The organism is Streptococcus sp. 1643 (assembly GCF_006228325.1).
Taxonomy (GTDB): Bacteria; Bacillota; Bacilli; order Lactobacillales; family Streptococcaceae; genus Streptococcus.
Genome location: NZ_CP040231.1, coordinates 57,672 through 115,342, shown reverse-complemented (window position 1 = coordinate 115,342; position 57,671 = coordinate 57,672). Strand labels below are relative to the sequence as shown.

The 57,671-nt window shown below is 42.0% G+C and carries 57 protein-coding genes and 3 pseudogenes (1 of these 60 only partly in view); 15 read left to right on the top strand and 45 right to left on the bottom strand.

Annotated features, from left to right (window positions below):
* Window positions 1-6: 6 nt before the first annotated feature.
* A complete protein-coding gene (locus FD735_RS00625; protein WP_002892724.1) occupies window positions 7-918 on the bottom strand; it encodes a DMT family transporter in 912 nt (303 codons plus the stop codon).
* A gap of 77 nt (window positions 919-995) precedes the next feature.
* Window positions 996-3,533 carry a penicillin-binding protein PBP1B gene (gene pbp1b, locus FD735_RS00620; protein ID WP_139658246.1) on the bottom strand — a complete coding sequence of 846 codons (2,538 nt, stop codon included), beginning with the start codon at window positions 3,531-3,533 and terminating at the stop codon, window positions 996-998.
* 140 nt (window positions 3,534-3,673) lie between these two features.
* On the opposite strand from pbp1b, the gene tyrS reads away from it, so the two are divergent.
* The gene (gene tyrS / locus FD735_RS00615) at window positions 3,674-4,930 is read left to right on the top strand and encodes a tyrosine--tRNA ligase (RefSeq protein WP_000546901.1); all 1,257 of its coding nucleotides are present in this window, start codon (window positions 3,674-3,676) and stop codon (window positions 4,928-4,930) included.
* Window positions 4,931-4,984: 54 nt separating this feature from the next.
* On the top strand, window positions 4,985-5,833 hold the full coding sequence (locus tag FD735_RS00610; protein WP_001095542.1) for a putative RNA methyltransferase: 849 nt from the start codon (window positions 4,985-4,987) through the stop codon (window positions 5,831-5,833).
* Window positions 5,834-5,886: 53 nt separating this feature from the next.
* On the opposite strand, the gene glgP is transcribed toward FD735_RS00610, so the two are convergent.
* Both glgP and malQ read right to left on the bottom strand, forming a co-directional pair.
* Window positions 5,887-8,145, bottom strand: a complete 2,259-nt coding sequence (glgP, locus tag FD735_RS00605) for a glycogen/starch/alpha-glucan family phosphorylase (RefSeq protein WP_139658245.1) — start codon at window positions 8,143-8,145, stop codon at window positions 5,887-5,889.
* 24 nt (window positions 8,146-8,169) lie between these two features.
* The gene (gene malQ, locus FD735_RS00600) at window positions 8,170-9,687 is read right to left on the bottom strand and encodes a 4-alpha-glucanotransferase (protein WP_139658244.1); all 1,518 of its coding nucleotides are present in this window, start codon (window positions 9,685-9,687) and stop codon (window positions 8,170-8,172) included.
* 474 nt (window positions 9,688-10,161) lie between these two features.
* Between malQ and FD735_RS00595 the strand changes: the two genes are divergently transcribed.
* The 5 genes from FD735_RS00595 (at window position 10,162) to FD735_RS00575 (ending at window position 15,793) form a co-directional block, all read left to right on the top strand.
* Window positions 10,162-11,433 carry an extracellular solute-binding protein gene (locus FD735_RS00595; protein WP_049478390.1) on the top strand — a complete coding sequence of 424 codons (1,272 nt, stop codon included), beginning with the start codon at window positions 10,162-10,164 and terminating at the stop codon, window positions 11,431-11,433.
* A gap of 128 nt (window positions 11,434-11,561) precedes the next feature.
* Window positions 11,562-12,854, top strand: a complete 1,293-nt coding sequence (locus tag FD735_RS00590; RefSeq protein ID WP_000431415.1) for a carbohydrate ABC transporter permease — start codon at window positions 11,562-11,564, stop codon at window positions 12,852-12,854.
* Between the two features lies 1 nt (window position 12,855).
* Window positions 12,856-13,698: a sugar ABC transporter permease gene (locus FD735_RS00585; protein WP_001065656.1), complete on the top strand. Its 843-nt coding sequence runs from the start codon at window positions 12,856-12,858 to the stop codon at window positions 13,696-13,698.
* Window positions 13,699-13,996: 298 nt separating this feature from the next.
* Complete coding sequence (locus tag FD735_RS00580; protein WP_042768224.1) at window positions 13,997-14,797, top strand: DUF1189 domain-containing protein; 801 nt, start codon at window positions 13,997-13,999, stop codon at window positions 14,795-14,797.
* Window positions 14,798-14,806: 9 nt separating this feature from the next.
* A complete protein-coding gene (locus FD735_RS00575) occupies window positions 14,807-15,793 on the top strand; it encodes a LacI family DNA-binding transcriptional regulator (protein ID WP_042768223.1) in 987 nt (328 codons plus the stop codon).
* A gap of 182 nt (window positions 15,794-15,975) precedes the next feature.
* On the opposite strand, the gene FD735_RS00570 is transcribed toward FD735_RS00575, so the two are convergent.
* The 11 genes from FD735_RS00570 to FD735_RS00520 form a co-directional block, all read right to left on the bottom strand.
* On the bottom strand, window positions 15,976-16,917 hold the full coding sequence (locus FD735_RS00570) for a YitT family protein (protein ID WP_125441647.1): 942 nt from the start codon (window positions 16,915-16,917) through the stop codon (window positions 15,976-15,978).
* The gene (gene aspS, locus FD735_RS00565) at window positions 16,895-18,658 is read right to left on the bottom strand and encodes an aspartate--tRNA ligase (RefSeq protein ID WP_125441646.1); all 1,764 of its coding nucleotides are present in this window, start codon (window positions 18,656-18,658) and stop codon (window positions 16,895-16,897) included. The genes FD735_RS00570 and aspS overlap by 23 nt, the downstream gene beginning before the upstream one ends.
* A 151-nt stretch (window positions 18,659-18,809) precedes the next feature.
* The gene (locus tag FD735_RS00560) at window positions 18,810-19,028 is read right to left on the bottom strand and encodes a hypothetical protein (protein ID WP_000832178.1); all 219 of its coding nucleotides are present in this window, start codon (window positions 19,026-19,028) and stop codon (window positions 18,810-18,812) included.
* Between the two features lie 17 nt (window positions 19,029-19,045).
* Window positions 19,046-19,687, bottom strand: coding sequence for a CPBP family intramembrane glutamic endopeptidase (locus FD735_RS00555; RefSeq protein ID WP_139658243.1), 642 nt, complete (start codon window positions 19,685-19,687; stop codon window positions 19,046-19,048).
* A 9-nt stretch (window positions 19,688-19,696) separates the two neighbouring features.
* Window positions 19,697-20,431: a DUF3169 family protein gene (locus tag FD735_RS00550; protein ID WP_000730199.1), complete on the bottom strand. Its 735-nt coding sequence runs from the start codon at window positions 20,429-20,431 to the stop codon at window positions 19,697-19,699.
* A 13-nt stretch (window positions 20,432-20,444) separates the two neighbouring features.
* Complete coding sequence (locus FD735_RS00545) at window positions 20,445-20,795, bottom strand: PspC domain-containing protein (RefSeq protein WP_000657787.1); 351 nt, start codon at window positions 20,793-20,795, stop codon at window positions 20,445-20,447.
* The gene (locus FD735_RS00540; protein ID WP_139658242.1) at window positions 20,792-20,995 is read right to left on the bottom strand and encodes a hypothetical protein; all 204 of its coding nucleotides are present in this window, start codon (window positions 20,993-20,995) and stop codon (window positions 20,792-20,794) included. Before FD735_RS00540 ends, FD735_RS00545 begins: the two co-directional genes overlap by 4 nt.
* Window positions 20,995-21,198, bottom strand: coding sequence for a helix-turn-helix transcriptional regulator (locus FD735_RS00535; RefSeq protein ID WP_000916944.1), 204 nt, complete (start codon window positions 21,196-21,198; stop codon window positions 20,995-20,997). The genes FD735_RS00540 and FD735_RS00535 overlap by 1 nt, the downstream gene beginning before the upstream one ends.
* 146 nt (window positions 21,199-21,344) lie before the next feature.
* A complete protein-coding gene (gene hisS, locus FD735_RS00530) occupies window positions 21,345-22,625 on the bottom strand; it encodes a histidine--tRNA ligase (RefSeq protein WP_129313745.1) in 1,281 nt (426 codons plus the stop codon).
* A gap of 77 nt (window positions 22,626-22,702) precedes the next feature.
* Window positions 22,703-23,950 carry an MFS transporter gene (locus tag FD735_RS00525; RefSeq protein ID WP_139658241.1) on the bottom strand — a complete coding sequence of 416 codons (1,248 nt, stop codon included), beginning with the start codon at window positions 23,948-23,950 and terminating at the stop codon, window positions 22,703-22,705.
* A 197-nt stretch (window positions 23,951-24,147) separates the two neighbouring features.
* Entirely contained in the window at window positions 24,148-24,999 is an 852-nt protein-coding gene (locus FD735_RS00520; RefSeq protein WP_139658240.1) for a helix-turn-helix domain-containing protein, read from the bottom strand.
* Between the two features lie 123 nt (window positions 25,000-25,122).
* Between FD735_RS00520 and FD735_RS00510 the strand changes: the two genes are divergently transcribed.
* Complete coding sequence (locus FD735_RS00510) at window positions 25,123-25,464, top strand: metal-sulfur cluster assembly factor (RefSeq protein ID WP_001206380.1); 342 nt, start codon at window positions 25,123-25,125, stop codon at window positions 25,462-25,464.
* Between the two features lie 165 nt (window positions 25,465-25,629).
* Here FD735_RS00510 and ilvD read toward each other — a convergent pair whose 3' ends face one another.
* Window positions 25,630-27,333: a dihydroxy-acid dehydratase gene (gene ilvD, locus FD735_RS00505; protein ID WP_000137343.1), complete on the bottom strand. Its 1,704-nt coding sequence runs from the start codon at window positions 27,331-27,333 to the stop codon at window positions 25,630-25,632.
* A gap of 220 nt (window positions 27,334-27,553) precedes the next feature.
* On the opposite strand from ilvD, the gene rpmF reads away from it, so the two are divergent.
* The 3 genes from rpmF to FD735_RS00490 all read left to right on the top strand — a co-directional run bounded on the left by rpmF (window position 27,554) and on the right by FD735_RS00490 (window position 28,494).
* Window positions 27,554-27,736, top strand: a complete 183-nt coding sequence (rpmF, locus tag FD735_RS00500; RefSeq protein ID WP_000290417.1) for a 50S ribosomal protein L32 — start codon at window positions 27,554-27,556, stop codon at window positions 27,734-27,736.
* Between the two features lie 15 nt (window positions 27,737-27,751).
* On the top strand, window positions 27,752-27,901 hold the full coding sequence (gene rpmG / locus FD735_RS00495) for a 50S ribosomal protein L33 (protein ID WP_001265622.1): 150 nt from the start codon (window positions 27,752-27,754) through the stop codon (window positions 27,899-27,901).
* 74 nt (window positions 27,902-27,975) lie between these two features.
* Entirely contained in the window at window positions 27,976-28,494 is a 519-nt protein-coding gene (locus tag FD735_RS00490; RefSeq protein WP_139658239.1) for an HXXEE domain-containing protein, read from the top strand.
* A 131-nt stretch (window positions 28,495-28,625) separates the two neighbouring features.
* Here FD735_RS00490 and rpsD read toward each other — a convergent pair whose 3' ends face one another.
* The 10 genes and pseudogenes from rpsD to FD735_RS00435 form a co-directional block, all read right to left on the bottom strand.
* Window positions 28,626-29,237: a 30S ribosomal protein S4 gene (gene rpsD, locus FD735_RS00485; RefSeq protein ID WP_000092756.1), complete on the bottom strand. Its 612-nt coding sequence runs from the start codon at window positions 29,235-29,237 to the stop codon at window positions 28,626-28,628.
* Window positions 29,238-29,439: 202 nt separating this feature from the next.
* Entirely contained in the window at window positions 29,440-30,474 is a 1,035-nt protein-coding gene (locus FD735_RS00480) for a cell wall metabolism sensor histidine kinase WalK (protein WP_139658238.1), read from the bottom strand.
* On the bottom strand, window positions 30,471-31,169 hold the full coding sequence (locus FD735_RS00475) for a response regulator transcription factor (protein ID WP_000751229.1): 699 nt from the start codon (window positions 31,167-31,169) through the stop codon (window positions 30,471-30,473). The genes FD735_RS00480 and FD735_RS00475 overlap by 4 nt, the downstream gene beginning before the upstream one ends.
* Window positions 31,170-31,249: 80 nt before the next feature.
* The gene (locus FD735_RS00470; protein ID WP_139658237.1) at window positions 31,250-33,784 is read right to left on the bottom strand and encodes an SSURE domain-containing protein; all 2,535 of its coding nucleotides are present in this window, start codon (window positions 33,782-33,784) and stop codon (window positions 31,250-31,252) included.
* Between the two features lie 156 nt (window positions 33,785-33,940).
* Complete coding sequence (locus tag FD735_RS00465) at window positions 33,941-34,606, bottom strand: TrkA family potassium uptake protein (protein ID WP_070800227.1); 666 nt, start codon at window positions 34,604-34,606, stop codon at window positions 33,941-33,943.
* A 13-nt stretch (window positions 34,607-34,619) separates the two neighbouring features.
* Window positions 34,620-35,999 (bottom strand): TrkH family potassium uptake protein, encoded by a 1,380-nt coding sequence (locus FD735_RS00460; RefSeq protein ID WP_139658236.1) that lies wholly within the window; start codon window positions 35,997-35,999, stop codon window positions 34,620-34,622.
* A 33-nt stretch (window positions 36,000-36,032) separates the two neighbouring features.
* Window positions 36,033-36,681, bottom strand: a pseudogene (locus tag FD735_RS00455) (nucleoside phosphorylase).
* A 401-nt stretch (window positions 36,682-37,082) separates the two neighbouring features.
* Complete coding sequence (locus FD735_RS00445; RefSeq protein WP_139658235.1) at window positions 37,083-37,706, bottom strand: TetR/AcrR family transcriptional regulator; 624 nt, start codon at window positions 37,704-37,706, stop codon at window positions 37,083-37,085.
* 39 nt (window positions 37,707-37,745) lie between these two features.
* Window positions 37,746-38,828, bottom strand: a complete 1,083-nt coding sequence (locus tag FD735_RS00440; RefSeq protein WP_139658234.1) for an ABC transporter permease — start codon at window positions 38,826-38,828, stop codon at window positions 37,746-37,748.
* Window position 38,829: 1 nt separating this feature from the next.
* A complete protein-coding gene (locus tag FD735_RS00435) occupies window positions 38,830-39,546 on the bottom strand; it encodes an ABC transporter ATP-binding protein (protein WP_139658233.1) in 717 nt (238 codons plus the stop codon).
* A gap of 228 nt (window positions 39,547-39,774) precedes the next feature.
* On the opposite strand from FD735_RS00435, the pseudogene FD735_RS10015 reads away from it, so the two are divergent.
* A pseudogene (locus FD735_RS10015) lies at window positions 39,775-39,909 on the top strand (low temperature requirement protein A); the annotation flags it as partial.
* A 61-nt stretch (window positions 39,910-39,970) separates the two neighbouring features.
* Here the strand turns inward: FD735_RS10015 and FD735_RS00425 are convergent.
* A complete protein-coding gene (locus FD735_RS00425; protein WP_139658232.1) occupies window positions 39,971-41,206 on the bottom strand; it encodes a carbohydrate-binding domain-containing protein in 1,236 nt (411 codons plus the stop codon).
* A gap of 275 nt (window positions 41,207-41,481) precedes the next feature.
* Window positions 41,482-42,045, bottom strand: coding sequence for a sugar O-acetyltransferase (locus FD735_RS00420; RefSeq protein WP_139658231.1), 564 nt, complete (start codon window positions 42,043-42,045; stop codon window positions 41,482-41,484).
* Window positions 42,046-42,219: 174 nt separating this feature from the next.
* On the opposite strand from FD735_RS00420, the gene FD735_RS00415 reads away from it, so the two are divergent.
* The 3 genes and pseudogenes from FD735_RS00415 to FD735_RS00410 all read left to right on the top strand — a co-directional run bounded on the left by FD735_RS00415 (window position 42,220) and on the right by FD735_RS00410 (window position 43,146).
* A complete protein-coding gene (locus tag FD735_RS00415) occupies window positions 42,220-42,525 on the top strand; it encodes a rhodanese-like domain-containing protein (RefSeq protein WP_139658230.1) in 306 nt (101 codons plus the stop codon).
* Between the two features lie 3 nt (window positions 42,526-42,528).
* Window positions 42,529-42,875: pseudogene (locus tag FD735_RS09865) on the top strand (CoA-disulfide reductase); the annotation flags it as partial.
* Entirely contained in the window at window positions 42,850-43,146 is a 297-nt protein-coding gene (locus FD735_RS00410) for a rhodanese-like domain-containing protein (protein ID WP_139658229.1), read from the top strand. The pseudogene FD735_RS09865 and the gene FD735_RS00410, both read left to right, overlap by 26 nt.
* Window positions 43,147-43,367: 221 nt before the next feature.
* Here FD735_RS00410 and FD735_RS00405 read toward each other — a convergent pair whose 3' ends face one another.
* The 17 genes from FD735_RS00405 to FD735_RS00320 form a co-directional block, all read right to left on the bottom strand.
* Entirely contained in the window at window positions 43,368-43,625 is a 258-nt protein-coding gene (locus tag FD735_RS00405; RefSeq protein WP_139658228.1) for a metal-sensitive transcriptional regulator, read from the bottom strand.
* Window positions 43,626-43,831: 206 nt separating this feature from the next.
* The gene (locus FD735_RS00400) at window positions 43,832-44,374 is read right to left on the bottom strand and encodes a DUF3592 domain-containing protein (protein ID WP_139658227.1); all 543 of its coding nucleotides are present in this window, start codon (window positions 44,372-44,374) and stop codon (window positions 43,832-43,834) included.
* A gap of 78 nt (window positions 44,375-44,452) precedes the next feature.
* The gene (locus FD735_RS00395) at window positions 44,453-45,115 is read right to left on the bottom strand and encodes a hypothetical protein (protein WP_139658226.1); all 663 of its coding nucleotides are present in this window, start codon (window positions 45,113-45,115) and stop codon (window positions 44,453-44,455) included.
* A 13-nt stretch (window positions 45,116-45,128) separates the two neighbouring features.
* Entirely contained in the window at window positions 45,129-45,671 is a 543-nt protein-coding gene (locus tag FD735_RS00390; RefSeq protein ID WP_139658225.1) for a hypothetical protein, read from the bottom strand.
* Between the two features lie 14 nt (window positions 45,672-45,685).
* On the bottom strand, window positions 45,686-46,207 hold the full coding sequence (locus FD735_RS00385) for a hypothetical protein (protein WP_139658224.1): 522 nt from the start codon (window positions 46,205-46,207) through the stop codon (window positions 45,686-45,688).
* A 74-nt stretch (window positions 46,208-46,281) separates the two neighbouring features.
* Window positions 46,282-47,334, bottom strand: a complete 1,053-nt coding sequence (locus FD735_RS00380; protein WP_139658223.1) for a hypothetical protein — start codon at window positions 47,332-47,334, stop codon at window positions 46,282-46,284.
* Between the two features lie 110 nt (window positions 47,335-47,444).
* A complete protein-coding gene (locus FD735_RS00370; RefSeq protein WP_139658222.1) occupies window positions 47,445-48,110 on the bottom strand; it encodes a hypothetical protein in 666 nt (221 codons plus the stop codon).
* Between the two features lies 1 nt (window position 48,111).
* Window positions 48,112-48,684, bottom strand: coding sequence for a hypothetical protein (locus FD735_RS00365; protein WP_139658221.1), 573 nt, complete (start codon window positions 48,682-48,684; stop codon window positions 48,112-48,114).
* A 312-nt stretch (window positions 48,685-48,996) separates the two neighbouring features.
* Window positions 48,997-49,851, bottom strand: a complete 855-nt coding sequence (locus tag FD735_RS00360) for a VOC family protein (RefSeq protein ID WP_139658220.1) — start codon at window positions 49,849-49,851, stop codon at window positions 48,997-48,999.
* Window positions 49,852-49,961: 110 nt separating this feature from the next.
* On the bottom strand, window positions 49,962-50,999 hold the full coding sequence (locus FD735_RS00355) for an aldose epimerase family protein (protein WP_139658219.1): 1,038 nt from the start codon (window positions 50,997-50,999) through the stop codon (window positions 49,962-49,964).
* Window positions 51,000-51,146: 147 nt separating this feature from the next.
* Entirely contained in the window at window positions 51,147-52,142 is a 996-nt protein-coding gene (lacD, locus tag FD735_RS00350) for a tagatose-bisphosphate aldolase (RefSeq protein ID WP_139658218.1), read from the bottom strand.
* Window positions 52,143-52,152: 10 nt separating this feature from the next.
* Complete coding sequence (locus tag FD735_RS00345; RefSeq protein WP_139658217.1) at window positions 52,153-53,319, bottom strand: SIS domain-containing protein; 1,167 nt, start codon at window positions 53,317-53,319, stop codon at window positions 52,153-52,155.
* Between the two features lie 99 nt (window positions 53,320-53,418).
* Window positions 53,419-53,823, bottom strand: coding sequence for a PTS sugar transporter subunit IIA (locus FD735_RS00340; protein WP_125450529.1), 405 nt, complete (start codon window positions 53,821-53,823; stop codon window positions 53,419-53,421).
* A 3-nt stretch (window positions 53,824-53,826) separates the two neighbouring features.
* Window positions 53,827-54,648, bottom strand: coding sequence for a PTS system mannose/fructose/sorbose family transporter subunit IID (locus tag FD735_RS00335; RefSeq protein ID WP_000185284.1), 822 nt, complete (start codon window positions 54,646-54,648; stop codon window positions 53,827-53,829).
* Window positions 54,635-55,540 (bottom strand): PTS mannose/fructose/sorbose/N-acetylgalactosamine transporter subunit IIC, encoded by a 906-nt coding sequence (locus tag FD735_RS00330; RefSeq protein WP_139658216.1) that lies wholly within the window; start codon window positions 55,538-55,540, stop codon window positions 54,635-54,637. The genes FD735_RS00335 and FD735_RS00330 overlap by 14 nt, the downstream gene beginning before the upstream one ends.
* Before the next feature lie 26 nt (window positions 55,541-55,566).
* Window positions 55,567-56,043 (bottom strand): PTS system mannose/fructose/N-acetylgalactosamine-transporter subunit IIB, encoded by a 477-nt coding sequence (locus FD735_RS00325; protein ID WP_000156968.1) that lies wholly within the window; start codon window positions 56,041-56,043, stop codon window positions 55,567-55,569.
* Window positions 56,040-57,671, bottom strand: partial view of a beta-galactosidase family protein gene (locus tag FD735_RS00320; protein ID WP_139658215.1) — the 3' portion only. It continues 156 nt past the right edge of the window; the window shows 1,632 of its 1,788 coding nt (coding positions 157-1,788); its start codon lies beyond the right edge, outside the window; its stop codon occupies window positions 56,040-56,042. The genes FD735_RS00325 and FD735_RS00320 overlap by 4 nt, the downstream gene beginning before the upstream one ends.

Below are 57,671 nucleotides of genomic sequence, written 5' to 3'. Positions count from 1 at the left end.
TCATCTTTACCTGGCTTGTTTTGCTTCTTCTACAGATAAGAAAATCATCGGAACGATAATCAACACCATAGCCAAGGCCAAAAAACCATCCATGACCAATCCCAGAAAAAGAACACTTAATAAAGCTGAAGAAAGCGGTTCGCTAGCACTCACCACCGATACAACCAGCGGGGAAACGAGGGACACGGCCTTCATAGATAGGAAGAAGGCAAAAGCAGTACCAAACACGGCAATCGTCAGACAAATCAACACACTTACCAGATCCACTTGAAAACTTATCTGATAAATAGGGTAGAGGAAATTACTAAAGAGTCCTGCCAGAATCATCCCCCAACCAACAGTCGGAACAAATCCGTAGCGCCGTGCAAAACGCTGGGGAAGGATAACATTAAACATGACCCCTACTGCACTGAGCAAACCTGTCACTAGAGCCAAAGGTGTCATGGACAACTGGGATAGATCCCCTTTTGTAGCCATCAAAAAAACACCTAGCATGGCAATCAAAACATAGAACACAGCTGTAATAGAAGCCTTCTTCTGGTAAATGATTCGATTGTAAAACAGGATAAAAACTGGGCTGATAAATTGCAAAATGGTCGCCGTCGTCGCATTCGAATACTCAACACAGAGATAAAAGAAAAACTGCACAGAAAAAATACCTAGAATAGCATAGGCTAAAAAAGGTAGATAATTTTTCTTATCACGCCAGATATCCAACAAGCGGCTACGCAACTGAAAAGCAGATAAACCTAAAACCAAACTCCCCGCCACTAGTAAACGCATAGAAGTAATCCATCCAGAAGATACTGGATAATGAGTGAAAAAATACTCTCCTAAAATCCCACAAATCCCCCAGATTAGGCCTGAGAGTAGCGAGTATACTGTTCCCTTAACAATCTTTTTCTGATAATGATTCATATTATTATTGTAACACGAAACCAACAAAGAAAAAAGTAGCAACAAGGAGAAATTACTAACCTTGCTACTACTCTTTCTTAACGATTAAATAGACGTGAACGTCCTGTAGAACCACTTTGAGTATTTCCACTCGAACTTGAACTTCCAGAGCTACTGCTTGAACTTGAGCCACTGCTTGAACTTGAGCTACTGTTTGAGCTTGGAGGAGTCACTGCCGGAATGCTCCCTAGAATATTCTTCCACGCGTTCAGATAATCTGCATCGCTTCCTCCAATAGCAAAGCGATAGGTGGTCACCGGGGCACCTTCTTTAGTCGCCCAGTAGCTCGTTACTGTTGATCCAGAAACTTCTATTTCTTTTCCATTGATAGAAACCTTGCCCGGTTTTTGCCCTGTAGATCGGAGAACTTGTGACTTGGTCACACTTGAATCCAGGTTAAAACGCTCATTCCCCCATATTCCAGGTTCAGCTTGTTGGATAGCATTGACCAAGTGGGCCATATAGTTGGCATTACGGTAGTGGCCTGCTCCTTTGGCTAGTGGTCGGTTGTCGTCGTGACCTAACCAGCCACCCAAAGTCAAGCGAGGTGTAGAAAGCATGAGCCACATATTTTCATCTTCATTGGTCGTACCAGTTTTTCCGATCCAGTCAGCACGAGCTAGGGATGGATTGATAGTCGTCAAGTCGGTCTGGAAGCTAGAAGTAATCCGAGATGAAATGACGTCACGGAGCAGACTTTGCATGATGGTTGCTGTCGCTTTTGAATAAACCTGCACAGGCTCATCCTTATGCTCATAGACCACTCGACCATCCGTTGACTCGATCTTAGCGATCATATGTTTCTTATGGTAAACTCCATTGTTGGCCAGAGTTTGATACCCGTTGGTATGCTGGGCAACTGTAACGTCAATCCCCCCACCCATCGGTAAACTTTCAATACCATATTCTGGGATTTCGTAACCCATTTTTTCCATATAGCCTTTGACATCAACACCCTTCTCTCGAAGCGTACGATACGTCCAGTAGGCTGGGATATTCCATGAGTAGTTAAGGGCTTCTCCCAATGTCATCATGCCCGTACCAGGACTATTGACATACATGATGGGATTCCCATTTGAGAAGTTGGTAGGATAGTTTGACAAGATACTTGCACTTCCCATCAAACCTTGGTCAATAGCGATACCATAGGCCAATATAGGTTTTGTAGTTGAAGCTGGAGAACGCTTGGTATCGATAGCGTGATTGTTCTGATTTTCTTGATAATTACGGCCACCAACAAATCCAAGGATAGCTCCCGTTTGGTTGTCCATGAGGACATTCCCCACCTCAGGCTGGCCTGTCGAATCATCTAGCAAATAGCCGTAGGTCGCAACCGCATTTTGCATCGCAGCATGAACATTTTTATTGATAGTTGTCGTAATCTTATATCCACCATTTTCAATTTCCTTAGTGGCTAAATCACGATAGGATTTCTGAATGGACTCATTCTTTAATTCTTGCGCAGAGACATTATCTCGTTGGACGAGGTAGTCGTACATGCGGTCAGTAGCTTCTGCCAAGGTTGCATAGTAGAGATAGTCGCGCGAAGTACCACTGACGCTACCTGATGGTAGAAAGTCTTGCTTGAAGTCATAATCCTTGTACTTGTCGTAATCTTCCTGACTCAGAGCTCCTGTCCGATACATATTGTAGAGGACATCCTTGGCACGCTTAATTCCCAAAGCCATATCCTCATCGCTCTTCATACTGCCGTCAGATTCATAAGGAGAATAACTAATAGGACTCTGTGGCAATCCTGCGATAAAGGCTGCTTGAGGGACCGTTAAATCCGAAGCATTGACCCCAAAGATTCCTTCTGCAGCCTGCTGGGCACCTGCAATATTTTGACCTTTATGATTGCGACCAAAAGGAGCAATGTTAAGGTAGGTTGTCAAAATCTCATCCTTACCCATGGCCCGTTCTAAAGCTAGAGCATCAATAATCTCTTTAGCCTTACGAGCCAGAGTTGGAGCATCCCCCACCACTTGCTGCTTGATGACCTGCTGAGTCAAGGTCGAACCACCACTAGATGAGCCTAGACCGACAAAGGTTCCCAAGGTCGCACGAATAACGGCCTTAGGCACAACTCCCTTGTGCTCATTGAAATGCTCGTCCTCTGTCGCAACAATAGCTTTCTTAAGGTTATCTGAGATAGCATCTGAAGCGACTGAAGTGCGCAATAAATCGCCCTCGATCGAGGCAATGGTACTGCCGTCAGAATAAGTGATTTCTGAGATGGAAGCAATATCCTTCACTTGCTTGACCAACTCTTCTGCTTGAGGCACCTGAGCCTTGTCAAATAGAGCAACTCCATAACCCATAGCTACACCAGCGCCAAACAGTCCACCGATAAAACCTAAGATAAAGAGAGTATTAAAAACTATTTTAAACCCACTCAAAACCTTAGCAAAAATAGACCCTGCCTTTCTAACGTTGTCAGAAGAGGTCCCCTTTTTACTGGTTTTCTTATTAGCTAGTTTTTCTGCTAGTCTTTTCTTCCATTTTGCAATTCGTTGCATTAGCTGCTGGAAAAAATGCAGCATTTTTGTTTTTAATTCATTAATTCTTTCTTTCATGAATGTCCTCGCTTTCTCTATTATACCATAAAAGGGAAACTTTCAATAAAATAGCCACTTTCTTCCCTATTCCACTAGGCTATTAATCAAGTTTGTGATACAATAGGTAGAAACAATATTTTATAAAGGAGAAAAGACACATGCACATTTTTGATGAGCTAAAAGAGCGTGGTTTGATTTTTCAAACGACTGATGAAGAAGCTTTGCGCAAAGCCCTAGAAGAAGGTCAAGTTTCTTATTATACTGGCTACGATCCAACTGCTGACAGCCTTCACCTAGGCCACCTTGTCGCAATCTTGACAAGTCGTCGTTTGCAACTAGCAGGTCACAAACCTTATGCGCTCGTTGGCGGTGCTACAGGTCTCATCGGAGATCCGTCCTTCAAAGATGCTGAGCGTAGTCTCCAAACAAAAGACACAGTAGAGGGCTGGGTCAAGTCTATCCAAGGACAACTTTCTCGTTTTCTTGACTTTGAAAATGGTGAAAATAAAGCTGTCATGGTCAACAACTACGACTGGTTTGGCAGCATCAGCTTCATTGATTTCCTCCGTGATATCGGAAAATACTTCACTGTCAACTACATGATGAGCAAGGAATCTGTGAAAAAACGGATCGAAACAGGGATTTCTTATACTGAGTTTGCCTACCAAATCATGCAAGGGTATGACTTCTACGTCCTTAACCAAGAGCACAACGTAACGCTACAAATCGGTGGTTCTGACCAGTGGGGAAATATGACAGCTGGTACCGAATTGCTTCGTCGTAAGGCTGACAAGACTGGTCACGTTATCACTGTGCCACTCATCACAGACGCAACTGGTAAGAAATTTGGTAAATCAGAAGGAAACGCAGTCTGGCTCAATCCTGAAAAGACTTCCCCATACGAAATGTACCAATTCTGGATGAACGTCATGGATGCAGACGCTGTTCGCTTCTTGAAGATCTTTACCTTCTTGTCACTTGATGAGATTGAAGACATCCGTAAACAATTTGAAGCGGCTCCACACGAACGCTTGGCTCAGAAAGTCTTGGCTCGTGAAGTCGTAACACTTGTTCACGGCGAAGAAGCCTACAAGGAAGCCCTTAACATCACAGAGCAACTCTTTGCCGGAAACATCAAAAACCTTTCTGTTAAAGAACTCAAACAAGGACTCCGTGGCGTGCCAAACTACCAAGTACAAGCAGATGAAAATCACAATATCGTGGAACTCCTCGTGTCATCTGGTGTGGTGAATTCCAAACGCCAAGCCCGTGAAGATGTCCAAAATGGAGCCATCTACGTCAACGGCGACCGTATCCAAGACCTTGACTATGTCTTGAGTGACGCAGATAAGTTAGAAAATGAACTCACTGTTATCCGCCGCGGAAAGAAGAAATACTTTGTTCTTACATACTAAAAAAGCAGACTGGAGGCATTTGCCATCCAGTCCTTTTTTTGCTAGACTAAAACTATGAATACAAACCTCAAACCAAAACTCCAACGCTTTGCTACTGCTAGCTCCTTTGCCTGCCCTATCTGCCAAGAAAATCTGGCCTTGGTAGAAACCAGTCTCAAGTGTAGCAATCGCCATTCTTTTGACTTGGCAAAATTCGGCTATGTCAATCTGGCTCCTCAAATCAAGCAATCTGCCAACTACGACAAGGAAAACTTTCAAAACCGCCAAGAAATCCTAGAAGCTGGCTTTTATCAGACTATCTTAGAAACCATCTCAGACCTGCTTGCAAGACTAGAAACTGCCAAAACTATCTTGGATATCGGTTGTGGCGAAGGCTTCTACTCTCGTAAACTCCAAGAAAGTCATCCTGACAAGACCTTCTATGCCTTTGATATTTCAAAAGATTCCGTTCAAATCGCTGCCAAGAGCGAACCCAACTGGGCGGTCAACTGGTTTGTCGGTGACCTAGCTCGCCTTCCTATAAAAGACGCTAGCATGGATATCCTGCTTGATATCTTTTCCCCTGCCAACTATGGTGAATTTCGCCGCGTTTTATCCAAAGACGGTATTTTAATCAAGGTCATCCCAACTGAAAATCACCTCAAAGAAATCCGTCAAATGGTGCAGGACCAGCTGACAAAGAAGGACTATTCTAATCAAGATATCAAAGAACATTTCCAGGAACACTTCAGCATCCAATCTAGCCAAATAGCTTCCCTAACAAAGCATATCACAGCAGAGCAACGCCAAGCCCTGCTTGCCATGACACCCTTACTCTTTCACGTTGATCATACCAATATTGACTGGAGTCAGTTGACTGAGATTACCATCGAAGCAGAGATTTTGGTTGGGAAAGCACTGTAAATTAGTTTAAATATGAAAAAACGCATCTATTAAAGCTGCGTTTTTGTTTAATCTTAGTTCAAGTGCCAGATATCTTCGTTGTACTGAGCGATTGTACGGTCAGATGAGAAGAATCCTGCTTTGGCAATGTTAACGATGACTTTATCCAACCATGCGTCACGGTCTTCGTAGTCAGCAAGCATTTGCTCTTTGACTTTGATGTAGTCTTCCAAGTCAAGGAGAGTCATGAACCAGTCTTTGTTGATCAATTCGTTGTAAAGACGTTCCAAGCGTTCTTTCTTACCTACTGCAAGAACAGCATCGCTCACGATGAAGTCAACCAATGGTTTGATAGCTTCACGAGCATAGAATTCGCTTGATTTGTAAGCTGCTTTTGCGTAAAGGTCGATAACGGTTTCTGAATCTTCACCAAAGATGTAGATATTTTCGTCGCCAACCAATTCAGCGATTTCCACGTTAGCTCCGTCCATAGTACCAAGAGTCAAGGCTCCGTTCAACATGAATTTCATGTTACCAGTACCTGAAGCTTCTTTAGAAGCAAGTGAGATTTGTTCTGAGATGTCACATGCTGGGATCAAGAAGCTTGCTGCAGTAACGTTGTAGTTTTCAACCATTACGACTTGCAAGTGTGGAGCTACAGCTGGATCGTTAGCAATCACTTCTGACAAGCAGAGGATCAAGTGAATGATGTCTTGAGCGATTGTGTAGGCAGGTGCTGCTTTACCACCAAAGAAGACTGTGATTGGACGAGCAGGGATGTTACCAGCCTTGATATCAAGGTATTTGTGGATAACATACAAAGCGTTCATTTGTTGGCGTTTGTACTCATGAAGACGTTTGATTTGGATATCAAAGATAGAGTTTGTATTGATTTCCACACCTTGGTGCTCTTTCAAGTGACGAGCCAATTTACGTTTGTTGTGAGCCTTGATGCTTTCCAATTTTTCTTTGACAGCAGCCTTGTCTTCGTATGACAAGAGTTTTTCAAGCTCATCTGCTTCATGATGCCAACCATGTCCAAGAATCTCATCCAAGTAGTGAGACAAGCTTGGGTTAGCATGCATGAGCCAACGACGGAATGTGATACCGTTTGTTTTGTTGTTGAATTTTTCTGGGTAGATGTCGTAGAAAGCTTTCAACTCTGAGTTCTTCAAGATTTCAGTGTGAAGAGCTGCAACCCCGTTTACACTGTATCCGTAGTGGATATCCATGTGAGCCATGTGAACACGTCCGCTCTCATCGATGATTTGAACAGCTGGGTCTTTGTATTCTGCCTTCACACGACGGTCCAATTCTTCGATGATTGGTACCAAGTGAGGAACCACTTCTTCTAAGAATTCAAGAGGCCATTTTTCAAGGGCTTCAGCAAGGATTGTGTGGTTAGTGTAGGCAGTCATGCTACGAACGATAGAGATTGCTTCATCAAGTTCGATACCACGCGCAGTCAAAAGACGGATCAATTCAGGAATCACCATTGATGGGTGAGTATCATTGATTTGTACAACTGCGTAGTCCGCAAGGTCATGCAAGTTGCTTCCTTTTTCGATCGCTTCGTCAATGATCAATTGCGCACCGTTTGAAACCATGAAGTATTGTTGGAAGATACGGAGCAATTCACCTTGCTTGTCGCTATCGTCTGGGTAAAGGAAGAGAGTCAAGTTGCGAGCGATATCTGTCTTGTCAAAGTTGATACCATCTTGGATGATTGAAGAATCAACTGAATCCAAGTCAAACAAACGCAAGCGGTTTTTAGTAGCTGTCTTGTAACCAGGTACATCGATATCATAAAGAGTAGATGTCAATGTGAAGTGTGCAAATGGCACTTGGTAGCTACGGCTTGAACGAACCAACCAGTTTTGGTCAGTCAACCAAGCATTAGGAATAGTTTCTTGTTGGTTGTTTTTAAGAACTTGTTGGAAAAGACCAAAGTGGTAGTTCAAACCAACACCGTCACCATTCAAACCAAGTGTAGCGATTGAGTCGATAAAGCAGGCTGCCAAACGTCCCAAACCACCGTTACCAAGTGATGGTTCCAATTCTACTTCTTCGATTTCGATCAACTCTTTGCCTGCATCAGCAAGTTCTTTTTTAACTTCGTCATAAAGACCAAGGTTAATCAAGTTGTTTGACAAGAGTTTACCAATCAAGAACTCAGCTGAGATATAGTAAACTTTCTTCTTACCAGTGTTCACTGGTTTTTGGCTGCTAGCAAGCTTGCTGTAGTTAAGAAGAGCAAGGTAAAGCTCTTCATTGCTACATTCTGCAATGGTTTTATTGTAACGTTTTTGTACAAATTCGTTTAATGGTAACATGTTTATGTGTCTCCTGATATTGTCTTATTTCTTTAATTCTACCAAATTTTCATTAATTCGGCGATAAATTGTAGTCAAGTCAAGCAAAGTTTCTTCAACAGCTGGTGTGAGTTGGTCTGCTGTCATACGCCATGACCAGTTTCCACCAAGAGTAGATGGGAAGTTCATACGAGCTGACTCATCTAGTTCTAGCAAGTCTTGCATGGTTGCAATAGCCATGAAGCTAACGGATGAAAATACTGTGCGAAGCATTGCGTGTGGCACTGTTTCGTACTCTTTACGGTTCGTGTAACGAGCCATATATTCACGAGTTGGATCGTCGATCTCATTACGGTACCAACCAAGGACTGTATTGTTATCGTGTGTTCCTGTGTACATAACAGAGTTGGCAGGTGCCAAGTGTGGGCTATCGATACTTTCATCTTCTGGGTTGAAGGCGAATTGAAGAATCTTCATTCCTGGGAAGCCAGTGCGTTCACGCAACTCAATGACTTCATCTGTCATGAAACCAAGGTCTTCTGCGATGATGTTTAGCTCACCAAGCTCTTCCTTAACGGCTGCGAAGAGTTTGTACCCTGGACCTTTCACCCATTTACCAGGTGCTGCTGTATCGGAACCAGCAGGAATTTCCCAGTAAGATTCGAAACCGCGGAAGTGGTCGATACGAACGATATCGTAGATCTTGAAGCTTTCGCGCAAGCGTTCAATCCACCATTTGTAACCGTCTTTGTCCATTGCTTCCCAGTCATAGATTGGGTTCCCCCAAAGCTGACCAGTGGCAGAAAACTCATCTGGTGGGCATCCTGCGATGCAAGTTGCTTTACCATTGGCATCTGTCTTGAAGAGATGTGGATTTGCCCACATGTCGCTTGAATCTTCCGCTACATAGATAGGCATGTCCCCAACGATTTCGATGTGGTTGTCGTTAGCGTAAGCTTTCAATTTCAACCATTGTTGGAAGAAGAAGTATTGAGTCACACGGTGGTAAACCAACTTGTCTGCCAATTTCTCACGGTAGCTTTCAAGCGCTGAAGTTTTACGAGCACGAGCGTCTGCATCTGGCCATTCTGTCCAAGCAAGATTGTCAAAATGCTCTTTAATCGCCATATATTCTGCGAAGAGTTCAAGCCATGATTGGTTGTCTTTAGCAAACTTCTCAAAATCTTTGACATCACCCTCTTCCAAGAAACGTTTAACTGCTTTTTCTAAAAGCGGACGACGTGCATAATAAATCTTCGCATAATCAACTTCAGATGCATCGCTACCAAAGTCAACACCTTCAAGGTCACTAGCTTCGAGCAAGCCTTGCTCTACCAAGATATCAAGGTCGATAAAATGCGTATTTCCAGCAAAGGCCGAGAATGATTGGTATGGAGAATCTCCATAGCTTGTTGTCCCAAGAGGGAGAATTTGCCAGTAACGTTGCTTCGTACGAACCAAGAAATCGACGAAATCATAGGCAGTTTGGCCAAATGATCCAATCCCGTATGCTCCTGGTAGAGAAGAGATGTGCATCAACACACCACTTTGACGTTTTTTCATAATAGCACCTCATGTGTTTGTTATAAAACGTTGCGCAATCAAGGCGCAAACGTTTGCGTTAAGTTAAGTATAGCGTATTTTGAACACAAATGCAAGCGTTTTTAAAAAATTTTTTTGAATTATTTTAATCAAACAAAACTTGTTCCCACTGATATTTTATGAAATAAGCGAAAAAAATTTTAAAGATTTTCTGATTTAAGATAATTTATTCCCAATATCTGCTCTATTTTCTGAAAAATCGAGCAAAATTTACGCAATCGTTTCCCTAATATATTTTCCATTCAAGAAAAACAAACATTTTAAGTTCTTTCCTATATAAAGGCTTTAACAAATGTTTGAAACCTTAAAATTTTTTTAAAAAACTTTTTAAAAAAGCTTGCAACCGTTTTCTATTTGTGCTATACTAGGCTCATAAAAGAAAACGTTTGCGTTTTCTAAATAAATTATACTGTTATTCTTTAGGAGGAATACACTATGTCATCTAAATTCATGAAGAGCGCTGCTGTGCTCGGAACTGCTACTCTTGCTAGCTTACTTTTGGTAGCTTGCGGAAGCAAAACTGCTGATAAAGCAGCTGATGCTAGCTCATCTGAAGCAAAAGAAATCACTTTCTACGTTGAAGACCAATACAAAGCCTACGCTGAAAAAGTTGCTGCAGCTTATGAAAAAGAATCAGGTACAAAAGTTAACATCAAATCAGGTGACCAACTTGGTGGACTTGACAAACTTTCTCTTGACAACCAATCAGGTCAAGCTGCTGACGTTATGATGGCACCATACGACCGCGTAGGTAGCCTTGGTACTGACGGACAACTTTCAGAAGTTACTTTGAGCGACGGCGCTAAAACAGATGATAAGACTAAATCTCTTGTAACAGCTGCTGACGGTAAAGTTTACGGTGCTCCTGCCGTTATTGAGTCACTTGTTATGTACTACAACAAAGACTTGCTAAAAGAAGCTCCAAAAACTTTTGCTGAATTAGAAGAACTTGCTAAAGACAGCAAATACGCTTTCGCTGGTGAAGATGGCAAAACTACTGCATTCCTAGCTGACTGGACAAACTTCTACTACGCATACGGACTTCTTGCTGGTAACGGTGGTTACGTATTCGGACAAAACGGTAAAGACGCTAAAGACATCGGTCTTGCAAACGACGGTTCTATCACTGGTGTCAACTACGCTAAATCTTGGTACGAAAAATGGCCTAAAGGGATGCAAGATACTGAAGGTGCTGCAAACTTGATCCAAACTCAATTCCAAGAAGGTAAAACAGCTGCTATCATCGACGGTCCTTGGAAAGCTCAAGCATTCAAAGATGCTAAAGTAAACTACGGTGTTGCTACTATTCCAACTCTTCCAAATGGTAAAGAATACACACCATTCGGTGGTGGTAAAGCTTGGATCATCCCATCAAGCACTAAGAACCTTGAAGCTGCACAAAAATTTGTAGACTTCCTTGTTTCAACTGAACAACAAAAAGCATTCTACGATGCAACTAACGAAATCCCAGCTAACACTGAAGCTCGTTCATACGCTGAAGGTAAAAACGATGAGTTGACAACAGCTGTTATCAAACAGTTCAAGAACGCTCAACCAATGCCAAACATTTCTCAAATGTCAGCTGTTTGGGATCCAGCTAAAACAATGCTCTTTGACGCTGTAAGTGGTAAAAAAGATGCTAAGACAGCTGCTAACGATGCTGTAACATTGATCAAAGAAACAATCAAACAAAAATTTGGTGAATAATTGAATTCGTTACAAGGGGGGGGAGAATACAAATCCCCCTTTGATTTTATAAATTTACGAATGATTGCAGTTGCCTATCTAGTGATTGGAGACAAACTTCAATCTCGTATCCTATGAAAGGAGTATTCATGGAAAACCAACAACCTAGCAAAGCAGCCTTGCTTTCAGTGATTCCTGGGTTAGGACAGATTTACAATAAACAAAAGGCCAAAGGTTTTATCTTCCTTGGTGTAACTATCGTATTTGTTCTTTATTTCCTAGCACTTGCAGCCCCTGAATTGCACAATTTGATTACTCTTGGTGACAAGCCAGGTCGTGATAATTCCCTCTTTATGCTGATTCGTGGTGCCTTCCATTTAATCTTTGTAGTCGTTTATGTGCTCTTTTATTTCTCAAATATTAAAGATGCACATACAATCGCAAAACGTATTAACAATGGAATTCCTGTCCCACGTACTTTTAAAGATATGATCAAAGGTATTTATGAGAATGGTTTCCCTTACCTCTTGATCATCCCATCTTACGTCGCTATGACATTTGCGATTATCTTCCCAGTTATCGTAACCTTGATGATTGCCTTTACCAACTATGACTTCCAACACTTGCCACCAAACAAATTGTTGGACTGGGTTGGTTTGACTAACTTTACAAACATCTGGAGCTTAAGTACCTTCCGTTCAGCCTTCGGTGCGGTTCTTTCTTGGACCATCATCTGGGCCTTGTCTGCTTCTACTTTGCAGATTGTGATTGGTATCTTCACAGCAATCATTGCTAACCAACCATTTATCAAAGGAAAACGTATCTTTGGTGTTATTTTCCTTCTTCCTTGGGCTGTTCCAGCCTTCATCACTATCTTGACATTCTCAAACATGTTTAACGATAGTGTTGGTGCCATCAATACGCAAGTCTTGCCTCTTTTGTCTAAGGTTCTTCCTTTCCTTGATGGTGCTCTTATCCCTTGGAAAACAGACCCAACTTGGACGAAGATTGCCTTGATTATGATGCAAGGTTGGCTAGGATTCCCATACATCTACGTTTTGACTTTGGGTATCTTGCAGTCAATCCCTAACGACCTCTACGAAGCGGCTTACATCGATGGTGCCAATGCTTGGCAAAAATTCCGCAACATCACTTTCCCTATGATTTTGGCTGTTGCAGCTCCAACATTGATCAGCCAATACACCTTCAACTTTAACAACTTCTCTATCATGTACCTCTTCAACGGCGGAGGTCCTGGTAGCGTTGGTGGTGGAGCCGGTTCAACTGATATCTTGATCTCATGGATTTATCGCTTGACAACAGGTACATCTCCTCAATACTCTATGGCGGCAGCTGTTACCTTGATCATCTCTATCATTGTCATCTCTATCTCTATGATCGCATTCAAGAAACTACACGCATTTGATATGGAGGACGTCTAAGATGAATAACTCAATCAAACTCAAACGTAGACTGACTCAAACCCTCACTTACCTCTACTTGATTGGTCTTTCAATCGTGATTATCTATCCACTTTTGATTACTATTATGTCAGCCTTCAAGACTGGTAACGTCGTAGCTTTTAAACTAGATGCTAACGTCGACTTTAGCTTTGCCAACTTCCAAGGGCTCTTCACTGAAACCTTGTACGGCACTTGGTATCTCAATACCTTGATTATCGCCTTGATTACAATGGCTGTTCAAACAAGTATCATCGTACTTGCTGGTTATGCCTACAGCCGTTACAACTTCTTGGCTCGTAAACAAAGTTTGGTCTTCTTCTTGATTATCCAAATGGTGCCAACTATGGCCGCTTTGACAGCCTTCTTCGTTATGGCCCTTATGTTGAATGCCCTTAACCAAAGCTGGTTCCTCATCTTCCTATATGTCGGTGGTGGTATCCCGATGAATGCTTGGTTGATGAAAGGCTACTTCGACACAGTACCGATGTCTCTTGATGAATCAGCAAAACTAGATGGTGCAGGACACTTCCGTCGCTTCTGGCAAATTGTTCTCCCACTCGTTCGCCCAATGGTTGCAGTACAAGCGCTCTGGGCCTTCATGGGACCTTTCGGAGACTATATCCTCTCTAGTTTCTTGCTTCGTGAGAAAGAATACTTTACAGTTGCCGTTGGTCTACAGACCTTTGTCAGCAATGTGAAAAACTTGAAGATTGCCTACTTCTCAGCAGGTGCTATCCTCATCGCCCTTCCAATCTGTATTCTCTTCTTCTTCCTACAAAAGAACTTTGTTTCAGGACTTACAAGTGGTGGCGACAAGGGATAATTTATCCCCGCCACCCTTTTTCATTTTATACTCTTCGAAAATCAAATTCAAACCACGTCAGCTTCGCCTTGCCGTAGATATATGTAACTGACTTCGTCAGTCTTATCTACAACCTCAAAGCAGTGCTTTGAGCAACCTGCGGCTAGCTTCCTAGTTTGCTCTTTGATTTTCATTGAGTATTAGAGCTTGTGACTATAAAACTATTCTTGAAGCAAGCAATTTATCTCCTAGACTTGAAATAAAGCACATTTCTCTATATAATAATACTCATATAGAAAACACTTTTAGAAAGATGCCTATGCTTCCATATCCATTCTCGTATTTCTCTAGTATCTGGGGATTTCGCAAACCCCTATCAAAACGTTTCGGCCTCAACTGGTTTCAGCTTCTCTTTACGAGCATTTTCCTCATCAGTTTGTCTATGGTTCCGATCGCCATTCAAAACAGCTCACAGGAAACGTATCCACTGGATACCTTTATCGATAATGTCTACACTCCACTGACAGATGAAGCCATCATGGACTTGTCAGAGAATGCACAAATCGTTGATGGAAAGCTGAACTACTCAGGTACGAAGAATCAGCAGCCTTCTCTTTTGATTGGCCCGAGCCAAAGCAAGGAATTGCCAAAGGACTTGCAACTTCATTTTGATACGGAAGAACTCGTCATCAGCAAGGAAAGTAAGGAACTGACTCGCATTCGCTACCACGCGATTCAAACGGAGAGTTTCCAGAGTAAGGAAGATCTAACCCAAGCCATTTCTAAAGATTGGTACCAACAAAATCGGGTCTATATCAGTCTCTTTCTCGTTCTTGGTGCTAGCTTCCTCTTTGGATTGAATTTCTTCATTGTCTCTCTTGGAGCTAGTCTCCTCCTTTATATCACCAAAAAATCACGCCTCTTTTCATTTAGGAGCTTTAAAGAGTGCTACCATTTTATCTTGAACTGTTTAGGATTACCAACTTTGATTACGCTTATTTTGGGACTTTTTGGCCAAAATATGACAACCCTTATCACTGTACAAAACATTCTTTTTGTTCTTTATCTGGTCACCATCTTTTATAAAACACATTACCGCGATCCAGATTATCATAAATAGGAGATTTTTATGCCCGTTACGATTAAAGATGTGGCCAAGGCTGCAGGTGTCTCACCTTCAACTGTAACCCGCGTTATTCAAAACAAATCAACGATTAGTGATGAAACCAAAAAACGAGTTCGCAAGGCAATGAAAGAGCTCAACTACCATCCCAATCTCAATGCTCGTAGCTTGGTAAGTAGCTATACTCAAGTTATCGGCTTGGTGCTCCCTGACGACTCGGATGCCTTCTACCAAAATCCTTTCTTTCCATCTGTCCTACGAGGGATCGCCCAAGTCGCGTCTGAAAACCACTACGCTATTCAGATTGCAACGGGGAAAGATGAGAAAGAACGTCTCAATGCGATTTCTCAGATGGTTTATGGTAAACGTGTTGACGGTTTGATTTTCCTCTACGCCGAGGAAGAAGACCCTCTGGTCAAGCTAGTAGCCGATGAGCAATTCCCTTTCCTCATTCTCGGAAAATCAACTTCACCCTTTATCCCTCTTGTTGATAATGACAATGTACAGGCGGGCTTTGATGCGACAGAGTATTTCATCAAAAAAGGATGCAAACGAATTGCCTTTATCGGGGGTACAAAGCGACTCTTCGTAACCCAAGATCGTCTAACTGGCTATGAGTCCGCACTCAAACAACACCAACTTCCGATTGATACCAACTTAACCTACTTTGCGACCGAATTTCTAGAAGAAAAAGGGTATCAATTCAGCGAACTCCTGTTCAATCACGATCCACAGATTGACGCTATCATCACAACCGATAGTCTCCTTGCAGAAGGGGTTTGTGACTACATCAGTAAACACCAATTAAATGTTCCTGTCTTGAGTTTTGACTCTGTCAATCCTCGACTCGACCTAGTAGCCTATGTTGACATCAATAGTCTGGAACTTGGACGAACATCATTTGAAACGATTTTACAGATTATCAATGACGCGAAAAATAATAGACAGATTTGTTACCGTCAGTTGATTGCCCACAAAATCATCGAAAAATAAAAACCAGCTCCAGAGCTGGTTTTTTTAGTCATGATACTCAATGAAAATCAAAGAGCAAACTAGGAAGCTAGCCGCAGGTTGCTCAAAGCACTGCTTTGAGGTTGTAGATAAGACTGACGAAGTCAGTCACATAAATAATCCAAGGCGACGCTGACGTGGTTTGAAGAGATTTTCGAAGAGTATTAATTGTCTGTTTCTACGAATCGTCCTAGGATGTGGACATTTTCGGATACAGAGACAAAGGCTGTCGGATCAACCTGTTTCATGATGTGTTTAAAATCATTAAACTCTGCTCGTGTGATAACCGTAATCAAGACTGCTTTTCTCTCATGATTATAGGTTCCTTCTGCATCGTGGATCATAGTTGCTCCGCGGTGCAATTTTTTATGGATTTTTGCAATTACTTTATCAGGATTATTGGTCACAATCATGGCCTGCATGCGTTTTTGCTTGGTAAAGACCGCGTCTGTCACACGACTGGAGACAAAGATGGTAATCATGGAGTAGAGAGCGTATTTCCAACCAAAGGTCAAACCTGCTATCAGCATAATCGTCCCATTCACTAAGAAAGAAATACTACCGACATTTCTCCCTGTTTTCTTTCGAATGGTCAGACTAACGATATCTGTACCTCCGCTAGAAATATTGTTACGGAGCGCAAAACCAATCCCCAAGCCCATGACAACACCCCCAAAAAGGGCATTGATAATGGGATCCTCTGTCAAGGTCACAACTGGCACAAGCTGGATAAAGAGGGAACTCATGGATACTGTGATAAAGGTAAAGATTGTAAACTTATGCCCAATCTGATACCAAGCCAAAATCATCAACGGAAAATTGATAGCATAAAAGGTTAGCGATATCGGAATGTAAAAACCAAACCAGTGATTACTCAAGGCAGAGATAATCTGTGCCAGACCCGTCGCCCCACTGGAGTAAACGTGTCCTGGTTGAAAAAAGAAATTGACTGCTACTGCTGACAAAAAGCCATAAACCAGAGAGGCTGATATCTTCTCATCATATTTTTCCTTAGAGATGCTTTGTAAGACACGTAAAATTTTTATCTGATAAGCAAAGCGGCGCAGATAATAGCGCCACCGCTTAATTCGTTTTGCTTGTTTCATCTTCTTCTACTTGTAAGCTGAGTTCCTCTAGTTGTTTGAAAGCGACTGTTGAAGGAGCTTGTGTCATTGGGTCGGTTGCCTTGTTATTCTTAGGAAAGGCAATGACTTCACGGATATTTTCTTCTCCTGCTAAGAGCATCACAAAACGGTCAAGACCGATAGCCAAACCACCGTGTGGTGGGAAACCATAGTCCATGGCTTCAAGAAGGAAACCAAACTGGTCATTGGCTTCTTCAGCTGAGAAACCAAGAGCCTTGAACATGCGTTCTTGAAGGTCTTTTTGGTTGATACGAAGGCTACCACCACCAAGCTCATAACCGTTCAAGACGATATCATAAGCAATGGCACGAACCTTAGCCAAATCACCTTCTAATTCGTGAGCTGTTTCTTCCTGTGGAAGAGTGAACGGATGGTGGGCGCTCATGTAGCGACCTTCTTCTTCAGACCATTCAAACATTGGCCAGTCAACTACCCAAAGGAAGTTGAATTTATCGTTATCAATCAAGCCAAGCTCTTTGGCGATACGGCCACGAAGGGCGCCTAGTGTTGCATTGGCCACTTCAAGCGTATCCGCCACAAATAGAACCAAATCCTTATCTTCAAGACCAAGTGCTGCAGTCAATTCTGCTTGGATACCAGTTAAGAACTTGGCAACTGGTCCATTTAATTCTCCATCAACCACTTTGACCCAAGCAAGACCTTTGGCACCATATTGTTTGGCTACTTCAGTCATCTTGTCAATGTCTTTACGTGAGTAGTTGTCTGCAGCTCCTTTGACTACAATGGCTTTAACGGCAGGTGCTTCTGAAAAGACTTTGAAATCAACACCTCTAACCACTTCTGTCAAGTCCTGAAGCAACATATCAAAACGAGTATCAGGTTTGTCAGAACCGTAAAGAGCCATCGCGTCATCATACTTCATACGAGGAAATGGAAGAGTTACTTCGATGCCTTTTGTTTCCTTCATCACGCGCGCAATCAATCCTTCTGTAATATCTTGGATTTCTTGCTCACTAAGGAATGACGTTTCCAAGTCGACCTGGGTAAACTCAGGCTGACGGTCTCCACGCAAGTCTTCATCACGGAAACATTTGACGATTTGGTAATAGCGGTCGAAGCCAGCATTCATCAAGAGCTGTTTGGTGATTTGTGGGCTCTGAGGAAGAGCGTAGAAATGCCCTTTATTGACACGAGATGGCACCAAATAGTCACGCGCCCCTTCTGGCGTTGATTTAGAAAGGAATGGCGTCTCCACATCGATAAACTCCAACTCATCCAAGTAGTTACGGATAGAGTGGGTCACCTTAGCACGAAGCTTAAGGTTTTCTAGCATTTCTGGACGACGAAGGTCAAGGTAACGGTAACGCAAACGTGTATCGTCATTGGCCTCAATCCCATCTTTAATCTCAAAAGGTGTTGTTTTAGCTGTATTAAGCACAGTCAAAGCTGTCACATTCAACTCAACCGCACCAGTAGGCAATTTATCATTTGCCTGTTCACGCGCAGCGACTTGACCAGTCAGCTCAATGACAAATTCGCTACGAAGGCTTTCAGCTGTTGCCATAACCTCTGCAGATACTTTTTCAGGGTTGATAACCAACTGCATGATTCCTTCACGGTCACGAAGGTCGATAAAGATTAAACCACCCAAGTCACGACGACGGCCAACCCATCCTTTCAAAGTAATTTCTTGTCCGATGTGCTCCTCACGAACACGACCAGCATACATACTACGTTTCATGTTTTCTCTCCTCTTTTATTCTGTTACTATTTTACCATAAAAGCGCAGGCTCTTCATGAAAATCAGCAGAAAAGTTTGATTGTCTTTAGAAATCAAAACGAACAGACAAAAAATCCGATGAAAACGTCATCGGATTCTCTGATTATGATTCTTAACCTTTTTTACGCTTTTCAGCAATCTCAGCTGCCTTTTTAGGTAGAACAATCTCCGTCGCATAAGCTGTCGCAAAACGCAAGACACCTGCAATAGGCGCAAAGACAACCGCTAGATAGTTGTAAAAGAAGTCGCCTTTAAAGGCATAGGCAAGTGCCCCGATGATAAAGAAGAGAACGACCGCCTGTATCACTGCTAATAAAATTACTCGTTTCATGTGACCTCCTGACTCTATTATAGCATGAGTATCATCAAAAAGCCGATTAAATTATTCAAAGCGTGGAGAGAAATGCTGTAAAGAAGACCTTTTCGGTTCACATAAGCTAGACCCAAACTCAATCCCAGACTGGCATAAACTAAAAACTGTTGCAAAGTCCCTGGAAAATGAATCAAGGCAAAAAGCACACTCGATACGAGGAGAAACAGAGCTGTCTGTTTGCCGTTGTTCTGCTTAGGAAAGAGATAGCGCGCTAACATCCCTCTAAAGATGAGTTCTTCCGTCAGAGGAGCAAAGACCACTACCATAAAGAAACCAAATACAGGCTGAGCCACTGTCAGTTGAGATACGATTTGTTGATTGACTGACGGATCTTCTGGCAAAAAGAACTGGGCTGTAATCGCCACTAGCAAAACCAGAGTAGGCAACCAAATATAACGATTAAAAATCGTCGTCTGGATGCTAACCTTTTCTGTCTGATACCATCTGTAAACTCCATAAACATAGGCCCCTGACAGGACGATATAGAGTGGCAAGACTCCAAAGATCGAAGCCCCTAGTCCAAGAGCTGACAGCGCCGTACTCTGAACCAAACCATAGCCAAAGAAAAAGGATAGAACAGCTAGAAGAAACCAGCCAAGATTTTTAAGTAATTTCATAAAAGACTCCTATTTGAAATAACGTTTTACCATAGGTAATTGCATCACATTGATATAAATATGGATCGCTCCTACAAGCAAGAAGGCTAGTAACTGAATCTCTCCTGTCAGTAAGGAAAAGAGAACGATTAGAAAATAGAGAGTTGGCAGGACATACTGGTTTAATTGGAATAAAATTCGAAAACTCTGTTCTAAATTAGCCTTGCGCTCCCCTTCATCGTAGGAGTTTATATAGTCCAAGACATCTTTTGGTGTAGAGAAGAATTCCAAATCAAACTGACGAACGATCGCAATGGTCTTATAGAGATATTTTTGAGCACTGAAAATCATCACTAATGCCAAAAAAGAAAGAGATAAGGTTATATAGCTGATATTTAGTACAATTACTTCACTACCTGAGATGAAAAGAGCCAAAAAAATCGCTACGCCTGCACTATTAAAAGCAATAGTTCCAAACTCGAGATTACGATACATTTGTACATAATAGGTTTCATTCAGATCATCATCCATTTCCTCTTGATACAAGGAGTGAAATTTTCTGCTTTTCTTTAAGAAATCGAAAGTCAAAAACATACTAATGAAACCTAACAGTAAACAAATAGATGATATCCATGGAATCACGATTTTGACATCTAAAATGGTTCCATAGTTTTCGGTATAGGCCTTAAACATCCCTGCAAACATGCCCAAGAAGCCTCCCAAGATCAAAGCCATTAAAAATAACAATCCACGTTTCTTTTTCATATTCATCCTCTTTCTAAACTAATCCAACCAACCATTGACCAAAGGCTTTACCTGATTCAAAAATAGCTGTCAAGCCTTCTGTTCCAAGTGACACCAAAATCAAACAAACAGCAAGTAAGAGAATAGCTTGGTTTCTAGCTTTTTTTGCTCCATCCCCCAAGGGTTCATTGCCAAGCCAACCTGCTAGATAAGCATAGGCTGTAACTGTTAAAATACCAATCTCTGTAGAAGAGAGAAACAACAAAACTGTCACCAAACGAACGATATTGGCTTGAATGTTAAAATAATTTCCTAAACCTGCACAAACACCTGCAAGTGCTTTGTGTTCAGTATCGACTTGAAAACCCGCTGAAAACTCTTTCATAACTTTTCTCCTTTTACAATCTCTTTAAACTTTATCTTTCTCTCTACCCATCTAAAGACTAATAGTAAAACTATGTTAATCCAGAAGAGGTATTTACTTTCAACAATTGTAAACCAACCAAATAGGCTTCCAATCATAGCAAAGATATTTGCAATAAATACAAGAATACTAACGTAATAAATCACTTTATACTTGTTCATCACTCATCCTCCTCTAAGCGAAAGACCGACTCGACCGGCTCATGAAAGATCTGAGCAATCTTTAAAGCAATGACGATGGATGGCGTGTACTCATCCCGTTCTAGCAAACTGATGGTCTGCCTGGACACGCCAGCTAGTTTGGCCAGCTCAGTTTGATTCAGACCATCGCGAGCCCGAAGCTCTTTTAGACGATTTTTTAGCATGCCTTTTTTCTCCTTTGTTCTTTATCTTGATTTCATTGTAACATATCTTTTTATTTTTGACAATCATATTTGTCAAAAAGTTTAAGATTTTTGTCATTTTGCAAAAGAAAAAGGTCAGGAATGGTTCCTGACCAGTTTTTCTACTATTAAAATCCTAGTTTTTCAAAGATTTCTGAGAAGTTTTGGCTGATGGTCTCAAGTGACACTTGAACTTCTTCTCGAGTTTGGTTGTTCTTAACTGTCACTTGTCCGCTTTCGACTTCGCTCTCTCCGAGAGTGATGAGGGTCTTAGCAGCAAAGACATCGGCTGACTTGAACTGTGCTTTGAGTTTACGGTTGAGGTAGTCACGTTCTGCTTTGAATCCTTGTTGGCGAAGGACTTGTACCAATTCCAAGGCCTTAACATTTGCTTCTTCACCCAAGACTGCGATATAGACATCTAGGGCGTTTTCGATAGGGAGAGCCACACCTTGCTTTTCAAGGATGAGAAGCAGGCGCTCTACACCAAGTCCAAAACCAAACCCAGCAGTTTCAGGACCACCAAAGTAAGCAACCAAACCATCGTAACGACCACCCGCACAGACTGTCAAATCATTGCCCTCAATCTCAGTGATAAACTCGAAAATGGTGTGGTTATAGTAGTCCAGACCGCGCACCATATTGGTATCGATGATATAGTCTACACCCAGATTTTCTAACATCTGACGGACAGCATCAAAATGAGCTTGGCTTTCTTCATCAAGGAAGTCCAAGATAGACGGCGCATTCTCTACTGCCACCTTGTCTTCTTTTTCCTTAGAGTCCAAGACACGGAGAGGATTTTCCTCCAAACGACGTTGGCTATCCTTCGACAAGGTCTCCTTGAGCGGTGTCAAATAGTCAATCAAGGCTTGACGGTAAGCTGCACGGCTCTCAGGATTTCCAAGCGTATTGAGGTGCAATTTGACACCTTGGATGCCGATTTCTTTCAAGAAATGAGCCGCCATAGCGATGGTTTCCACATCGGTAGCTGGATTACTAGAGCCAAAGCACTCGACACCAATCTGGTAGAACTGGCGCAAACGACCTGCTTGTGGACGCTCATAACGGAACATAGGGCCCATGTAATAGAACTTACTTGGCTTTTGCACTTCTGGGGCGAAGAGTTTATTTTCCACATAAGAACGGACAACGGGCGCAGTTCCTTCTGGACGAAGAGTGATATGGCGGTCTCCCTTATCGTAAAAGTCGTACATTTCCTTGGTTACGATATCAGTTGTGTCCCCGACAGAACGGCTGATGACCTCGTAATGCTCAAAAATAGGCGTACGCACTTCCGCATAGTTATAGCGCTTGAAAATTTCACGGGCAAAGCCTTCAACGTACTGCCACTTGGCAGACTCAGCAGGTAAAATATCCTGCGTTCCTTTTGGTTTTTGTAATTTCATAGGGAATCCTCTTTAAACTTAATAGTCTTATTTTACCATAAATAGAGGGATTAAAACAGTATGAATAAAATTAGGATTCAAATATCATTTTTGAGATTAATAACTGTCAAAAGAATAGCTAGCAAGGAAAGACCAACAAATAGCATCCAAGTCAACTGTATATTCCATACAGCTATAAGTGAAAAACAAGCTGTTCCCACAGGTATGGATAAGGTAAACAATAAACCTAAAAAATTACTGGTACGAGCTAGAACATCTGGAGCTAGATTTTTCATGAGCATGGCACTAATCTTTGGTTGAACTTTACCAGACACATACAGAGTTGAATAGAGAAATAGTAAACCAAGTACGACTTGATTGAATACATTAGCTAGACCAATTAGACTGAGTCCTACGGTCGCCCACATCATCAATCTAGGCAAAGACTGCTTCCCAAAATAATCATTGCCCGTAAGGCTACTGATGATGATTGCTACTAAAACACAGAATTGATTGATAAATAGTGCCTCTGTGTAAGAAAAATTCAAGAGAGAATGGCTCAAAAAGAAGATGTTATAGATGCTTCCTAAAGCCCCACCTAAGGCATTAATAAGCAAGACAGCAAAGATCATGAAACCAAAGTTTTTCTGTCCACCTTTAAGAAAAACGAGACGTAAATTTCGGTAAATTGTTAGGAACTGGTCTTTGATAGAAAGCTTCTCATTTTTTAGGGTTTCACCATCAGCAGATGACATTGACAGACTCAATTTGGTTTTTCCTAAAAAGAGAATAAAGGCTGATACTAGGAAAAAGCAGGCATTGATTCCCGCAACAAGGGAAAAATTGTTGACCGATAGACCTAAGAGCCAAACTCCAAAAGCTTGACCACCAATAGCTGAAATATATGTGATAAACTGGGAAAAAGAATAAGCTTCCATCAGATCCTCTTCAGCTACTTTTTCCTTAACGAGAGGCATTCGCAAACCACCAGCAAAATCACTGATCACATCACTGATGACATTGATCAAACACAGGCTAGAAAAGGCAAAGAGACTAGCTTGCTGAACAACCAGGGCTGCCAGAAAAAATAAAACTGCCTGAAACAAACCGCTATAGACCATCCATTTGACCTTGTCCCTTGTGTAATCTGCCCGAATCCCTACAAAAACTGTAAAGAGAGTCGGAAGAATCATGACAATATTCGCCATAGCAACAGCAAAAGAGGCTTGTGGCAAGGTCGATGCATAAACGATAAATACCAGGTTAAAAATCGAAGCACCAAAGGCATTGAAGAAGCGCGACAAAGTCAAGAGTCGATAAGCTTGATTTCTAAACAATAGTTTCATAGGTAATCTCCCTTCTTGTTATAATCCCTATATGAAATATGACTATAGTATAGCACTTAGAGATTGAAAGGGAAAACTTTTGAATATATGCAACACACAAAATGAGCAAAGAAACGATAGAACTTTTGTAACGATCTGAGAGTAGTCAAAAGTTCTATCGCTTAAATTTTCAAATTTTTTTCTTAGTTTGCAGATATTCAACAATCGGTTGTATTTCTGTAGTATTCAGCAGATTTGTTACAACCAAGCATCTCAAAAATATGGACAGCATCTTCCATCTTTTTCTGACCTTCCTTGACTCTACCTTGCTTGCTATCAAGAAGACCTTCAGCCCACAAATAGACAATTCGGAAATAGGTCTCATTTTCCTTGTAGAAATGCTCTTTGATGACACGTTTAAAATAAGAGGCATTGGTAAATTCTTCACACTCAATGCTGGCTAAAAAACCATTCAATAGCATAGTATGAAAAAGGTTTCGATTACTAGACATTTCCATTAGAAAATCGGATTTGCGGACCATTTCTCGTACATATCTAGTAAAAAGAGAAACAGACAAGAACGAAGAACTGACTGAGAACAAATTGAGTTCATAGATTCCCCAAATCTCAGTAGAAAACAAGTAGTCATGAAGGACTTTCCCTTCCTCTGCCGTTAACTCAACCATTTCATCCATACTCTTCATATAAGACTTGATAATGATGGCATTTAGAATATGTTTCTGTTTGTTTTGAGAATGGGCATGCTTTTGATACTCCTTGCGATATAAGTCCTCAAGAGGTGCTATATTCTTTAAATCCAAAACATCTGTGATTTCTTTTCTCAACTCCGAATCTGTATCATACTGAAAACCTCTCGCCAGAAAGAGGATTTCCTCTACACTAGCAGATATATTTTCTAGGGCAAATAGAAACTTTTCCACCGAAAGCTCACTCTGACCTGTTTCAAATCGGGACAACATAGACGGAGAAAATTGTCCCCCAGTTGCTTGTCTCAGCGAGATATTTCTTGACTCTCGTAATTGTCTAAAGACTTTTCCAATCTGCTCCATAGACTTCCCCTTGATTCCGTATTTTCTTCATTTTATCATATTTTTCAGAAAATTCATCAAAAACTTGCCAAATTGTCAGAATTATGAGAAAATAGAGGATATTTATCAGGTGGAGGGACTGTAATGAGAGAGGATATCAAAATTAATGACCGTGCTTTGGCCTTGCAAGACCAAATTATCGAAAAACTAGAGAAGGTTTTTGATACAGATGTGGAATTGGATGTGTATAATCTAGGGCTGATTTATGAAATCAATCTGGATGAAACAGGTCTCTGCAAGATTGTCATGACTTTCACTGATACTGCCTGCGATTGTGCCGAAAGCTTGCCTATCGAAATCGTCGCAGGTCTGAAACAAATCGAGGGTATCGAAGATGTTAAGGTTGAAGTTACCTGGTCGCCTGCCTGGAAGATCACACGAATCAGTCGCTACGGACGCATTGCCCTTGGACTGCCACCTCGTTAATGAGGCAAATCACTTTTGAAGATAAAAAGAAGCAAGCCGAAGATGGCTTGCTTTTTGATACTCAATGAAAATCAAAGAGCAAACTAGGAAACTAGCCGCAGGCTGTACTTGAGTACGGCAAGGCGACGTTGACGTGGTTTGAAGAGATTTTCGAAGAGTATGAGTTTATTTTTTACCTGACTTGTCCATATTCCAGAAGTCTGTCACGGCTCCACGTGAAGCAGATGATACGATATGGGCATATTTACCGAGTACACCACGGCTATAAAGTGGTGGCAAGGTTGTTTCTGCCTTGCGTTTTTCAAGTTCTTCTTCGGATACGGCCATGGAAATTTCTTTGGTATCTTGGTCAACCGTAACGATATCACCTGTACGGAGGTAGGCAATTGGTCCACCATCCTGAGCTTCAGGAGCAATATGTCCGACAACCAGACCATAAGTACCACCTGAGAAACGGCCATCCGTCAAGAGGGCAACCTTGTCTCCTTGACCTTTACCAACGATCATGGATGAAAGTGACAGCATCTCAGGCATACCAGGACCACCCTTAGGTCCAACGAAACGGACAACGACTACATCGCCATCAACGATTTCATCTGTCAAGACAGCCTGAATAGCATCTTCTTCTGAGTCAAAGACCTTAGCCGGTCCAACGTGACGACGAACTTTAACACCTGATACTTTAGCAACCGCGCCATCAGGGGCAAGGTTCCCGTTCAAGATGATAAGTGGACCGTCCGCACGTTTTGGATTTTCCAATGGCATGATGACTTTTTGACCTGGTGTAAGGTCTGCAAAGTCAGCCAAGTTTTCAGCGACTGTCTTACCAGTACATGTAATGCGGTCGCCATGAAGGAAACCATTTGCCAAGAGATATTTCATAACAGCAGGCACACCACCGACTTCGTAGAGGTCTTGGAAGACATACTGACCAGATGGTTTCAAGTCGGCCAAGTGAGGCACACGTTCTTGGATCGTATTGAAGTCCTCAAGTGACAAGTCAACATTAGCCGCATGGGCAATGGCAAGCAAGTGAAGAGTGGCATTTGTAGAACCACCAAGAGCCATCGTTACAGTGATGGCATCTTCAAAGGCTTCACGAGTCAAGATATCTGATGGTTTGAGACCAAGTTCAAGCATTTTAACTACAGCTCGTCCTGCTGCTTCGATATCTTCTTTCTTGTCAGCTGATTCAGCTGGGTGAGATGAAGATCCTGGCAAACTCATACCGAGAACTTCGATAGCAGTCGCCATGGTATTAGCAGTATACATACCGCCACAGCCACCAGGGCCAGGGCAGGCATTACATTCGAGACGTTTCACGTCCTCAGCTGTCATATCACCGTGGTTCCATTTTCCGATTCCTTCAAATACCGAAACCAAGTCAATGTCTTTGCCATCAAGATTTCCGGGTGCAATGGTTCCACCATAAGCGAAAATAGCTGGAATATCCATATTAGCAATGGCAATCATAGAACCAGGCATGTTCTTATCACAGCCACCGATAGCAACAAAGGCATCCACATTGTGACCACCCATCGCCGCCTCGATGGAGTCCGCGATGATATCACGAGATGTCAAAGAGAAGCGCATACCAGGCGTTCCCATGGCAATCCCGTCCGCTACGGTAATAGTACCAAACTGAACAGGCCAAGCACCTGCCGATTTAACACCTTCTTTCGCCAATTTCCCAAAATCATGCAAGTGAATATTACATGGTGTATTTTCCGCCCAAGTCGAAATCACTCCCACAATCGGTGTTTCAAAGTCCTTATCTGTCATACCAGTCGCACGAAGCATGGCACGGTTTGGTGATTTAACCATGCTGTCATAAATGCTACTGCGGTGACGTTTATCTAATTCAGTCATCTTATCCCTCCCATTTCAGTTTTTACTATTATAGCACATTTTAAAGGCAATGAACAGAAGAAAATTCTTGAATTTTCAGAAAATTTCGATTAATAACTTCTAATTTTTTCATCTTTTTTTGTCAAGTAACTTTACTTTACAAAAAAAATGTGTTATCCTAGTATGGTTGATGAAAATCACTAGATTGAATCGAATTTAAATACCTAAAGGAGAAATCAAAATGGCAGTACCTGCACGTCGCACTTCAAAAGCGAAGAAAAACAAACGTCGTACACACTACAAAGTAACAGCTCCATCTGTAAACTTTGACGAAACTACTGGAGATTACTCACGTTCTCACCGCGTATCACTTAAAGGATACTACAAAGGACGTAAAATCGCTAAAGCTGCATCAGCTGAATAATAGAAGGGAGATACCATGCGCGTAAATATTACACTTGAACACAAAGAATCTGGTGAACGCTTGTACCTTACTTCTAAAAACAAACGTAACACTCCAGACCGTCTTCAATTGAAGAAATACTCACCAAAACTTCGCAAACACGTTGTGTTCACCGAGGTTAAGTAAGCATTACTCAAAACGCCTTACTGGGCGTTTTTTGCTTTATTGGTTAGCGATCTATAATTTTTCAGGAGAGATTTATGGCATTTTATCTTTGGATGTTCCCTCTACTCTTTATCTTTCACGACATGGAAGAAATTATCGGTCTTGTCCCTTGGATTCATCTCAACGAAACCTTGCTGGCTCAAAAGGCTCCTGCTATTCTCAAGATTCACAAAGGAATTACAACAGAGGGATTTGCCCTTGCTGTTTTTGAGGAGTTTATTCTTGTCCTATCCATCACCTTATTAGCGTATTTTACTCAATCTAGAGCGCTCGAATTAGTTTGGTTAGGAGGATTTGTGGCCTTTGCACTCCATCTCTTGCTCCATATTGGACAATCAATTCTTCTCCGTAAGTATATCCCTGCTCTCATCACTTCTATCCTTTGTTTTCCTGTCAGTGCTTATTTGATTACAGACATCGTGCATTTGTGGCAGGTTTCGACTAGCGAATTTTTCCTATTTTCACTGGTCGGTTCAGGCATCGTCGTCATCAATCTCCTCTTTGCTCTCTGGCTCGGGAAAAAGTATTCCGCCTGGCTCATCCATTACCATTAACAAAAGTTCCTTGCAATTTCAATTTGCAGGGAATTTTTTATCCCCCTTCACAGTTAAGAAGTGTTCTATAGTTTTTTAAGAAAAAGCAAAAAGCCCACTGTTGTAGGCTTTCTGTAAGATATTTCTTAAAATTAAAGCATTTTGTTGTAGAATTCAACGACAAGTGCTTCGTTGATTTCTGGGTTGATTTCGTCGCGTTCTGGCAAGCGAGTCAATGAACCTTCCAATTTTTCAGCGTCGAATGATACGAATGCTGGACGTCCAAGAGTAGCTTCTACTGCTTCAAGGATTGCTGGAACTTTCAATGATTTTTCACGAACTGAGATCACTTGACCTGGAGTTACGCGGTATGATGGGATATCAACGCGTTTTCCGTCAACAAGGATGTGACCGTGGTTTACGAATTGACGAGCTTGACGACGAGTAGTCGCAAGGCCAAGACGGTAAACAACGTTATCCAAACGACGTTCCAAAAGAAGCATGAAGTTGAAACCTAGGATTCCGCCTTTGATTTTTGTAGCTTGTACGAACAAGTTACGGAATTGTTTTTCACCTACACCGTAAGTGAAGCGAAGTTTTTGTTTTTCAGCCAATTGCAAACCGTATTCTGACAATTTAGAACGGTTGTTTGGTCCGTGTTGTCCTGGTACGTAGTTACGACGTGCCAATTCTTTACCTGTACCTGTAAGTGAAAGGCCAAGGCGACGAGCTTGTTTCCAAGATGGTCCTGTATAACGTGACATTTGTATGTCCTCCTGATATAAATAATATTTCGGTGGAAATAGTCACTTAGAAAGCCCTGATTCGTGCAGATGCCCTTCGCCTAAACAGCCAAGGTTACTTGTCATAAGACACCTGTTGACGAGCTTCATGCTTTCCTGCTGCTATTTCACACAAAGGCTATTGTACCATGAAAAGCTAGATTTGTAAAGGGATTTTACGGCTTTATTTCAAATTAAGGCTGAATGTAAACTTGCTTCCTAAGCCATATTGACTTTCTGCTGTGATTTCGCCACCAAGCTGATGGGCTAGTTCTCGTGCGATCGCAAGACCTAAGCCATGCCCACCCGTCTTCATATTGCGCGAAGTTTCTACACGATAAAGTCGTTTAAAGATCTTTTCCAAATCTTCAGGAAGGATCCCCTGACCCTCGTCTTTCACACTGATTGTCAGCTCTTGTTCTGTTAATTGGGCAAGAACCTCGATTCTGGTTCCTGGTTCTGAATATTTAAAGGCATTGTTTAACAAATTAACCAAAATGCGAGAAAGTTTGTCAGAATGGCTCTTGATTTTCGCCAACTCAGGTGACACTTGAATGTAAACGTCTCGCTCCTCTTGTTCAATCTGGAGTTGAAATTCACTCATTGACTCAATCAACAGCTGATCTAAAAAGACCTCTTCGACTTCCTCATCAGTAGTTTCTTGAGGTTGTGTATTAAGAGTCAAAACATCCAATTCCTCCACTAGCTTGTTTAGACGCTCAGTTTGCCGACCAATCGTGGCTAAGTAGTGGAGCCGCTCCTCTTCCTTGATCACTCCATCTAGAATTCCCTCCACAGTAACCTGAATGGAGGTAATGGGAGTTTTAATATCGTGAGAGAGCTGCGCAATCATCATTCTCTTTTCTTGCTCGCTCTCATCAAGTGATTGAAAGGTGGCCTGCAAATTGTGGGACATGTCATTAAAAGCCTGGCCCAGTTCTTGAAATTCTAATGGGCCCTTGGTTTCAATTTCTGTGCTGAAATCCTTGCTTGCTATATCCTGAGCTTGTTTTTTCAAATGTTTCAGAGAAGAGAACACTGGCGACAAAAGAAAGATGCTCACTGCAGCGCCAATGAAACTAGCAATCAAGGTCATTCCAACTAGAAAGTAAACTTCACTTTTCTCAATCAACATTCGTTGGACTGCCCAGAAAACGACCAAAATCGTTAGTAGAGTCGACACTAGATACCCCACTAAAATATAGTTTTTTAATTTCATTTTCTACCTCTTGGCCTTTCCATCTTATAGCCCAAACCCCAGACAGTTTTGATAGCGGGAGCATTTGAATTCGTATACTTGGTCAACTCTTGCCTCAAAGCATGGATATGAACATTGAGTGTATTGGTATCATCCACATAGTCCTCTTGCCATACCTTCTCGTAAAGTTCCGTCTTTGAAAAGACTCTCTCGGGATTGCTGGCTAATATCCATAGAAGTTCAAAGGATTTTACTGTCAATTCCAAAGGTTGCTCCCCAATGCGAACCTCATGAGTCACATGGTTGATCACTAAGTCACCAAACTCAATCTGTTCTGTCTCTCTTCCACGGCTAAGGCGACGCAAGATATTATTCACTCTTAAAACCAATTCGCGTGGGCTAAAGGGTTTGACTATAAAATCATCTGCCCCCAAACTTAATCCATAAATCTTATCCTGTTCGCTTGTCTTAGCAGTTGTAAAGAGGAAGGGTTGATCCGGAGCGATATACTGAACTTCACTGATAAAATCATAACCGTCCATATTGGGCATCATGATATCTGTGATAATAAGATCGATAGATTTTTTTCTGAAAAGCTCTAATCCCTCCTTACCATCATGGGCGACCAAAACATCGTAACCTGCCTGTATAAGATAGCGGTTTTGAATATCTAGAATATCTATCTCATCATCAACCAGCAAAATTGTCTTTTTCATCTGACACTCCTTCGATAAGAACAGTGTTATACTTGCTTTAGTATAACACTATTTTCTCTAATGTTTAAGTGATTTGAATCTTAATCTTCTCGTTTGCTTGTCAAACCCAAAAGTCCAACAAGACCTGCCAAGGCTAGACCAAAGATACCAAGGCCAGCTGTAGCTGTTTGAGCTTCCCCAGTATTTGGTAGCATCGCTTTATCATCTTTTTTCATCATATTAGCCATTTGGCTAGAAGCTGGTTGATCGACCTTCATATCTGACATATGGTGATTTGTACCCATCATACCCTCAGTCGTACCTGTAGAGCCTGTTTCAGAAGGCTTCGTATTCATCTGACCTTGTTGAGATGGTATTGTCGCCATTTCTTTTCCACGAAGTCGAATCGTTACTTGACGAGTAGCAATCAGATTGGTCAAATCAGGTTTGCCATCTTTAGAGCCATAGACTTTAACAGTAGCTAGGTATGTATGTGTTCCGTTAGCTCGAAGTTGATCTAGAAGGGCTTGTCCTTCTTTGCCAACAGTATTGCCATTCAAATCCACTTCGTAGAAATATTGGCCTTTAGCCAAGCCTTCAAGTGGCAATAGAGCAGGATTTTTAGCTGTTCCGTTGTCTGACCATGGGGCTTTGTCTGAAGCTTTTAACAAGAGGCGAGTCAACATACCATCTCCACCAAAAGCTTCGTATGGAATAACTTGGTTGACACCGGCCAAGAATGGACCCGGAACATTTGCTTTTTCAAGGTAGCTAGCTGGAACATCAATCATGTCTTTGACATTGTTAACAACAGACTCTTTGACCTGATTTGGTGTAGTCAAACCATTCAAATTAACAGTCAAATCTTTAGTTGCTACCAGATTAGTTAAGTCAGGCTTGCCGTCTTTTGCACCGTACACTTTGATGGTTGCCTTATAGCTTTGTGTACCATTTTGTTTTAAGAGGTCAAGAAACTCTTTATCTGATTTTCCTTGGGTGCCTGCTAAATCCACTTCGTAGAAGTAAAGGCCTTTGCCCAATTTCTCTACCGGTGGGAGAGCGGGATTTTTAGCTGTTCCGTTGTCTGACCATGGAGCCTTATCAGAGGCTTTCAAGATCAGGCGAGTCAACATGCCGTCACCAGCGAAGAATTCGTATGGAATGACTTGATTGACACCAGCTGTAAATGGACCTGGGAAATTGGCTTTGTCAAGGTAGCTAGCCGGAACATCTACTGTATCTTTGGTGTTGTCAGCCACGCCTTTTTGCACTTCAGCTGGAGTGGTCAAACCATTCAAATTAACAGTCAAATCTTTAGTTGCTACCAGATTAGTTAAGTCAGGCTTGCCGTCTTTTGCACCGTACACTTTGATGGTTGCCTTATAGCTTTGTGTACCATTTTGTTTTAAGAGGTCAAGAAACTCTTTATCTGATTTTCCTTGGGTGCCTGCTAAATCCACTTCGTAGAAGTAAAGGCCTTTGCCCAATTTCTCTACCGGTGGGAGAGCGGGATTTTTAGCTGTTCCGTTGTCTGACCATGGAGTCTTGTCGGATGCTTTCAAGATAAGACGAGTCAACATGCCATCTCCAGCGAAGAATTCGTATGGAATAACTTGGTTGACACCAGCTGTAAATGGTCCTGGAAAATTGGCTTTGTCAAGGTAGCTAGCTGGGACATCTACTGTGTCTTTGGTGTTGTCAGCCACACCTTTTTGTACTTCAGCCGGGGTGGTCAAACCATTCAAGTTAACATCCAAATCTTTAGTCGCTACCAGATTAGTTAGGTCAGGTTTGCCGTCTTTTGCACCGTACACTTTGATGGTTGCCTTATAGCTTTGTGTACCATTTTGTTTTAAGAGGTCAAGAAACTCTTTATCTGATTTTCCTTGGGTGCCTGCTAAATCCACTTCGTAGAAGTAAAGGCCTTTGCCCAATTTCTCTACCGGTGGGAGAGCGGGATTTTTAGCTGTTCCGTTGTCTGACCATGGAGCCTTATCAGAGGCTTTCAAGATCAGGCGAGTCAACATGCCGTCACCAGCGAAGAATTCGTATGGAATGACTTGATTGACACCAGCTGTAAATGGACCTGGGAAATTAGCTCTATCCAAATAAGAAGCTGGGACATCTACTGTATCTTTGGTGTTGTCAGCCACACCTTTTTGTACTTCGGCTGGAGTAGTCGCTGGTTGCGCTTCACTGGCTTCACGGTCTTGTCCAGAAACTGTAGACGCAGGACTTTCCTCAGGTTTAACTACATCTTCTGTTTCTTTCTTAGAGTCAGGTTGTGCTTGCATTTCTTCTTTTGGTGCTACTACCGGGTCTTTAGCAGTTGCGTCCGCTTTCTCTGAAGAGCTGGTCGCATCTAAACTTGCTTTAGGTGCTGAGTCTGCTTGTTCTGAAGGAAGAGCTACATCGACTGCTTTTTTGAGAACCTCTGCTGGTAAGTCGCTCTTTTCACTCACCGAAGTAGCGTCTGGCACGACTTGGGCAGGAGTCGGATTGACGACATCAGCACGTGCAGAACTTGGTTGACCGACTAGGACAAAGAAGCCGCTAGCCACAACAACTGAAGCAACACCGACACTGAGACGGCGAATTGACCAACGAGTATATCTCTGATTTGGATTGAATTTCATAGGATTCTCCTTAGAGTTTTCTTTTTTTTGATGACTCTAGTATAATCTCCTAAAATTAAAAAGGATTAAGAAAAAGTTAAAATTTTTCTTAAATCCCTCTTATAAAATACTTATATTGACTCGTTAATTATTGGGATAGAGAGTACCCTTCCTCTCCTACTCACTCAGTTCAGCTAGGGTGTCCAGATGTTGGTTATTAATGACGGCCATGATGTAGGCATCTGCCTGCAAAAGGTCATTGGGTCCGAATTGGACATCCAGAGGAGCATTTTCGTAGGCACGAAAACCAAGTACGTTGAGGTTGTATCGCCCACGCAAATCCAACTGACTGAGGCTTTTACCTACCCATGATTGGGGGATTTTCATCTCGACAATCGATACATTCTTGTCCAGCTGAAAGACGTCTACGCTGTTATGAAAGAGAATAGTCTGCGCCAATGAGCGCCCCATTTCAAACTCTGGTGAGATGACTGCGTCTGCGCCAATTTTTTCTAGAACCTTTTTAGCTGTATGACTTTTGACCTTGGCAATAACAGTCGGCACTCCTAGACTCTTGCAGTGCATAACCGCGAGAACACTGGACTCCAGATTTTCACCCGTTGCGACAACTACGGTATCACAGGTGTCAATCCCTGCTGATAGAAGGAGTTCTTCATCCGTGATATCTCCAACTACTCCACGCGCCAGCACAGGTTCAAATTGATTAATGCGTTCCTCGTGGTCATCAATAGCGATGATATTCATGTTATGCTTGGCTAGGGCAGCCAAAACACTGCTCCCAAAAATTCCCAAGCCTAAAATTCCAATTGTCCGATCTGACATCGTTCTTCCTTTCTTATCCGATAGTGATATCTGCTTTCATATAGTGAATCGTATCTTTCTTGTCTGGCTGGTATTCCGCTACACTGACCAGTAATGTCAAGGGACCAATACGGCCAATAAACATCAACAACATAACGATGCTGAGGGCTATCTTGCCTAGCTCTGGTGTTAAATTTGCCGTCACCCCAACTGTCGCAAGGGCTGAAATGGTCTCAAACATGAGGTAAATAAAACGCGGATTCCCCTCTGCTGTTATCCCTAGCAGGATCAAGCCCAGCAAGAAGGTCAGCAAGAAGATAATAAAGACACTGAAAGATTTTTGCACGGTTCGGGGTTCAATGGTCCTCCGAGCCACATTGGCATGAGGCAAGCCCAATAGTTCGCTACGAGCGAAGACCAACAAGACAAAGAAGGTCGTAATCTTGAGCCCCCCTGCTGTCCCCCCAGGTGCCCCTCCCAGAAACATCTGTAGGATATAGATGAACAAGGTCACCGGTCGAGCCTGGGTGTAGTCAATGGAAGCAAAGCCTGCCGTTCTCATACTGACGGTCTGGAAGAAACTAACCAGCAATTTCTCTGGAGCGCTGAGATTTCCAATCGTCCCAGGATTGTTCCACTCGATGAACAAAGTCGATACGGTTCCAAAGAGCAGAATTCCCGCCGTTAAAAAGAGAACCAACTTGGTATGGAAACGCAGGCGGCGTTTTTTCTTTTTCCCAAACTGGGTTGCTAGGTCAAACCAGACCATAAATCCTAGGCCACCAGTGATAATCAAACCTGCAATCACTAGATTGATCAAGGGGTCCGTTTGAAAAGCTAGCAAACTCGTACTTCCAAAATTATCAAATCCAGCATTACAGAAGGCTGAAACAGCCAAAAAGATAGAGGTTAACACCCCTCGTCCCCAGCCAAATTCAGGAATGAAGCGGAAACTCAGGAGAAAGGCACCAATCCCTTCCACCAAAAAAGTCGTCAGAAAGATCGAGCGGATGAAATCCTTTAGAGACTGGGTTTCTCCATAACCAAAACTTTCTTGAATGGTCTCACGGCCACGAAGACTGAGCTTTTGCTTGCCTTGGATATAAAAGATTCCGATAAAGGTCATAAGCCCCAAACCGCCAATCTGGATCAAGAGCATACAGATCAACTGGCCCCATATATTATAAGTAGAGGCCACTGGCAGGGTGAAGAGCCCTGTCACACATACCATGGACACCGTTGTAAAGAGATGATCAAAGTAGGTCGCTTGTGACGTTGCTGCTTGCACAAAGGGAAGACTTAAAAGGAGCGAACCCAAGAAGATAACTAGGGCAAAACTTAAAAAGATACGACGGGCTGGTGATAATCGAACCAGAGTCGTCTTGATTTTTTCCAAAAAAGATTTGAATAACATAGCTACATTGTACCATAAAAACAGTAAGAGCACTCACATGTGATGCACAATAGCAAGACAGAGTTCAAGCGCCTTATCAAAAGCTTCTGAACCCCAGTCACGACTGTCGTAGTTATCTAGATCCGTCAAGGAATCTGCGGTAAAGAGCAGTTCTCCCCAGACAACTCCACGTAGCTGAGCTACTGCTGCAAGAGCAGAGCACTCCATCTCCACAACAGCACAGCCTTTCTTCCTTGCGATAGGCAACCTTTTCAGCTGTCTCTCGGTAAAAACCATCTGTCGTCCAGGTCATAACTTCCTCATAAGGAATGCCTCTTTGTTCCAAGACTTGCTCAATGGCAGAGACAGCCTCAATCTGCATCTCCATATAACGAGAAGGCGCTACATAATGGTAGCTGGTCCCCTCATCTCGCAAAGCGCGAACAGGGATGAGAAAGGCATTCTCCTCTATATCGGCTAGGACGCCACAGGTACCAGTGGAAATGATTTGCTCCACACCATAACCAATCAACCAATCCATAAACTGGGCCGCTGGGGCTGAGCCTACGGGCGCCTGGGCCAGACAGATCTCCTCGCCCTTGTAGTTGAGGACGTAGACTGGATACGTCTTGGTGGCCGAAACGAACTCACCAACACAGTCCGCCCCTACTTCCTTAGCGTAGCGGTCAATCTCTTCCTCCAAAAACGCATAGATGCACTTCTTTGGCAACTTTAAGTCCAATCCCTCATGTGTTGGCATAAGGACCGCCTGGGGATTGTCATCAAACTCCAAAATGGGAATCGCATGTTTCTGAATCATAACCCACCTCCTCTAATTTTGTACTATTGTATCAAAAGCTGACGGAGTGTCAAGGAGTTGACTTTAGCAAGCCAGAAAACTCTTCTTCCATACATTTAAGAAATCGTTGCACTGCTGGAGAGGTCGGTTTCTGTTTTGGCAAAGTGATTGAGGACTATCACCAAAATACCAAATTCAATAATAAAAAAGCACAAATCTGCATCAGGTAATGTATACCCTTTTATATTATCTTGTACAAGAAGCCAAACCAATAGAATCTAGCCTCCATTTTGTCTAGGCCTACTCTATTTCCACAAACCACCTAAAATCTGTTTTTCTAATAAGTCTAGGTCTTCTTCCTTTATTTCTCCGTTGTCACTAACGATATAAAGCTGAGCGAAGTAAGCCAACAATGGACCAACACAAATACGAACCATTTGAGGAATCGTTAACTCTGGATTTACACGTGGATCTGCTAGCAATTCCTTATGAAGCACTCGAAGTTTATCTTGAATAGCACTCCAGATAAAAATCTGTTCATTTTTTAGTTTCTTATTTGAAAAACTCTCCTGCAGAATGATTTTCATCAAAGCACGATTTTTTTTGAGATAGCTCATACGATCATGGACGAGATAACGAACCCTCTCTTCTGTCGTTTCAAAAGCTAAGAGTTCCTCCAAAAAACTACCGAAAATGCCTGGGACTACAGGATGTAAAATAGCCGTCAGTAAATCATCCTTCGTCTTAAAATACTTAAACAAAGTTGCCTGGCTTAGTCCAGCACGCTCAGCTATGTGAAGAGTTGAGGTCCCATGGTAACTCCTGGTTGATATGAGATCCACTGCTGCCTGCATGATTTTTTTCTTTCCTTGAGGGTAATTCGCTTCTTCTAAGTAATCTTCAAACGATTCAAAAACAGTCTTATCCATCTAATCTTCACACCTTTTTAGCATTATTTATGTTGATTTCTAAACTTTACGATAACGACGCAATCCAACAATATTAAGAATTGTTAAAATGATCAAGAAAACCATTAAAACACCAAGATTTGACAAAATATCACCAAGATTGTGCCCGTAAAGAATAATCTGGCTTATTGCATCACCAGAATAGGTTAATGGCAAAAATTTCCCCACAGTTAGAGCCCATTCTCCCATGGATGACAATGGAATAATTCCTGAGAAAAAAAGTTGGGGCATAATCACGAGAGGAATAAATTGCATCATTTGGAATTCTGATTTTGCTAGAGTAGACAAGAAAATTCCAAAAGCTAGTGCTACAAGAGCCAGTACCACATTAACTATTATAACATTTAAAATACTTCCTACAACTTCTACATCTAGTAGCCAAATTGCTGCTAAAACGACAACTGCCGTTTGAAAAATCGCAATAATACCGTAAGACAACATATAGCCATAGACGATTTCAGATCGTTTCACTGGTGTTGCTAACAAACGTTCTAGTGTTCCACTGGTGCGCTCTTTCAAAAGCGCCATACCTGAAATCAAAAAGACAAAGAAGAAAACTACAAAACCTATCAAAACCGGAATCATACTGGTAAAGAAGCTTGTATTTTCATCTCCATACTGGTAAGACTCCTTGATTTCTGGTGTTTTTGCGTCCGAGCCCAATTGTGGAAGAGCTTGTTTAACACGAGATACTAACTGATCGGTGCCTTCACTGGCGATACTCGTTCGTAACACTTGTCGTATCATAGATGTTTTGGAGGCGTCTGTGTTTGCGTAGTCGACCTGATACTCACCGTTTTTATAAGAAATCACAGCATCGACTTTTTCATTTGCTAGCGCTTCTTTGGCCTGATCTAAGTCTTGATAAGTCTCGATGTCCACATGATCAAGCTCATCCATTTTCGTTACCAAACCAGTTGGTAGATCTTGTGTCGCTAACTTGACATTCACGGTTGTACTAGCTGAAAACATGAGGTTCATCAACCACATGATAAAAACAGGTGCTATAAACATCAGGGCTAGAGTTCGTTTGTCACGAAGTAATTCTTTGATGACTTTTTTTGCAATCGCTATTGTTCTCATTTTACTCACCTTCTGCTTTTAAAAATACTTCTTCAATACTTGAAGCTTGATAACTTTCTTTTAAGTGTTGCGGTGTATCAAAAGCAATGATTTTTCCGCCTAATAATAAGCTGACCTTATCCGTCAACTCTGCTTCATCCATAACATGGGTAGTAACTAATATCCCAACCCCTTTGTCTCTAAGCGCGAATAATTCTTTCCAGATTTTCTTTCGAAGAGAAGGGTCGATTCCAACTGTCGGTTCGTCCAAAATCAAGAGTTGAGGATTTCCTAAAAGCGCGATAGCCAGTGACAAACGCCGTTTCATTCCTCCAGAATAACCAGATACCGCCTTGTTTAAGTAGTCTGTCAGATCTACTACTTGAGCTATATAAGCAATTTCCGCCTTCAGGTCTTTTTTAGAAAGCCCCTTTAGCTGACCAAAAAATTCCAGATTTTCTTGGCCTGACAAGGTCTCGTATAAAGCATCTGATTGGGCCATATAGCCAATATCTCCTAAAATATAGCGATTGGGCATAGTGTGATTTAACACTAAAGCTACGCCTCCATCAGCCTTTTCCATTCCTAACGTAGTCTTAATCATAGTTGATTTACCAGCACCAGACGGACCAATTAAGCCTATAATTTCTCCTGGCTGCAATTCAAAGCTGACATGATTCAGAACTATTTGATGGTCAAAAGATTTTACTAAATCTTGTAAATGTAGTAATGTTTTCATTTACTTCCTCCTTGGTGAGTGATTACTCACTTGCTAAATATAAGCCTATTGTAGTGAGTAATCACTCACTTGTCAAGAAAAAATCTGAATTTTTTTAAAAATAAAGCACCAGATATTATTATCTGATGCTTATAATGGATAGCTATTGCTTTTAGAGCTGTTTCTAAATCTCTTCTCGATACTCTGAAATGGTCTTTCCTGTCCACTTTTTAAAGGCCTATTCTTCCTCTGCTTTTCTCAGCCAATCCTACCATCGTCATTGCTATCGCAACTCTAATGACCTTGGCGATGGAAATTCATTTTACTCATTTTTATATGAAACAGACTAAGAAATTTTCAAGACCTAATTGGGAGTTGTTTTAGCTACAATCCATCTCTCAAACACAAAAACTCTCCCTTCTCTTTCGAGAAAGGAGATTCTTTTTTATCCTTGTCCGCCAGGGGCTGGACCGCCGCCTTGAGGGCCTCCATTTGGTCCTCCGCCTCTAGGCATAGAGTTGACGATTTCCGTTTGTTTTTCGCCGTTGAGATAGATATCTCCACCTGTGTAGGTCGCAGTTCCATCAAAGTCAAAACCTGTTTGACCAGTCATTTTAATGGTTCCGCCTGTAACTGTGATATTGCCGTTTGAGTCGATTGGGTCTGTGTCTCCTTGACCGACTTCTACTGTCAGGTTCCCACCGTTCATGGTGAAGAAGATTTCACTCTGTTGGGCGTTTTTATTAGCTGCATTGACTCCATCATCTGTCGAATAGATGCTAATGTCCCCACCGTTGATAGTGATTGACTTACCTTCAAGTCCTTCTGTCGAATTCTTGACGGTGTAGGTACCACTATCGATAACCAGGTCTCCAGAAGCGTGGATGCCATCATCTCCTGCTGTGACGGTGATGTTGTTGTTGGATAGGTACATGGTTCCGACTGAAGTATCCTCGTCATTGTCCACCTTTACGCCATCTTCCTTGGCATCGATAGTCATGGTCGTACCAGTGATGTTGAGTTCATCATTGACATTAAAGGCATCGCCAACTGCTGTGATGTTATAGGTTCCACCCGTGATGTGGAGGGTGTCGTTGGCCTTGATACCATTGTTCTTCTTGCCATCTACATTGAGAGTTCCTTTCCCGTTGATGGTCAAATCCACCTTAGAAAAGAGAGCTGCGTCTGCTTTTTCGTCGCTGTTAGAGCTTGAGTCAGAGAGACTGTTGGTGGTTCCCTCTGCTAGAGTCAAGTAGACATGGTCAGCTGATGTCGCAGAAATTGCTGCATTGGTATTGGTCATGGTCGCACCTTTTAGGACTAGGTGAACATCTGCCGACTTATCTGCCTCGACCTTGATCTGCACCCCATCAGACTGACCTGAAATCACATAGGTTCCAGATTTTGTGATGGTCACTGTTGATTCAGAGACTGTCACCCCATCTCCAGAGACGTTTGCAGATGAGCCAGATAGCTCAATTTTAGAAGCTGTGCTTTCGTCATAAGAGGTATCATTGTCCTTATCTGTAAAATAGGATGATTGGTTTGTCTTTGTTGCAGTTGTTGTGGCACTATTTGTCGTTGCATTGGTATTGGATGTAGTTGTTGACTGGGCACATGCTGCCATCAGCATCATTGCCGTTAAACTCGTTACGAGTAGGGTCCATTTTTTTGATTTCATACCTTTTTCCTCTCCTTCGTATGATATAGCTAGACAGTCTACAGAAGATTCCTGAAACAAAACTAAAACTTTTCTGAAAGTTTCCTTAAATTCAGTTTCGCTTAGTATTCTTTTGAAAGGGCTACTAGAAACAATTTGGGAGTACTAAAATGCATTTAATAGTCTTTAAAAGCAACATCCCCAAGTGCGATGTCACTCTAACTCAAAAAGCCAAAAAAGAAAAATCTATAAGACTAAGATAAAGATTATAAAAAGAACAGCCCAAGCTGTTCTTTTTAGTTTTCTTTTATTGGGATTTCCTTGATAACACGCGCAGGATTCCCACCTAGGACAACATTGTCTCCAAAGGACTTGGTGATCACGGCTCCTGCTCCAGCAACGACGTTATTGCCCAGTGTCACTCCAGGAAGGACAATGACGCCACCTCCAGCCCAGAAATTATCTCCAATGGTGATGGGCTTGCCATATTCGACCCCTGAATTGCGTTCATGTGGATCCAGTGGATGGAGTGGGGTTAAAAACTGACAGTTGGGGCCAAGCATAGCGTTGTTCCCAATGCGAATCGGACAAACATCCAGCATAGTCAAGTTCCAATTAGAATAAAAATTTTCCCCTAGATGGATATTAACTCCATAATCGACCACCAGGCGTGGATTGACATAGAGATTTTGCCCAGTTGAACCAAACCAACTTTTGATAATCTCCGCCCCTTTCAAGGGATCTAACTCCTGGTTGAAATCCGCCTGCTTCTGACGTGCTGTCTGAGCCAAGGTCCGCAACTCGGGATCAAACGGATGATAGGGCCCCCCTGCTATCATTTTCTGGTATTCGCTAGCCATCTTATCACCTCACACTTACTTTGGACCCATCATATCAAAAAGCCTTTGAAAGGTCAAGAATAGCCTGCTTTCTAAACTCTCAAAACCAATCCCATCCCAAGTCAAAACAACTTGCTTGACAAAAGCTTGACTTCATGGTTTAATATACCCCATAAGGGTATATCGGAGGTGCCTATGTTTCACTTATTTACAAAAATTGACAGTATTTCTACCAGCGAGTTAGAAGCTAAACTCAGAGAACCGATTCAGCTACTAGATGTTCGGACGCCTATGGAATTCCGTAGAGGTCATATCAAAAATGCCAAGAATGTCCCTCTATCCGAAATCGGATCTTATGCACCAGCGACAAAAGAAATACTCTATGTCATTTGTCATTCTGGTGTGCGAAGCAAACTAGCTGCGAAGAAGCTAAAGAAAAAAGGCTACGATGTCATCAATGTCCGAGGCGGTATGAGCGCTTGGACAGGTAAAGTCATCTAGAAGCATAAAATGGGCTACGCAGCCTTGAACCTTATCGAAGGTCTGAGCGACCATATCCAATGGTGTCCGCTCGAAGACGATCTGACTAAGGGTAAAAATCCCTAGATATACGGACAAGTGGCGAATTTCAGGGGGCGACCCAAGGTCGATACCATTCATATCCCCCTAAACAAACTATGGGAGAACTTGGATGAACCAGACGCCTACATCAGCGTTTTGCGCAGCTAGATCACAGAGCGTATCCTCCAGCGGCAGGAATTGCCATCCAAAACCTTGATGGCGCTTATTCACAATATAAAATGTCTAATCCAGAAGGAGTCAAATATGGAAACGAGTATCAGCATGGCTGATTTTTATGAAAAATACCTAAATGAAAATCTAAACCTTATCGATGTACGTGAAGAGCACGAATTCCAAGCAGGACATGCACCAGGTGCCAAAAATCTGCCTTTAAGTACCTTGGAGCAAGGTTACAAAGAACTCAAACCTGACCAGGAATATCATGTCATCTGTCAAGGTGGAGTCCGTTCCGCATCTGCTTGTGAATTTCTAAGCGCCCAAGGCATCACCGTTATCAATGTAGAAGGTGGTATGAATGCTTGGCCCGGTCAAGTAAAATAAGCAAAAAACCGATTAAGTTCCTTAATCGGTTTTTTCATTTCTGCAACCCACTGATATAGGGCTCGTAGCCCGCCGCTTCTAAAAAACGAAACACATTGATGGTATCTAAAAAGAGGTTGCTCATTGGTATTGGGGGAACTCATCCGTTTGTCCGACATGATTTCTTTATCGAAATAGACTTAAATACCTTTGTCTGCATTGTTTATCAATAGCAAATTAGTTTATTTCCGTTTAATCAGGTATCGGATGGCCTTTTCTAGGCGTTCCTTTTGAGCCTCGGGGTCGTCTAGTGGTTGGTTGATACAGCCTGTGAGATTTTCAGTAATTATCATCTCAATCACGCGCTCAACGCTAGATTTCACTGCTGTCAACTGCGTAACAATATCTGCGCAGTCGCGATCTTCTTCAATCATCTTTTGAATCCCACGCAACTGACCCTCTGAACGCTTCAGGCGTGTTATATACTTTAAGTTTGTCATTGATTTATCCTTGGTCACTTTTTCTTCATTATATCTCGAATAAGGGGCTTTGTCAAAATTCACTTCCTGTCTGTATTTGTGGGAGGCAACCTTTTCTCTGTATCAGAAAGAAAAGATTGGTGAGCAAGAAAATGGAAAAGAGACTCTGTCCTCCTTGAAACTCGATGGGAAGTAAAGTTTCCTATTAACCAACTGACTTTTATGCCTTATATCTTGGACAAAAAGGCTAGGATCACTATCCCATAGACCAGGACTAGAGCCAGCCCAAATCCGATACCAAACCACTTGTAAAACTTGTCCATGCCGCTGTAACGTTCGACATAGGCCCTGGTCGGCTTGTCTGGATCATACCAGACCGTCAGCTCCGAATGAAGGGGGAAATGGGTCTGCATCAATCGTTTGAAGGAAACAAAGGAGTTGCTGTAGCGAGTGATCGAAGACGCTAGCATATCTTCTCTTGTATAATCATTTGAAACTTTAGTAGGACCCCACGGAGTCGTGACCGTTTTGAACATAAAATACTGCAAGGTTTTCTTATAAGCAATCCCATCCACCGTGTATTCGACGATAGGTGGATACCCCTCACGAAAACGGCTATAGCCGATAACCGTTCCCTGTACGGATGACTTGGCAAGGCGGACCAACATCTGATCCCGAAGATAGAGGAAAAGAAAGGTCCCACACACAAATACAAAAGATAGGAAGATGACGATGGTCCCAACTATCAAACCAATCACTTCTTTATTCATATGAACTCCTCCTGTTATTCCATAGAGTAAAATCTCAAAGAAGGAACTCGTTCAGAAACGACATCGAATCCCTCGAGTCTACTCTTCGGATTTTTCTTTTGACTGTTTTTCTCTCAAATCTTTCACAGATTTTGATATGATATCTCTCACCTGTTCGTCAGTAAGTCCTGGAATCTGGTAATAAGGGCTGTTGGACTCGCTTTTTGACGGTTTTGTTCCTGAACTTTCGGTTTTAGAACTTTGTTCAGTCGAAGACGAGGATTTCGACTCTGAGGAACTGGATTCTTTGGTCTTAGAAGAGCTGGACGACTCAGACTCAGAAGGCTTGGACGTTTCAGACGTTTTAGAATCAACCTTAGAAGGCTTGTTTACTTGGTCATTCGGCTGTTTCACAGGTTTATAGAATAGCCCAAAAGACAACAGCAAGGCCATCAAGATCCCAATACCAGCCAAGGTTCTTTTATTGGCTTCAGGCGAAGGAACCTTTACTCCCGTTGTACTGAGTATTTTCCATTCTGGATGCTCTTTTTCTATGGCTTTTTTCTGTCTCCTAAGAGGACCAAGTAGAAAATGATTAAAGGGCACAATCGTTACCATAGCCACCGTTACAAGTGGGACATAATTGGAATGACTTGATACCAGTAGAACATCGAGTATAGCGAGAAGAATGAAGAGGAAACGCCCCACAAACTTACGAATTTGATGCTCTTTTTTAATCTGCAAATATCTCTCTTGTGACATTATGTGAATTACCTCACCTCTTTAACAAATAAGCAAGCACTACAACGGCGTAGACCATAATTAACAATATAGCACTACCGACGCCTAATAATTTATAAAGTTTGTTGATTCCACAGTATCGTTCCACATAAGCCCTTTTTGGTTTTTCAGGATCATACCATACCGTCATCTTCGAATAGACTGGGAAATGCGTTCGCATTAAGTTATTAAACGATATAAAAGAATTACGATAAAAGGTTAGTGAATTTGCCAACATATCCTCTCTTGTAAAGTTATCAGATGTACTTATAGGCCCCCATGGAAGCGAAACCGTTCTGATTATAAAATACCGTAATGGTTTGCTATAAGTAGTTCCGTCAACCGTATATTCAACAATCGGAGGATTCCCAGTCTGAAAATTACTATAGCCCACAACCGTTCCCTTAACAGACGATTTGGCAAGACGTACCATCTTTTTATCCCGAAAATAAAGGTAGAGATATGTACCAGATAAAAAGATCAAGGATAAAAGAATGACGATGGTAGCAAATAAAAATAAAATGGTTTCTGTTGTCATATTCAACTCCTATCTTATTCTACGCTCTTCACATCGGACATTGAAAGTGTCATCTTAGATGGATCTGACATCGAGTCAACAAGCTCCAATTGTTCTGAATTAAGTGGTAACAAAATTAACGTGGTTGTGTAAGAAGGTAGCTCACCACTATCCTTGATAGTATAGCTGATCTTTTGATTATCAAAAATGGCCTTGCCATCATAGGACCAGCTCAGTGAAAACTCCAAATCTTTTTTGATATCTACGTCAGTTTTATTGACGAGCATTAGTGCTGCCCTACTATCTGAAACTGCTCCTGTAAAGTAGATAGCCATACTTCCCTTACTTCCAATTTCTGGATGTTCTTTGGTCAATTTTTTACCAAGTTCAATTAAATCTGACGTTTGGCCTTCATATTGTGGTGCTACTACAAATTTCAATTCTTTCTCTTTGTTTACAACTATCTCACGTGTACTTTTCTCTGTTCCCCCTGCTTCCTTTCCATTAGAGCAAGCTCCAAGAAGCAATAACAGGATGACGACAACTAACTTCTTCATTTTTTCCTCCCTATTTAAAATTCAATGTCAAATATCAATATCTATTGGAATATAAGACAAATGCTTTTGTCCCATTATTCTTCCTCCGTACTGGATTTATAATATTGTAAGAACTCTTCTTCGCTTTGAACCAAATGTTCCTGGCCATCTTTTGAACTAGCTGCTGGAATAGTGATATCCTTGAAAATATTGGTACCTTCTGGAAGAACTAGCTTTAAGAGAGAGATTTTAAAGCGGACGTCTTCTTTTCCAAGGAAATATAATCTAGAAGACGGGCCGGATTTTAAGATTGAAAACACTTTAGGATATTTATCTGCTAAAGAACTAAATTGACCATTTGATACAGACTTATTTAGAAAAAAATCAGATAAAACTAAGGTGAAATTTTGATTTGAAAGTCTATCATGTTGATTAAGTATATCTTCGAAGTTATCTTTATGTTCTGTAGTCTCTTCTTTATTGTAAAGCTCTTTGGAAGTTTTATCAGATGGAATAGCTGCTATTATCTTTCCTTCCTCTATATCAATAAGCCCATTTTCAGTTTTCGATTCTGGCTGTTGGCCAGTATCCATACTAATTGGTAAGTAAGTTTTTCCTTGTTCCGTATACAAGTAAAACTTATACCCACGAAACCTTCTTGGAATATAATCCTTATTATATTCCCTCACCATCTGAAATACATCATACGTTTTTTGTTTGATTGTCCCATCTTTCGTATCATAGACGTCTAACAACCAGTACTCTCCCTGCTCTGGAATATTACTTTTCAAATATGGAACCGCATCTTCTTCAAGGATCCAATACTTATACGTGGCTGATTTTAATTTGTAACTCTGGCGAACAATAAAACGTTCACCATTGGTCGCTGTACTTAACTCAACTTTTATCCTATTATCATATTTTTTAGCTTCTTCTGCTTCCTTTAATTCTGACTCACGATCCCAATCAATCGCTACTGCCTTGTTATCATCCATAAATTCATAACTTGCAATTTTTGCCCTTGGACTCCACATAACAAACTGAGTAAGTTCATGCCTACGATATGCCTGATAAGCAAAGTAAAACCCTATGACAGTGAGTGCAAGAAGTATGACTTGAACTAATTTTGATTTCATTATTTTTTTCATTATCTTCCCTCATCAGTGATTTATATAATATCAAAACGCTTTATAGGACTAGTATCCACAACTGCCATATTTAAAAACTCAACATACTTTTCTTTCATCTTATCCTCTTCTTACTTCTCTTCCCCAAATAATACTTTCCCCTGCTTGTATTTTCGTACGGCTAAGAGCCAGCGGATTGGATTGTTTTGAAATAGTAGAAGAACCACGCTAATTGGGACGATTGTTGCTCCGATTGGTACCATGAACATGGACGGCTCAAACCATTCATGTTCATAGTAGGGAATGAAGGTCCCAGGTATGGCAAAGAACACAACAATAACAAAAACAAATAGAAGAACGAGGATAACAAATAGATACAAGATGATTTTATCGACTGTTGGTTCCTTATCCGGAGATTTTTTCCAAAATTTACTACTTTCAACTGCTTCTTTAAACTGCTCTTCACTTGCTGGGACAAGCGACTTAGCCCCACTGTAGAACAGTTTTTCAAATCCATAAACACTTCCGATAAAAACGAAAAGGATAGCGGCTAGATGGATAGGCATCATCCACTCACTCAATCTAAAGGGCGCTATCAAGGAAAGAATCCAAATACTGATGATAGCAACTAGCAAGAAAGCAAAGAAGACAACCCAAGGCCACTTGGATTTCTTTGAACTGATAGCACCGTCGGTTTCTGACGAGGTACTAGATTCTGTCGCTAAAGCCTCTCTCGTCCTTGTGTTATAGTAGACGGATTGCTGGTTTCCTTGGCCTATATAAATGATTTTTCTCATCTTACATTTCTCCCTCTTTTCCTCGGCTATCGTCCTGTAATGCCTCCATCAGCTCTTTGAACAGTCGTTTGCGCTTTTTCATCTGAAATTCATAGACCATATAAACAAGGGAAAATATCCCTAACATATAAATAATCAAAAATTGAAAATCGGAGTAGGTAAAATAGCGATAGATGGAAAATAGTATCATAAGGAAACAAAAAATCTCAACTAGGACGGTCCATCTAGATTTTCTCCTAAGTGTTTTGATATTGGCTTTTGTCAGTCGAACTTTTCTAAATCTATCTGTCTTCATGTTGCGTCGGGTAGATTTGGCAAGGAAAATGGTCCCGAAAACCAAAAACAGAGACATCAAGATAAAGAAAATCAGATTGAAAGGGGAGGAGACATCTCCAAAGGTTTGGTTGAGCAACTTTGACAGCCGTTGCAAGGAATAGATTGCAATAGGGGCTGCAATGGCTGAATAATTCATGCCTTGTTTTACACCGTAGAATACTTGATTCTTCAGATCATAATAGATAAAATAGTCCTCCAGAGGGCCCATACTGATTAAATTTTTTACACTTGTGTCCATCTTATTACCATTTCCTAAACTCAATACGGATGTTCAAACAAAGTTCTACTTTCTCTTAAAAGCATCGTGACAACGATTGCCAGCATTCTAGCTGATTTTGGGCATTTGCCTTCCTAGAGAAAGAAAAGTTTATTAGTATTATAGCATGAACCCCCAGAAAAGGGGAAAATATCCCCGACCAATACCTTTGCCAGAGCCAAGAAAGCTTTCGTCATTTCATAAAAAAGCGGACAAGTCCGCATTATAAAAACAGAATGCGAGCTTATCCGCCTTTTCCTATGTCTCTAAAATAAATAATGTGTTTTCCTCGTTTCATCGTGCCAAGCGAATGCGAGTCACAATCCCATCTTGGTCTACAAGATCCAACTCACTCGAATTTAGCCATTTGATCGGAGCTTCTAGCTCTTGTGCTTGCTTAACGATGTCCAAGAGTTCTTCCTTGCTTTCGACCTCAAGGACGTAGTAGGCCAAGCCTGGCAAGCCTTGCTCACGCGGAGCTAGCCCTTTTCCAGCCCATTCGTTGACAGCCAGGTGGTGATGGTACTGACCAGCCGCTATCCAACTAGCACTAGGAATGCTAAATTTATCCTCTAGTCCTAAGACCTTTTGATAAAACTGGCTCGTCGAACGACTATCCTTCACCGATAGATGGATATGCCCCATTCTCGTCCCTTCAGCTAGGATAAAGGGATCCACCTTTTCTCCTAACTCATAGATGTCCTGTGCCGCAAGGGCTTCGGTCACACCGATAATGCGACCATCTTCTCGAATATCCCATGAAGACACTGGCTTATCACGGTAGAGTTCAATGCCATTTCCTTCCAAATCCTCTAGATAAATAGCCTCACTGTATCCATGATCTGCACCCCCTACCAGAGGAATCCGCAAATCACTTAGGTGTTTCAAGACATCTGCCAAGGCTTTTCGTGTTGGCAACAAAATCGCCAGATGGTAGAGCCCATAATGCTCCCTTACTTCGCCAGCCTTTTCTGCCTGAATCAAGTGAACCAAGGCTTTTCGACCAAGTCCCAAAATCGCTTCTGTCTCTGTTTGAGATAAAATCTCCAAGCCAATAATCTGGTGATAAAAAGCCGTTTGACTCGTCAAATCCTTGACATTTAAAACAGCCTCCGCTAGGTAAATATGGCTTTGGTATGCATAAGTCATAGGGTGTCTCCTTTTGTTTGTTGTAACTTTATCAATTACATCAATTATACACTATTGAGATAAAATGTCAACGAAGACAACTCAAAAGAGCTGGAAACCAGCTCTTCTTTTTATTTTACAACAAGCTCGTAGCGAGTTTTGCTGGTGAAAGTTTCCCCTGCTTTGAGAATGACTTGGTCTTTGAGGTCACTGTGAATGGCATCTGGTAAAGCTTGCGCTTCAAGGGCAATCCCATTGTGTTGCACCATTGGCTGGCCTCCAATGATGACACTCTCATCCACAAAGTTTGCTGTGTAGACCACAAAGCAAGGGGCCTCTGTCTTGAACAGCAGGAAACGACCTGAGTTTTGGTCATAAAGGAAACCAGCATTGTCATGACCTGCAGGAAGAGCAAATGGGTGATCCAAACCAGATACCAACTGGATTTGCTCATCGTCCTCTGCAAAGATGTCCTTCAACAAAGCACCATTATAGATGTGTTTAACCACATCACGAGTAGCATCTGGAGTCTTAGCCGGAACACCGTCCGGAGCGATTGGGTAAATGCCCTCCGTATTTAGCTGGAAGACATGACGGTCAACTGTCTGCGTGAAATCACCAGACAAATTGAAGTAGCTGTGATTAGTTGGATTGACCAGCGTATCCTGATCTGTCGTCACCTTATAGCTGACTTCGTAGGCACCAGTTTCTTCCAAATGATAGCTGATCCATATCTTGAGATTACCAGGAAATCCTCCTGTCCCGTCTGTACGCTCTGTGTAGAGGGTCAAACCATGGTCGCTCACCTCAGTTAATTCAAACAAGCTTGAATCCCAACCTGTTGAACCACTGTGGTTACAGTTGCTGGCATTGTTGACTTCAAGATTATAGGTCTGGCCATTGAGCTCAAATGTCGCACCTGCAATACGGCCCGCTACAGGACCTACACTTGCTCCATGCTTGGGACTATTGCCTACATAGCTATCAAAATCATCAAATCCTAGGATAACATTAGCAAAATTTCCAGCCTTGTCGGGTGTGACATAGCGTAAGATGGTCGCACCATAGGTCATAATTTCTAGTTGGTAGCCACTGTCCGTCTCAAAGCGATAGGCCAAGACATCCTTACCCTCATGATTTCCAAATACACGCTCTGTGTATGCTTTCATTCTTCTCTCCTTTGATCCATTTCTCTTAAGTAAACAAACCATAGAGAGTGTATTTACCATCTATGGTTGTAGTTTCTATTTTCAGAATCCTTTGTCAGAAAACCTTAAGTAGCTTCTTAACAAAAAGGGATTCTTCTATTCTTGTTTTTATGCTTCTACACGTTCAGTCCATGAAGTCGCTGTTGTTTGAAGAACCTTGTTGAGTTCGTCAATGTTCTCAAAACCAGTTGTGCGAAGCCATTCGCGAGCTGCTGCTTCACCATCTTTGATGTAAGCTTCAACTGATCCAGCCCATGTTGCACGGCCGCAAAGAACACCGTTGAAGTTTGCGCCTGATTCGTGGGCAAAGACAAGCGTTTCTTGGAAGAGTTTAGCTGATACACCCGCACTCAAGTAGATGTATGGAAGATTTGTTGCTTCGTCTTGTGCTTTGAAGAAGGCTGCTGCTTCTTCGCGTGTATGCACGACTTCTCCATCACCAAAGCCTTCAACGTATTTCACATTGACTGGAACTTCCACTTTCAAAACATCAATGTTAAAGCGTGGGTCTGAGAAGACCTTCATGGCACCGATAACCTTGTGTGGTTTCACTTTTGCGTATTCTGCAGAACCTGCATCAGCGATTTTTTCATCGTAAGCCAAGATTTCAAGGAAGAATGGAATGTCTTCCGCCACACACTCAGAACCGATGCGTTCGATGTAGGCTTGTTTTTGTTGGTTGAGTTCGTCAGAGCTGTCTACATCGTAGTAAAGCAAGAATTTGACTGCATCTGCACCTTGTTCTTTAATGCGTTTTGCAGACCAAACATCCAAGCAGTCAGGCAAGCGTTTGGTGCTTGTTGTGTCGTAGCCAGTTTTCTCATAAGCAAGAAGAAGACCAGCATTGGCATCAAGCGCTTTTGTAGCTGGGAGACCATACTCAGGGTCAAGAAGCATAGAGGATGCGTATTTTGTCAATTCATCTGCTACCAAGACTTTGAGTTCTTCCATTTGAGCTACTGTTGGCTCTTCTGTTTGGTATTGAGCCATGAGGCGTTTCAAAGCACCACGTTGGTCAAAGGCAAGAGCTGAGATAATGCCGTTCTCGTCAGAGAGTTTTTGCAAGCAAGCTACTTTATTAGGACTTAATTGTAATTTACTCATAGATACTTCCTTATTTTTGATATTCATGAATGATCACACCTTGTACCACACGGTTTACGGTACCTGTAGGAGATGGTGTATCTGGTTTATTTTCTACCTTGAGTGAAGTCAATAGGGCAAAGAGTTGGGCATAAACGATGTAAGGGAAGACACGGTAAATATCGTTCAAGACACCGCCACAACCAAGTGCTACTTCTTTGACATTTTCAAGACCAAAGGCTTGATCACTCAAGAGCACAACACGACGGGCGATGTGATCACCAGCCACTTCACGAACCAAGTCCAAGTCGTACTTGCGAGTGTAGTCTGTCGTTGTACCAAATACCAAAACAACTGTATCTTCGTTGATAAGAGATTTTGGACCGTGACGGAAGCCGACTGGGCTTTCATACATGGTCGCCACTTGACCAGCTGTTAATTCCAAAATCTTGAGCTGAGCTTCATGAGAAAGTCCAAAGAAAGGACCTGCACCCAGGTAGATAACACGGTTAAAGTCGAGGTCAACCAACTCTTTGACATCTGCTGCATTGTCTAGAACATTGCGGGCAAGGCTAGTCACAACTTCAAAACGTTCAGCTTTCACAGCAAATTCTGTAGGATCAAAAACCAAGAGAGCTGTTAGCATCATGGACGTAAAGCTAGAAGTCATGGCAAATCCAGCGTCATTGGAAGCAGCTGGTTGCAAGAGCAAAAGATTGCGCTCATCGCCATGAGCTTGAAGAGCCAATTTACCATCTGCTGCACAAGTAATCGTCACTTGATAGAGGTCATCAACCAAGGCTTTGGCCAAATCAACCGTCGCCACACTTTCAGGCGAATTTCCACTACGAGCAAAGGATACAAGGACAGTCGCCACATCTTTTTTCAAATAAGTTTCTGGATTGGCAACAATATCAGTTGTCGCAATGGCATTGAAATTCCATTTGCGTTCGTCATAGACTTCCTTAAAGTAAGGTACCAAGGTATCTCCCACATAAGCAGAAGTACCAGCACCCGTCAAGATGACCTTGATATAGTCATGCTTATCAGCGATTCCTTGTAGGAATGCTGCAATTTCTTCTCGTTTTGCTTGATAGGCTTCAAAAGCCTCTTTCCATACATCAGGCTGTTGGTAGATCTCACGAGTCGTGATTTCTGCACCCAGTTCAAGTAATTCTTCTTTTGTGTAATTTAGCATAGAGTTCCTCTTTTTCTATCAAATATGGGAATGGGAGTGACTCCCATTCCCATGTTTATTCTATACAAGCTGTTCTAACGATTTTCACGTTGTCACATCTTATTCATCTTCGTCATCATCAAAGCCCGCTAACAGATCGTTGACTCTCACAATGCTTTCTGCAGCACGGCTCTTATAGTCCGCATCTGCGCCTGTAAGGCTCGCATTGATAAATTCAATCACCATTGGAAGATTCATCCCTGCGTAGAGTTCAATGTCGCGACCTTCCATGATCAAACGGCTCACCACGTTACATGGTGTTCCACCGAGAAGGTCCGCAAAGACTAGGAAATCATCCAATCCTTCGATAGCAGCTTCAAATTTTGCAGTAAATTCTTCTGGACCATCTTCTGGAAGAAGAGCCACCGCATGAATGTTGTCCTGTGGACCCATGATCATTTCTGTGCTACCTTTAAGTTCTTCACAGAAACGACCATGACTCACCAAAATTAATGATTTACTCATAAATTATGCGCCCATTCCAAGCAAGAATTTACCGATGAATGAAAGACCTACTGCAAGAACGATAATGATACCGATCGCTTTAGTAGAGTTCATACCTTTCTTACCAAGCAACCAGAAGATAAAGGCAGTAAAGATTGCTGGAAGCAAGCGTGGGAAGATTGAGTTCAAGATGTCTTGGAAGTCAATCATCTTTTCACCGATTGGCAATTTGTAAGAAATGTCAAAGTTGATCATTGTTGCTACAAGAGCACCCATCATGAAGACACCAAGTACAGATGCAGCATCAATCAAAGCTGTCAAAGTACTTTGCATGTTGTTGATAAGGTTAACCCCTTCTTTGTAGGCAAATTCCAATTGTTTCCAACGGAAGATGTCATAAGCAACTGCAACTGCGATCCAAAGGAAGATACCCCATGGTTGGCCAGCGATAGCCATAGTTGCTGCGATAGATCCCATGATAGCAGGTACAAGTGAACCAAAGATTGTATCTCCAAGAGGAGCAAATGGTCCCATCAAACCTGTCTTGATACCGTTAACGGCATCTTTTGAACCCACACCATCTTTTTCTTCCATGGCAAGGTCAAAACCAGCGATAATTGTGTGGAAGAATGGTGAAGTATTGAAGAATTGAGTATGAACTTTCATCATTTCTTTCAATTCAGGAGTTCCATCCCCATACATTTTACGCAATTGAGGCAAGATCATGTAAAGGTAACCAGAAGCTTGCATACGTTCGTAGTTCCAACCTAATTGGAAAGTAAACAAGCTACGTTTGTTGATTTGATTAAAATCTTCTTTTGTAAGTTTGTAATTAGAATTCGTCATCTTCGATTTCCCCACTTTCTGATGGTGTAGAAGGTGCTGCTACAGCTACTTTTTGGCTGTTCTTAAAGTGAACAACTGCAAGGAAGATACCTACGATAGAGATACCGATCATAGACAAACCTTTGAAGTTGTTAGCAAAGCCAATCTTTTCAGCAACATCAGCAGGAAGAGTACCAAGGATACCCGCAACAGCGCCACCAAGACCTGTTACATATGAGTAAAGAACAGTCAACATAGCTGTCAAACCGAATCCCATTGCAAGGTAGTGAAGGTTACGTTTAACTGGAAGGTAACGAAGCAAGATTGCAAATCCAAGACCTGGAAGCATACGACCTGCAAGTGTCAAACCGTCTGCAACCCATTGGTATTCTTTAACAAGGTTTACAACACCTTGTACGAATTCTCCACCAAAAGCAAGGGCGAAGAATACTGGAAGGGCACGAGAAAGAGCCCATGGAAGCGCACCAAGTAGGTAGTTGCGTTCGATACCATTGTAGTCAAAGCGTTCGATCGCAGCATCAATACGGTGTGCAAAGAAAGTAGTTGTCATACGTCCAAGAACGTCGAAGTATGTCAAAAGTGCTGCTACTGGTACAGCGATTGTTGTAATCGCAAGGTCTGTATCAATACCTTGAGAGATAGAGAATGCTGTTGCAAGAACCGCACCAGAAGTTGCGTCGATACGAGAAGCACCACCGAAGGTACCAACCCCGAGAACGAACAACTGCAAGTTACCACCGATAAACAAACCAGTTGTCACATCTCCCATGATCAAACCAGTAATGAAACCAGCGAATACAGGGGAACCTGCAGATGAAACGATTGTCAACTCATCACAGATTTGATAAGCTGAGTACAAAGTGAGAAGTAAAATTTGCCACCATTGTATCATAACAATGACCTCCTAAAAATTTTTTCCTATTTTAATAAGCTCAAAAAGTCTGATACGGGATCGTTTGGAACCATTTGAGCAGTGAGTTTAACACCTTTTTCTGCCAGTTTGTGGAAGTCTTCCACATCCTTGTCTACCACGTTGATAGAACGCGTGATAGAGCGAGTTTCTGGTGTTTGAGACATATTGCCGACGTTAAGTGTTTCAAGCGGAACACCTGCTTCGACCAAACCAAGGAAACGGTCTGGTTTACGTGCAACGATAAAGAGACGTTGGCTATCGTATTTACCAGCAAGGATATTTGCTGCTGCTTTCTCAACTGGCAAGATACTGAGTTTCACACCTGGTGGTGTCGCAAGCTTCAAACCACTCTTTTCAATATCGTTGTTAACAACTTCGTCGTCTACAACCATAATGCGTGAAACATTTAATTTTCCAGCCCAAAGATTGGCTACTTGACCGTGGATCAAACGTCCATCGATACGGCATCCTACAATTGTCATAAGTTTTCCCCCTTTATGTGTTTTAGTGTAGGTTTACGAGTTAAATGAATCTCTTCTTTATATTCACCTTCAGTTTCAAAGATGATGATGCGGTTATCACCTTGCTTGAGATAGCTATGAGGGATATAAAGTGAGAGGGTCGGGCCGACATTCCAGAAACGTCCTAGGTGACGCCCGTTGACAAAGGCAACTCCCTTACCAAACTCAGATAAATCTAAGTAGGTATCCTTAGGCTCTTCAACGGTAAAGTCGAAAGCGTAAAAGGCCGGTTGTCCTTCTGTCCATCCTTTTGAAAAATCAATTTTCTCAGGATTATCCAACGGAAGTGGATATTGTTTCCAATTTAACATGAAGTGTAGATCCTTGCAGACACCTGTACGAATTCCTTTACGCTGCGTATCTGCCAAGAACTTATGACCGTAGTTGACACGCCCCATATTTTCGATCAAGATGTCAATTTCTGAAAAGCCTTCTCGGTTGCCCTTACAGTAGATATCTTCACCAATCTCTGTCTGGTATTGAGTAGCAATCCATTGACCATCTACAAAGAGTTGAGCTCGGTCACGTCCATCGATGATACGGAGACGTTCCTCTTCTGCATCCCAACTTGCCTCAGTGCGGTAGAGAAGGTAGCCATAACTTTGACCAAGTTCTTCCATCGCTTTTGGATAGAGGCTTTCAGTAGGACTAGAGAGATTATCCAGGGTTTCAAACAAGGAAACTTTTTCGACCAATGGAATGGACCCTATCTCCATGCTTTCCTTATAGAGTGGTTCCAACTGTGGATACTCTGGGAAGTGGGTTGCCATCATCTTCTTGACTGCTAAGTATTTAGCAGTTGGATTTCCTTCTTCATCGAGAAGGGCATCATAGTCATAAGATGTGACTTGTGGCAAATCCAGAGTTCCTCGAGCCGAGCAACCATTCATGAAACCAAAGTTTGTCCCTCCATGGAACATGTAAAGGTTGATAGAGCCTTGCTCCAATACCTCTCGAACAGCTTCTGCCAATTCTTTAGGATCACGAGTGATGATGGGTTCTTTCCAACGGTTGAACCAGCCATCCCAGAATTCCATACACATGAGGGGCCATTTTTTGCCATACTCATCAAAGAATTCTTGCATTTGTGAGAAGTTGTATGGAGCTTTAGAACCGAAGTTCCCTGTCACAAAGAGATCGTCTTCGATCAAGGTTCCGGCTTTCAGAGTAGCCCTCCATGGACCATCTGAAGTAAAGAGTGGGCAATCAATCCCTCGGTCTTCCATCAATTTCCGAATCGCTCGTAGATAAGACTTATCTTCTCCATAAGAGCCATATTCATTTTCGACTTGCATCATAAGAATGTTTCCGCCATTATCCAACAAGCGAGGCACAAGCCTTGGCAATAATTGGTCATAATAGCGAGCAACAGCCTCGATGTAGGCCGGGTCGGACGAGCGAATTCGCACGCCCTTTGTCAAGAGCCAAGCCGGCAAGCCACCAAATTCCCATTCCGCGCAGATAAATGGAGACGGGCGTACAATGGCATAGAGACCCAGATCTTGTGCAATTTGAAGAAATCTCTCCAAATTTCTGGCACCTTCAAAATCAAACTCCCCTTCAACAGGTTCGTGTAAATTCCAAGCCAC

Excerpts from the sequence above, each read along its gene's own strand:
- FD735_RS00625 (WP_002892724.1), bottom strand. The coding sequence starts at position 918 with ATGAATCATTATCAGAAAAAGATTGTTAAGGGAACAGTATACTCGCTA.
- pbp1b (WP_139658246.1), bottom strand. The coding sequence starts at position 3,533 with ATGAAAGAAAGAATTAATGAATTAAAAACAAAAATGCTGCATTTTTTC.
- tyrS (WP_000546901.1), top strand. The coding sequence starts at position 3,674 with ATGCACATTTTTGATGAGCTAAAAGAGCGTGGTTTGATTTTTCAAACG.
- FD735_RS00610 (WP_001095542.1), top strand. The coding sequence starts at position 4,985 with ATGAATACAAACCTCAAACCAAAACTCCAACGCTTTGCTACTGCTAGC.
- glgP (WP_139658245.1), bottom strand. The coding sequence starts at position 8,145 with ATGTTACCATTAAACGAATTTGTACAAAAACGTTACAATAAAACCATT.
- malQ (WP_139658244.1), bottom strand. The coding sequence starts at position 9,687 with ATGAAAAAACGTCAAAGTGGTGTGTTGATGCACATCTCTTCTCTACCA.
- FD735_RS00595 (WP_049478390.1), top strand. The coding sequence starts at position 10,162 with ATGTCATCTAAATTCATGAAGAGCGCTGCTGTGCTCGGAACTGCTACT.
- FD735_RS00590 (WP_000431415.1), top strand. The coding sequence starts at position 11,562 with ATGGAAAACCAACAACCTAGCAAAGCAGCCTTGCTTTCAGTGATTCCT.
- FD735_RS00585 (WP_001065656.1), top strand. The coding sequence starts at position 12,856 with ATGAATAACTCAATCAAACTCAAACGTAGACTGACTCAAACCCTCACT.
- FD735_RS00580 (WP_042768224.1), top strand. The coding sequence starts at position 13,997 with ATGCTTCCATATCCATTCTCGTATTTCTCTAGTATCTGGGGATTTCGC.
- FD735_RS00575 (WP_042768223.1), top strand. The coding sequence starts at position 14,807 with ATGCCCGTTACGATTAAAGATGTGGCCAAGGCTGCAGGTGTCTCACCT.
- FD735_RS00570 (WP_125441647.1), bottom strand. The coding sequence starts at position 16,917 with ATGAAACAAGCAAAACGAATTAAGCGGTGGCGCTATTATCTGCGCCGC.
- aspS (WP_125441646.1), bottom strand. The coding sequence starts at position 18,658 with ATGAAACGTAGTATGTATGCTGGTCGTGTTCGTGAGGAGCACATCGGA.
- FD735_RS00560 (WP_000832178.1), bottom strand. The coding sequence starts at position 19,028 with ATGAAACGAGTAATTTTATTAGCAGTGATACAGGCGGTCGTTCTCTTC.
- FD735_RS00555 (WP_139658243.1), bottom strand. The coding sequence starts at position 19,687 with ATGAAATTACTTAAAAATCTTGGCTGGTTTCTTCTAGCTGTTCTATCC.
- FD735_RS00550 (WP_000730199.1), bottom strand. The coding sequence starts at position 20,431 with ATGAAAAAGAAACGTGGATTGTTATTTTTAATGGCTTTGATCTTGGGA.
- FD735_RS00545 (WP_000657787.1), bottom strand. The coding sequence starts at position 20,795 with ATGAAAGAGTTTTCAGCGGGTTTTCAAGTCGATACTGAACACAAAGCA.
- FD735_RS00540 (WP_139658242.1), bottom strand. The coding sequence starts at position 20,995 with ATGAACAAGTATAAAGTGATTTATTACGTTAGTATTCTTGTATTTATT.
- FD735_RS00535 (WP_000916944.1), bottom strand. The coding sequence starts at position 21,198 with ATGCTAAAAAATCGTCTAAAAGAGCTTCGGGCTCGCGATGGTCTGAAT.
- hisS (WP_129313745.1), bottom strand. The coding sequence starts at position 22,625 with ATGAAATTACAAAAACCAAAAGGAACGCAGGATATTTTACCTGCTGAG.
- FD735_RS00525 (WP_139658241.1), bottom strand. The coding sequence starts at position 23,950 with ATGAAACTATTGTTTAGAAATCAAGCTTATCGACTCTTGACTTTGTCG.
- FD735_RS00520 (WP_139658240.1), bottom strand. The coding sequence starts at position 24,999 with ATGGAGCAGATTGGAAAAGTCTTTAGACAATTACGAGAGTCAAGAAAT.
- FD735_RS00510 (WP_001206380.1), top strand. The coding sequence starts at position 25,123 with ATGAGAGAGGATATCAAAATTAATGACCGTGCTTTGGCCTTGCAAGAC.
- ilvD (WP_000137343.1), bottom strand. The coding sequence starts at position 27,333 with ATGACTGAATTAGATAAACGTCACCGCAGTAGCATTTATGACAGCATG.
- rpmF (WP_000290417.1), top strand. The coding sequence starts at position 27,554 with ATGGCAGTACCTGCACGTCGCACTTCAAAAGCGAAGAAAAACAAACGT.
- rpmG (WP_001265622.1), top strand. The coding sequence starts at position 27,752 with ATGCGCGTAAATATTACACTTGAACACAAAGAATCTGGTGAACGCTTG.
- FD735_RS00490 (WP_139658239.1), top strand. The coding sequence starts at position 27,976 with ATGGCATTTTATCTTTGGATGTTCCCTCTACTCTTTATCTTTCACGAC.
- rpsD (WP_000092756.1), bottom strand. The coding sequence starts at position 29,237 with ATGTCACGTTATACAGGACCATCTTGGAAACAAGCTCGTCGCCTTGGC.
- FD735_RS00480 (WP_139658238.1), bottom strand. The coding sequence starts at position 30,474 with ATGAAATTAAAAAACTATATTTTAGTGGGGTATCTAGTGTCGACTCTA.
- FD735_RS00475 (WP_000751229.1), bottom strand. The coding sequence starts at position 31,169 with ATGAAAAAGACAATTTTGCTGGTTGATGATGAGATAGATATTCTAGAT.
- FD735_RS00470 (WP_139658237.1), bottom strand. The coding sequence starts at position 33,784 with ATGAAATTCAATCCAAATCAGAGATATACTCGTTGGTCAATTCGCCGT.
- FD735_RS00465 (WP_070800227.1), bottom strand. The coding sequence starts at position 34,606 with ATGTCAGATCGGACAATTGGAATTTTAGGCTTGGGAATTTTTGGGAGC.
- FD735_RS00460 (WP_139658236.1), bottom strand. The coding sequence starts at position 35,999 with ATGTTATTCAAATCTTTTTTGGAAAAAATCAAGACGACTCTGGTTCGA.
- FD735_RS00445 (WP_139658235.1), bottom strand. The coding sequence starts at position 37,706 with ATGGATAAGACTGTTTTTGAATCGTTTGAAGATTACTTAGAAGAAGCG.
- FD735_RS00440 (WP_139658234.1), bottom strand. The coding sequence starts at position 38,828 with ATGAGAACAATAGCGATTGCAAAAAAAGTCATCAAAGAATTACTTCGT.
- FD735_RS00435 (WP_139658233.1), bottom strand. The coding sequence starts at position 39,546 with ATGAAAACATTACTACATTTACAAGATTTAGTAAAATCTTTTGACCAT.
- FD735_RS00425 (WP_139658232.1), bottom strand. The coding sequence starts at position 41,206 with ATGAAATCAAAAAAATGGACCCTACTCGTAACGAGTTTAACGGCAATG.
- FD735_RS00420 (WP_139658231.1), bottom strand. The coding sequence starts at position 42,045 with ATGGCTAGCGAATACCAGAAAATGATAGCAGGGGGGCCCTATCATCCG.
- FD735_RS00415 (WP_139658230.1), top strand. The coding sequence starts at position 42,220 with ATGTTTCACTTATTTACAAAAATTGACAGTATTTCTACCAGCGAGTTA.
- FD735_RS00410 (WP_139658229.1), top strand. The coding sequence starts at position 42,850 with ATGGAAACGAGTATCAGCATGGCTGATTTTTATGAAAAATACCTAAAT.
- FD735_RS00405 (WP_139658228.1), bottom strand. The coding sequence starts at position 43,625 with ATGACAAACTTAAAGTATATAACACGCCTGAAGCGTTCAGAGGGTCAG.
- FD735_RS00400 (WP_139658227.1), bottom strand. The coding sequence starts at position 44,374 with ATGAATAAAGAAGTGATTGGTTTGATAGTTGGGACCATCGTCATCTTC.
- FD735_RS00395 (WP_139658226.1), bottom strand. The coding sequence starts at position 45,115 with ATGTCACAAGAGAGATATTTGCAGATTAAAAAAGAGCATCAAATTCGT.
- FD735_RS00390 (WP_139658225.1), bottom strand. The coding sequence starts at position 45,671 with ATGACAACAGAAACCATTTTATTTTTATTTGCTACCATCGTCATTCTT.
- FD735_RS00385 (WP_139658224.1), bottom strand. The coding sequence starts at position 46,207 with ATGAAGAAGTTAGTTGTCGTCATCCTGTTATTGCTTCTTGGAGCTTGC.
- FD735_RS00380 (WP_139658223.1), bottom strand. The coding sequence starts at position 47,334 with ATGAAAAAAATAATGAAATCAAAATTAGTTCAAGTCATACTTCTTGCA.
- FD735_RS00370 (WP_139658222.1), bottom strand. The coding sequence starts at position 48,110 with ATGAGAAAAATCATTTATATAGGCCAAGGAAACCAGCAATCCGTCTAC.
- FD735_RS00365 (WP_139658221.1), bottom strand. The coding sequence starts at position 48,684 with ATGGACACAAGTGTAAAAAATTTAATCAGTATGGGCCCTCTGGAGGAC.
- FD735_RS00360 (WP_139658220.1), bottom strand. The coding sequence starts at position 49,851 with ATGACTTATGCATACCAAAGCCATATTTACCTAGCGGAGGCTGTTTTA.
- FD735_RS00355 (WP_139658219.1), bottom strand. The coding sequence starts at position 50,999 with ATGAAAGCATACACAGAGCGTGTATTTGGAAATCATGAGGGTAAGGAT.
- lacD (WP_139658218.1), bottom strand. The coding sequence starts at position 52,142 with ATGAGTAAATTACAATTAAGTCCTAATAAAGTAGCTTGCTTGCAAAAA.
- FD735_RS00345 (WP_139658217.1), bottom strand. The coding sequence starts at position 53,319 with ATGCTAAATTACACAAAAGAAGAATTACTTGAACTGGGTGCAGAAATC.
- FD735_RS00340 (WP_125450529.1), bottom strand. The coding sequence starts at position 53,823 with ATGAGTAAATCATTAATTTTGGTGAGTCATGGTCGTTTCTGTGAAGAA.
- FD735_RS00335 (WP_000185284.1), bottom strand. The coding sequence starts at position 54,648 with ATGACGAATTCTAATTACAAACTTACAAAAGAAGATTTTAATCAAATC.
- FD735_RS00330 (WP_139658216.1), bottom strand. The coding sequence starts at position 55,540 with ATGATACAATGGTGGCAAATTTTACTTCTCACTTTGTACTCAGCTTAT.
- FD735_RS00325 (WP_000156968.1), bottom strand. The coding sequence starts at position 56,043 with ATGACAATTGTAGGATGCCGTATCGATGGACGTTTGATCCACGGTCAA.